This is a genomic window from Mycobacterium sp. PTI7 (genome assembly GCF_056679845.1).
Genome location: NZ_CM155252.1, coordinates 2616259 through 2672522, shown reverse-complemented (window position 1 = coordinate 2672522; position 56264 = coordinate 2616259). Strand labels below are relative to the sequence as shown.

The 56264-nt window shown below is 69.7% G+C and carries 58 protein-coding genes (2 of these 58 only partly in view); 39 read left to right on the top strand and 19 right to left on the bottom strand.

Annotated features, from left to right (window positions below; genetic code table 11):
* The 9 genes from AC1MEY_RS12820 to proB all read left to right on the top strand — a co-directional run.
* Positions 1-1725, top strand: the 3' portion of a protein-coding gene (locus tag AC1MEY_RS12820) for a valine--tRNA ligase (RefSeq protein ID WP_480230985.1). The gene continues 951 nt to the left of window position 1, outside the view; only the last 1725 of its 2676 coding nucleotides appear in the window; the start codon falls outside the window, past its left edge; the stop codon is at positions 1723-1725.
* A 6-nt stretch (positions 1726-1731) separates the two neighbouring features.
* Positions 1732-3138 (top strand): bifunctional tetrahydrofolate synthase/dihydrofolate synthase, encoded by a 1407-nt coding sequence (gene folC, locus AC1MEY_RS12815; protein WP_480230984.1) that lies wholly within the window; start codon positions 1732-1734, stop codon positions 3136-3138.
* A 59-nt stretch (positions 3139-3197) separates the two neighbouring features.
* Positions 3198-3536, top strand: coding sequence for a DUF4233 domain-containing protein (locus tag AC1MEY_RS12810; RefSeq protein ID WP_480231453.1), 339 nt, complete (start codon positions 3198-3200; stop codon positions 3534-3536).
* Positions 3537-3565: 29 nt separating this feature from the next.
* Complete coding sequence (gene ndk / locus AC1MEY_RS12805) at positions 3566-3973, top strand: nucleoside-diphosphate kinase (RefSeq protein ID WP_480231452.1); 408 nt, start codon at positions 3566-3568, stop codon at positions 3971-3973.
* Between the two features lie 301 nt (positions 3974-4274).
* Positions 4275-7088, top strand: coding sequence for a ribonuclease E (gene rne, locus AC1MEY_RS12800; RefSeq protein ID WP_480230983.1), 2814 nt, complete (start codon positions 4275-4277; stop codon positions 7086-7088).
* A gap of 198 nt (positions 7089-7286) precedes the next feature.
* Entirely contained in the window at positions 7287-7598 is a 312-nt protein-coding gene (gene rplU / locus AC1MEY_RS12795; RefSeq protein WP_264036031.1) for a 50S ribosomal protein L21, read from the top strand.
* A gap of 15 nt (positions 7599-7613) precedes the next feature.
* Complete coding sequence (gene rpmA / locus AC1MEY_RS12790; protein WP_480230982.1) at positions 7614-7910, top strand: 50S ribosomal protein L27; 297 nt, start codon at positions 7614-7616, stop codon at positions 7908-7910.
* Between the two features lie 89 nt (positions 7911-7999).
* Positions 8000-9448, top strand: a complete 1449-nt coding sequence (obgE, locus tag AC1MEY_RS12785) for a GTPase ObgE (protein WP_480230981.1) — start codon at positions 8000-8002, stop codon at positions 9446-9448.
* Entirely contained in the window at positions 9445-10548 is a 1104-nt protein-coding gene (gene proB, locus AC1MEY_RS12780; protein ID WP_480230980.1) for a glutamate 5-kinase, read from the top strand. The genes obgE and proB overlap by 4 nt, the downstream gene beginning before the upstream one ends.
* Here the strand turns inward: proB and AC1MEY_RS12775 are convergent.
* Positions 10545-11174 (bottom strand): TetR/AcrR family transcriptional regulator, encoded by a 630-nt coding sequence (locus AC1MEY_RS12775; protein ID WP_480230979.1) that lies wholly within the window; start codon positions 11172-11174, stop codon positions 10545-10547. The two genes, proB and AC1MEY_RS12775, sit on opposite strands and share 4 nt — an antisense overlap.
* Positions 11175-11239: 65 nt before the next feature.
* Between AC1MEY_RS12775 and AC1MEY_RS12770 the strand changes: the two genes are divergently transcribed.
* The gene (locus AC1MEY_RS12770) at positions 11240-12508 is read left to right on the top strand and encodes a cytochrome P450 (protein ID WP_480230978.1); all 1269 of its coding nucleotides are present in this window, start codon (positions 11240-11242) and stop codon (positions 12506-12508) included.
* Here AC1MEY_RS12770 and AC1MEY_RS12765 read toward each other — a convergent pair.
* A complete protein-coding gene (locus tag AC1MEY_RS12765; RefSeq protein ID WP_480230977.1) occupies positions 12498-13331 on the bottom strand; it encodes an NAD-dependent protein deacetylase in 834 nt (277 codons plus the stop codon). The genes AC1MEY_RS12770 and AC1MEY_RS12765 overlap by 11 nt on opposite strands.
* Before the next feature lie 103 nt (positions 13332-13434).
* Here AC1MEY_RS12765 and AC1MEY_RS12760 point away from each other — a divergent pair, with 103 nt between their 5' ends.
* Together AC1MEY_RS12760 and AC1MEY_RS12755 are read left to right on the top strand one after the other, a co-directional pair.
* Complete coding sequence (locus AC1MEY_RS12760) at positions 13435-15477, top strand: NAD(+) synthase (RefSeq protein ID WP_480230976.1); 2043 nt, start codon at positions 13435-13437, stop codon at positions 15475-15477.
* Positions 15478-15519: 42 nt separating this feature from the next.
* Positions 15520-16326, top strand: a complete 807-nt coding sequence (locus tag AC1MEY_RS12755; RefSeq protein WP_480230975.1) for a GntR family transcriptional regulator — start codon at positions 15520-15522, stop codon at positions 16324-16326.
* 6 nt (positions 16327-16332) lie between these two features.
* Here AC1MEY_RS12755 and AC1MEY_RS12750 read toward each other — a convergent pair whose 3' ends face one another.
* Positions 16333-17160, bottom strand: coding sequence for an enoyl-CoA hydratase/isomerase family protein (locus AC1MEY_RS12750; RefSeq protein WP_480230974.1), 828 nt, complete (start codon positions 17158-17160; stop codon positions 16333-16335).
* Positions 17157-18059 (bottom strand): ribokinase, encoded by a 903-nt coding sequence (locus AC1MEY_RS12745; RefSeq protein ID WP_480230973.1) that lies wholly within the window; start codon positions 18057-18059, stop codon positions 17157-17159. The genes AC1MEY_RS12750 and AC1MEY_RS12745 overlap by 4 nt, the downstream gene beginning before the upstream one ends.
* A 56-nt stretch (positions 18060-18115) precedes the next feature.
* Here AC1MEY_RS12745 and AC1MEY_RS12740 point away from each other — a divergent pair, with 56 nt between their 5' ends.
* From AC1MEY_RS12740 to AC1MEY_RS12700, 9 genes are read left to right on the top strand one after another with little or no spacing between them, the layout of a single operon-like run.
* The gene (locus tag AC1MEY_RS12740; protein ID WP_480230972.1) at positions 18116-19372 is read left to right on the top strand and encodes a glutamate-5-semialdehyde dehydrogenase; all 1257 of its coding nucleotides are present in this window, start codon (positions 18116-18118) and stop codon (positions 19370-19372) included.
* 16 nt (positions 19373-19388) lie between these two features.
* Complete coding sequence (locus AC1MEY_RS12735) at positions 19389-20261, top strand: AAA family ATPase (protein WP_480230971.1); 873 nt, start codon at positions 19389-19391, stop codon at positions 20259-20261.
* A 9-nt stretch (positions 20262-20270) separates the two neighbouring features.
* Entirely contained in the window at positions 20271-21716 is a 1446-nt protein-coding gene (locus AC1MEY_RS12730; RefSeq protein ID WP_480230970.1) for a vWA domain-containing protein, read from the top strand.
* A 57-nt stretch (positions 21717-21773) separates the two neighbouring features.
* Positions 21774-22409, top strand: a complete 636-nt coding sequence (gene nadD / locus AC1MEY_RS12725) for a nicotinate-nucleotide adenylyltransferase (RefSeq protein ID WP_480230969.1) — start codon at positions 21774-21776, stop codon at positions 22407-22409.
* Positions 22406-22804 carry a ribosome silencing factor gene (gene rsfS, locus AC1MEY_RS12720; protein ID WP_480230968.1) on the top strand — a complete coding sequence of 133 codons (399 nt, stop codon included), beginning with the start codon at positions 22406-22408 and terminating at the stop codon, positions 22802-22804. The genes nadD and rsfS overlap by 4 nt, the downstream gene beginning before the upstream one ends.
* Positions 22801-23469 carry a glucosyl-3-phosphoglycerate phosphatase gene (gene gpgP / locus AC1MEY_RS12715; protein ID WP_480230967.1) on the top strand — a complete coding sequence of 223 codons (669 nt, stop codon included), beginning with the start codon at positions 22801-22803 and terminating at the stop codon, positions 23467-23469. The genes rsfS and gpgP overlap by 4 nt, the downstream gene beginning before the upstream one ends.
* Positions 23459-24205 carry a diglucosylglycerate octanoyltransferase gene (gene octT / locus AC1MEY_RS12710; RefSeq protein ID WP_480230966.1) on the top strand — a complete coding sequence of 249 codons (747 nt, stop codon included), beginning with the start codon at positions 23459-23461 and terminating at the stop codon, positions 24203-24205. The genes gpgP and octT overlap by 11 nt, the downstream gene beginning before the upstream one ends.
* Before the next feature lie 2 nt (positions 24206-24207).
* Entirely contained in the window at positions 24208-25047 is an 840-nt protein-coding gene (locus AC1MEY_RS12705; RefSeq protein ID WP_480230965.1) for a DegV family protein, read from the top strand.
* Between the two features lie 5 nt (positions 25048-25052).
* Positions 25053-25667 carry a maleylpyruvate isomerase family mycothiol-dependent enzyme gene (locus AC1MEY_RS12700; RefSeq protein ID WP_480231451.1) on the top strand — a complete coding sequence of 205 codons (615 nt, stop codon included), beginning with the start codon at positions 25053-25055 and terminating at the stop codon, positions 25665-25667.
* Here AC1MEY_RS12700 and AC1MEY_RS12695 read toward each other — a convergent pair.
* Positions 25657-26712 carry an NAD(P)H-dependent amine dehydrogenase family protein gene (locus tag AC1MEY_RS12695; RefSeq protein ID WP_480230964.1) on the bottom strand — a complete coding sequence of 352 codons (1056 nt, stop codon included), beginning with the start codon at positions 26710-26712 and terminating at the stop codon, positions 25657-25659. The two genes, AC1MEY_RS12700 and AC1MEY_RS12695, sit on opposite strands and share 11 nt — an antisense overlap.
* A gap of 197 nt (positions 26713-26909) precedes the next feature.
* On the opposite strand from AC1MEY_RS12695, the gene AC1MEY_RS12690 reads away from it, so the two are divergent.
* The 3 genes from AC1MEY_RS12690 to holA are packed head-to-tail and all read left to right on the top strand — an operon-like array spanning position 26910 to position 30223.
* Positions 26910-27746 carry a ComEA family DNA-binding protein gene (locus tag AC1MEY_RS12690; protein WP_480230963.1) on the top strand — a complete coding sequence of 279 codons (837 nt, stop codon included), beginning with the start codon at positions 26910-26912 and terminating at the stop codon, positions 27744-27746.
* On the top strand, positions 27743-29263 hold the full coding sequence (locus AC1MEY_RS12685) for a ComEC/Rec2 family competence protein (protein ID WP_480230962.1): 1521 nt from the start codon (positions 27743-27745) through the stop codon (positions 29261-29263). Before AC1MEY_RS12690 ends, AC1MEY_RS12685 begins: the two co-directional genes overlap by 4 nt.
* 12 nt (positions 29264-29275) lie before the next feature.
* Positions 29276-30223 carry a DNA polymerase III subunit delta gene (holA, locus tag AC1MEY_RS12680; protein ID WP_480230961.1) on the top strand — a complete coding sequence of 316 codons (948 nt, stop codon included), beginning with the start codon at positions 29276-29278 and terminating at the stop codon, positions 30221-30223.
* Positions 30224-30226: 3 nt separating this feature from the next.
* Here the strand turns inward: holA and rpsT are convergent, their stop codons facing one another.
* Positions 30227-30487 carry a 30S ribosomal protein S20 gene (rpsT, locus tag AC1MEY_RS12675; protein ID WP_480230960.1) on the bottom strand — a complete coding sequence of 87 codons (261 nt, stop codon included), beginning with the start codon at positions 30485-30487 and terminating at the stop codon, positions 30227-30229.
* A gap of 152 nt (positions 30488-30639) precedes the next feature.
* On the opposite strand from rpsT, the gene AC1MEY_RS12670 reads away from it, so the two are divergent.
* From AC1MEY_RS12670 to AC1MEY_RS12660, 3 genes are read left to right on the top strand one after another with little or no spacing between them, the layout of a single operon-like run.
* Positions 30640-32355, top strand: coding sequence for a circularly permuted type 2 ATP-grasp protein (locus AC1MEY_RS12670; protein ID WP_480230959.1), 1716 nt, complete (start codon positions 30640-30642; stop codon positions 32353-32355).
* A complete protein-coding gene (locus AC1MEY_RS12665; RefSeq protein ID WP_480230958.1) occupies positions 32355-33332 on the top strand; it encodes an alpha-E domain-containing protein in 978 nt (325 codons plus the stop codon). The genes AC1MEY_RS12670 and AC1MEY_RS12665 overlap by 1 nt, the downstream gene beginning before the upstream one ends.
* The gene (locus AC1MEY_RS12660) at positions 33332-34171 is read left to right on the top strand and encodes a transglutaminase family protein (protein WP_480230957.1); all 840 of its coding nucleotides are present in this window, start codon (positions 33332-33334) and stop codon (positions 34169-34171) included. The genes AC1MEY_RS12665 and AC1MEY_RS12660 overlap by 1 nt, the downstream gene beginning before the upstream one ends.
* A 3-nt stretch (positions 34172-34174) precedes the next feature.
* Here the strand turns inward: AC1MEY_RS12660 and AC1MEY_RS12655 are convergent, their stop codons facing one another.
* The gene (locus tag AC1MEY_RS12655) at positions 34175-35179 is read right to left on the bottom strand and encodes an aldo/keto reductase (protein ID WP_480230956.1); all 1005 of its coding nucleotides are present in this window, start codon (positions 35177-35179) and stop codon (positions 34175-34177) included.
* Between the two features lie 122 nt (positions 35180-35301).
* Between AC1MEY_RS12655 and AC1MEY_RS12650 the strand changes: the two genes are divergently transcribed.
* Positions 35302-35730 carry a CBS domain-containing protein gene (locus AC1MEY_RS12650; RefSeq protein WP_480230955.1) on the top strand — a complete coding sequence of 143 codons (429 nt, stop codon included), beginning with the start codon at positions 35302-35304 and terminating at the stop codon, positions 35728-35730.
* On the opposite strand, the gene AC1MEY_RS12645 is transcribed toward AC1MEY_RS12650, so the two are convergent.
* From AC1MEY_RS12645 to AC1MEY_RS12630, 4 genes are read right to left on the bottom strand one after another with little or no spacing between them, the layout of a single operon-like run.
* Positions 35717-37087, bottom strand: a complete 1371-nt coding sequence (locus AC1MEY_RS12645; RefSeq protein ID WP_480231450.1) for an NtaA/DmoA family FMN-dependent monooxygenase — start codon at positions 37085-37087, stop codon at positions 35717-35719. The two genes, AC1MEY_RS12650 and AC1MEY_RS12645, sit on opposite strands and share 14 nt — an antisense overlap.
* Positions 37088-37131: 44 nt before the next feature.
* Positions 37132-38028: a MetQ/NlpA family ABC transporter substrate-binding protein gene (locus AC1MEY_RS12640; protein WP_480230954.1), complete on the bottom strand. Its 897-nt coding sequence runs from the start codon at positions 38026-38028 to the stop codon at positions 37132-37134.
* 28 nt (positions 38029-38056) lie between these two features.
* Positions 38057-38740 carry a methionine ABC transporter permease gene (locus AC1MEY_RS12635; protein WP_480230953.1) on the bottom strand — a complete coding sequence of 228 codons (684 nt, stop codon included), beginning with the start codon at positions 38738-38740 and terminating at the stop codon, positions 38057-38059.
* On the bottom strand, positions 38737-39738 hold the full coding sequence (locus AC1MEY_RS12630) for a methionine ABC transporter ATP-binding protein (RefSeq protein ID WP_480230952.1): 1002 nt from the start codon (positions 39736-39738) through the stop codon (positions 38737-38739). The genes AC1MEY_RS12635 and AC1MEY_RS12630 overlap by 4 nt, the downstream gene beginning before the upstream one ends.
* Before the next feature lie 261 nt (positions 39739-39999).
* Here AC1MEY_RS12630 and AC1MEY_RS12625 point away from each other — a divergent pair, with 261 nt between their 5' ends.
* The gene (locus AC1MEY_RS12625; RefSeq protein WP_480230951.1) at positions 40000-40611 is read left to right on the top strand and encodes a GNAT family N-acetyltransferase; all 612 of its coding nucleotides are present in this window, start codon (positions 40000-40002) and stop codon (positions 40609-40611) included.
* A gap of 1 nt (position 40612) precedes the next feature.
* Here the strand turns inward: AC1MEY_RS12625 and AC1MEY_RS12620 are convergent, their stop codons facing one another.
* Positions 40613-41968, bottom strand: coding sequence for an LLM class flavin-dependent oxidoreductase (locus AC1MEY_RS12620; protein WP_480230950.1), 1356 nt, complete (start codon positions 41966-41968; stop codon positions 40613-40615).
* Positions 41965-42885, bottom strand: coding sequence for a MetQ/NlpA family ABC transporter substrate-binding protein (locus AC1MEY_RS12615; RefSeq protein WP_480230949.1), 921 nt, complete (start codon positions 42883-42885; stop codon positions 41965-41967). The genes AC1MEY_RS12620 and AC1MEY_RS12615 overlap by 4 nt, the downstream gene beginning before the upstream one ends.
* A gap of 177 nt (positions 42886-43062) precedes the next feature.
* Between AC1MEY_RS12615 and AC1MEY_RS12610 the strand changes: the two genes are divergently transcribed.
* Genes AC1MEY_RS12610 through AC1MEY_RS12600 form a run of 3 tightly spaced genes read left to right on the top strand, consistent with a single transcriptional unit; the run spans position 43063 to position 45721 of the window.
* Positions 43063-44073: a methionine ABC transporter ATP-binding protein gene (locus tag AC1MEY_RS12610; RefSeq protein ID WP_480230948.1), complete on the top strand. Its 1011-nt coding sequence runs from the start codon at positions 43063-43065 to the stop codon at positions 44071-44073.
* Positions 44070-44810, top strand: a complete 741-nt coding sequence (locus tag AC1MEY_RS12605) for a methionine ABC transporter permease (protein ID WP_480230947.1) — start codon at positions 44070-44072, stop codon at positions 44808-44810. Before AC1MEY_RS12610 ends, AC1MEY_RS12605 begins: the two co-directional genes overlap by 4 nt.
* An 11-nt stretch (positions 44811-44821) precedes the next feature.
* The gene (locus tag AC1MEY_RS12600) at positions 44822-45721 is read left to right on the top strand and encodes a MetQ/NlpA family ABC transporter substrate-binding protein (protein WP_480230946.1); all 900 of its coding nucleotides are present in this window, start codon (positions 44822-44824) and stop codon (positions 45719-45721) included.
* A 4-nt stretch (positions 45722-45725) separates the two neighbouring features.
* Here the strand turns inward: AC1MEY_RS12600 and AC1MEY_RS12595 are convergent, their stop codons facing one another.
* Positions 45726-46340 carry a type II toxin-antitoxin system PemK/MazF family toxin gene (locus tag AC1MEY_RS12595; RefSeq protein WP_480230945.1) on the bottom strand — a complete coding sequence of 205 codons (615 nt, stop codon included), beginning with the start codon at positions 46338-46340 and terminating at the stop codon, positions 45726-45728.
* Positions 46341-46441: 101 nt separating this feature from the next.
* Here AC1MEY_RS12595 and lepA point away from each other — a divergent pair, with 101 nt between their 5' ends.
* The 4 genes from lepA (at position 46442) to AC1MEY_RS12575 (ending at position 49937) form a co-directional block, all read left to right on the top strand.
* Complete coding sequence (gene lepA, locus AC1MEY_RS12590; protein WP_480231449.1) at positions 46442-48283, top strand: translation elongation factor 4; 1842 nt, start codon at positions 46442-46444, stop codon at positions 48281-48283.
* Positions 48255-48992: a sensor domain-containing protein gene (locus AC1MEY_RS12585; protein WP_480230944.1), complete on the top strand. Its 738-nt coding sequence runs from the start codon at positions 48255-48257 to the stop codon at positions 48990-48992. Before lepA ends, AC1MEY_RS12585 begins: the two co-directional genes overlap by 29 nt.
* A 37-nt stretch (positions 48993-49029) precedes the next feature.
* The gene (locus AC1MEY_RS12580) at positions 49030-49734 is read left to right on the top strand and encodes a sensor domain-containing protein (RefSeq protein ID WP_480230943.1); all 705 of its coding nucleotides are present in this window, start codon (positions 49030-49032) and stop codon (positions 49732-49734) included.
* 68 nt (positions 49735-49802) lie between these two features.
* Positions 49803-49937 carry a hypothetical protein gene (locus AC1MEY_RS12575; RefSeq protein ID WP_480230942.1) on the top strand — a complete coding sequence of 45 codons (135 nt, stop codon included), beginning with the start codon at positions 49803-49805 and terminating at the stop codon, positions 49935-49937.
* 13 nt (positions 49938-49950) lie between these two features.
* Here the strand turns inward: AC1MEY_RS12575 and AC1MEY_RS12570 are convergent, their stop codons facing one another.
* From AC1MEY_RS12570 to AC1MEY_RS12550, 5 genes are all read right to left on the bottom strand, one after another.
* The gene (locus AC1MEY_RS12570) at positions 49951-50448 is read right to left on the bottom strand and encodes a GAF domain-containing protein (RefSeq protein WP_480230941.1); all 498 of its coding nucleotides are present in this window, start codon (positions 50446-50448) and stop codon (positions 49951-49953) included.
* A 57-nt stretch (positions 50449-50505) separates the two neighbouring features.
* Positions 50506-51783, bottom strand: a complete 1278-nt coding sequence (locus AC1MEY_RS12565; RefSeq protein ID WP_480230940.1) for an HNH endonuclease — start codon at positions 51781-51783, stop codon at positions 50506-50508.
* Between the two features lie 48 nt (positions 51784-51831).
* A complete protein-coding gene (locus AC1MEY_RS12560) occupies positions 51832-52101 on the bottom strand; it encodes an ANTAR domain-containing protein (protein ID WP_480230939.1) in 270 nt (89 codons plus the stop codon).
* A 93-nt stretch (positions 52102-52194) separates the two neighbouring features.
* Positions 52195-54228, bottom strand: coding sequence for a glycoside hydrolase family 15 protein (locus tag AC1MEY_RS12555; RefSeq protein ID WP_480230938.1), 2034 nt, complete (start codon positions 54226-54228; stop codon positions 52195-52197).
* A gap of 74 nt (positions 54229-54302) precedes the next feature.
* Positions 54303-55469 (bottom strand): FAD-dependent oxidoreductase, encoded by a 1167-nt coding sequence (locus AC1MEY_RS12550; RefSeq protein ID WP_480231448.1) that lies wholly within the window; start codon positions 55467-55469, stop codon positions 54303-54305.
* An 81-nt stretch (positions 55470-55550) separates the two neighbouring features.
* Between AC1MEY_RS12550 and AC1MEY_RS12545 the strand changes: the two genes are divergently transcribed.
* From AC1MEY_RS12545 to AC1MEY_RS12535, 3 genes are all read left to right on the top strand, one after another.
* Complete coding sequence (locus tag AC1MEY_RS12545) at positions 55551-55745, top strand: hypothetical protein (RefSeq protein WP_480230937.1); 195 nt, start codon at positions 55551-55553, stop codon at positions 55743-55745.
* Between the two features lie 117 nt (positions 55746-55862).
* The gene (locus AC1MEY_RS12540) at positions 55863-55955 is read left to right on the top strand and encodes an Ms4533A family Cys-rich leader peptide (protein ID WP_480230936.1); all 93 of its coding nucleotides are present in this window, start codon (positions 55863-55865) and stop codon (positions 55953-55955) included.
* A gap of 124 nt (positions 55956-56079) precedes the next feature.
* A protein-coding gene (locus AC1MEY_RS12535; protein ID WP_480230935.1) for a sulfate ABC transporter substrate-binding protein crosses the window boundary here: on the top strand, positions 56080-56264 show its start. 850 nt of this gene lie beyond the right edge of the window; only the first 185 of its 1035 coding nucleotides appear in the window; its start codon is at positions 56080-56082; its stop codon lies beyond the right edge, outside the window.

Here is a 56264-nt window from a genome sequence, read left to right as displayed (position 1 = left end):
GGCACGGGCACCCGATTCGACGGGATGGACCGCTTCGAGGCGCGGGTGGCCGTGCGCGAGGCGCTCGCCGAGCAGGGCCGCATCGTCGCCGAGAAGCGTCCTTACCTGCACAGCGTGGGCCACTCGGAGCGCAGCGGCGAGCCCATCGAACCGCGGCTGTCGCTGCAGTGGTGGGTCAAGGTCGAGTCGCTGGCCAAGGCGGCGGGCGACGCGGTCCGCAACGGCGACACGGTGATCCACCCCAAGAGCCTGGAACCGCGGTGGTTCGCCTGGGTGGACGACATGCACGACTGGTGCATCTCGCGGCAGCTGTGGTGGGGACACCGCATCCCCATCTGGCACGGTCCCGACGGCCAGAAGGTCTGCGTCGGACCCGACGAGACCCCGCCCGAGGGCTGGGAGCAGGACCCCGACGTCCTCGACACCTGGTTCTCGTCGGCGCTGTGGCCCTTCTCGACGATGGGCTGGCCCGAGAGCACGCCCGAACTCGAGAAGTTCTATCCCACCAGCGTTCTCGTCACCGGATACGACATCCTCTTCTTCTGGGTGGCGCGCATGATGATGTTCGGGACGTTCGTCGGCGACGACGACGTCATCACCTCCGGCGGGGCGCGTGGTCCGCAGGTGCCCTTCGAGAACGTCTTCCTGCACGGTCTGATCCGCGACGAGTTCGGCCGCAAGATGAGCAAGTCGAAGGGCAACGGCATCGACCCCCTCGACTGGGTCGAGACGTTCGGCGCCGACGCGCTGCGGTTCACGCTGGCGCGTGGCGCCAGTCCCGGCGGTGACCTGTCCATCGGCGAGGACCACGCCCGAGCCTCGCGCAACTTCGCGACCAAGCTCTTCAACGCGACCAAGTTCGCACTGATGAACGGCGCGGCGCCAGCACCGCTACCCGCGGCCGACGCCCTCACCGACGCAGATCGCTGGATCCTCGGGCGGCTCGAAGAGGTTCGCGCAGAGGTGGATTCGACGCTCGACGGCTACGAGTTCAGTCGCGCCTGCGAGGCGCTCTACCACTTCGCATGGGACGAGTTCTGCGACTGGTACCTCGAATTGGCCAAGGTCCAGCTCGCCGGCGACCCCGCCGGTCCCACCAACGCGGTGCTCGCAGCGGTCCTCGACTCGCTGCTCAAACTGCTGCACCCGGTGATGCCGTTCGTCACCGAGACCCTGTGGAAGACGCTCACCGGCGGCGAGTCGCTGGTGGTGGCCCAGTGGCCCGAGCCGTCCGGGCACACGACCGATGCGACTGCGGTGCAACGGATCACCGACATGCAGCGACTGGTGACCGAGGTGCGACGCTTCCGCAGCGATCAGGGGCTGGGCGATCGGCAGCGCGTGCCGGCCCGGCTCGTCGGGATCGGCGGGGCCGACCTCGACACGCAGGTGGCCGCCGTGGCGTCGCTGGCGTGGCTCACCGAACCCGCCGACGGGTTCGCGCCCTCGGCGTCGGTCGAAGTGCGACTGTCGCAGGGGACCGTCACCGTCGAACTCGACACGTCGGGCACGGTCGACGTGGCCGCCGAACGCCGCCGGCTCGAGAAGGACCTGGCCGCCGCGCAGAAGGAACTGGCCCAGACCACCGGCAAGCTCGGCAACGAGGCGTTCCTCGCCAAGGCGCCCGAGCCCGTCGTCGAGAAGATCCGCGGCCGTAGGCAATTGGCGGCCGAGGAGGTCGAGCGGATCTCCGGTCGCCTCGCCGGCCTCCCGGCGGGCGGATAGCCGACCGTGACGTCACCCGAACCCACCCCCGACGAGATCGCCTCGCTGCTCCAGGTCGAGCACCTCCTGGACCAGCGCTGGCCCGAGACCAAGCTCGAGCCGAGCACGGCCCGGATCAGCGCCCTGATGGAACTGCTGGGCTCGCCGCAGCGGGCCTACCCGAGCATCCACGTGGCGGGCACCAACGGCAAGACGTCGGTGGTCCGGTTGATCGACGCGCTGCTGATCGCCCTGCACCGGCGGACCGGACGCACCACCAGCCCACACCTGCAGTCGGCGGTCGAGCGCATCGCGATCGACGGGCTACCCATCACCCCGGCGCGCTACGTCGAGACCTACCGCGAGATCGAGCCGTTCGTCGAACTCGTCGACCAGCAGTCGGAGGCCACCGGCGGGCCGAAGATGAGCAAGTTCGAGGTGCTCACCGCGATGGCGTTCGCCGCGTTCGCGGACGCTCCGGTGGACGTCGCGGTGGTCGAGGTCGGGATGGGCGGGCGGTGGGACGCCACCAACGTCGTCGACGCGCCGGTCGCCGTCATCACGCCGATCGGCATCGACCACACCGAGTACCTCGGCGACACGGTGGCCGAGATCGCCGGCGAGAAGGCCGGCATCATCGTGAAGGCCAAGGACGACCTCGTGCCGGTCGACACCGTCGCGGTGATCGGCAGGCAGCCACCCGAGGCCATGGAGGCGCTGCTCGCACAGGCGGTCCGCAGCGACGCCGCCGTCGCCCGCGAGGACTCCGAGTTCGCGGTCCTCGGTCGCGAGATCGCCGTCGGCGGACAGCTTCTCGAGCTGCAGGGTCTGAGCGGTACCTACACCGACGTCTTCCTCCCGCTGCACGGTGAGCACCAGGCGCACAACGCGGTCCTGGCGCTGGCGGCGGTCGAGGCGTTCTTCGGTGCGGGTGCCGACCGCCAGCTCGACGTCGACGCGGTCCGGGCCGGCTTCGCCTCCGTCGCCAGCCCCGGCCGACTCGAACGCATGCGTAGCGCGCCCACCGTCTTCATCGACGCCGCCCACAATCCTGCGGGCGCCGCGGCACTGGCCACCACGCTGGAGCAGGAGTTCGACTTCCGCTACCTCGTCGGCGTGGTGTCGGTGATGGCGGACAAGGACGTCGACGGGATGCTGGCCGCCCTCGAGCCGGCATTCGACGTCATCGTCGTCACCCACAACGGCTCGCCGCGCGCGATGGACGTCGAATCGCTCGCGATGCGCGCCGAGGAGCGGTTCGGGCCCGAACGCGTCGTCACCGCCGCCACCCTTCCCGATGCCATCGAAACCGCGACCGCGATGGTGGAGCAGGCGGGGGAGGACGACGGCTTCTCCGGTTCGGGCATGGTCATCACGGGCTCCGTCGTCACCGCCGGGGCCGCACGCACACTCTTCGGACGGGACCCACAGTGACCGCACCACCACCCGACGCCCCCGCCCCGCCCGACCCGTGGCGCAGCTTCCGCGGCGTCATGGCGGGCACGCTCATCCTCGAGGCGATCGTCGTGCTGCTGGCACTGCCCGTCGTGTCGATGTCGCAGGGCGGCCTCACCGTGTGGTCGGGCGGCTTCCTGATCGGCATGGCCGTCGTGCTCGTGCTGATGTCCGGCGTGCAGGGCAGGTCGTGGGCGCTCTCGGCGAACCTCGGCATCCAGGGTCTGCTCGTGGCGGGAGTGTTCATCCATCCCGCCATCGCCTTCATCGGCGTGGTGTTCGTGGCCGTCTGGCTGCTGATCGCGTACCTGCGGGCCGAGGTCAAGCGGCGCCAGGATCGCGGGGAACTGCCGGGGCAGCAGAACGTTCAGGACTGACCGGTACGCTGTGCGCCGTGACTGACGCGATCGAACGAACCCTTGTCCTGGTCAAGCCCGACGGCGTTCGGCGTCAACTCGTCGGGGAGATCCTCGGCCGCATCGAGCGCAAGGGGCTGACCATCGCCGCCCTGGAACTCAAGACCGTGACCGACGAGGTCGCCCGCGCGCACTACGCGGAGCACGAGGACAAGCCGTTCTTCCCGTCGCTGCTGGAATTCATCACCTCGGGTCCCGTGGTCGCCGCCGTCATCGAGGGCCCGCGTGCCATTGCCGCGTTCCGTCAGATCGCCGGCGGCACCGATCCGGTGGAGAAGGCCACGCCCGGCACGATCCGCGCTGACCTGGCCCTCGTCACCCAGGACAACCTCGTCCACGGCTCGGATTCGCCCGAGTCCGCGGCTCGCGAGATCGATCTCTGGTTCCCCGGGCGTTAGCTGTCCGTCCTCCAACCGACGGCACCTCGTCGGTTTCGCCGCAGCGGTGTGGGATACTGGCGTCGGGTAACCGGTTCACTACCAGAATCGGGCATCCGGATGAAGACTTGGACGAGCGCGACCACCCATGCGTATCAAGGGTGTGGCGCCGACCGTCCAACCATCATTCAGCCAGGCATCGGGGGCTCACCACGAGCCGCCCGGAGCGAGACCATACAAGCCCGGGGAACCCCTCGGGCTCATAGCGGAAGCCCTCGCGTGGCCGCGTCGACATGACGCGCCCGGGGGCTGAGGAGATTTCGTGGCCCATGATGCGCCTACCCAAGATCAGCCCGAAGACAGCCAGCACGAGCAGGATCCCCCTGCCGAGCTGACCGATGCAGGCCCGACCGACGACGTCGTCGAGGCCGACTCGGACGCCGTCCCCACCGTCGACGACCCCCAGGCCGTGGTCGACGAGGAACTGGTCGAACCGGACTTCGACGCGGCACCGATCGTGGTGATCGACACCGAGGTGGTCGACTCCATCGAGATCGTGGAGGGTGACGAGCCCGAATCCCGGCTGCTGCTCGAGACCCCGAAACCCCCGGTCGCCGCCCCGGCGGACTACCTGCCGCTCTTCGTCGCACCGCAACCGGTGTCGTTCGAGACGTTCCGGGCCGCCAAGGCGGTCGTGGAGGACGACGACGACGAGGACGACACCGACGACGACGATGCCGACGACACGTCGGCCGACTCGGACGATGACTCCGGTGATCCGCCCGCGAACCGCCGCCGCCGCCGTGGCAGGCGCGGCCGCGGCCGCGGCCGCGGCGAGCAGGGCGGCGACGAGTCCTCCGACGGTGACGACGACGAGCCCACCGAGCCCACAGAGTCCACCGACTCCGACGACGACTCCGACGACGACGAGGACGACGACTCCGGCGACGACGAGAACTCCGGTGGCGACGGCGCCAGCAAGCGCAGGCGGAGGCGTCGTCGGCGCAAGTCCGGTGGCGCCGCCGACAGCGACGATCCCGCCGCCCCCGACGATCCGCCGAACACCGTCGTGCACGAACGGGCCCCGCGGGCCCGGGCCGAGAAGCCTGCCAAGTCCGACGAGATCCAGGGCATCAGCGGGTCGACCCGGCTGGAGGCCAAGCGCCAGCGCCGCCGTGACGGTCGCGACGCAGGACGCCGTCGTCCCCCGATCCTGAGCGAAGCCGAGTTCCTCGCCCGCCGCGAGGCCGTGGAGCGCGTCATGGTGGTGCGCGACAAGGTCCGCACCGAACCGCCGCACGAGGGCGCCCGCTACACGCAGATCGCGGTGCTCGAGGACGGCGTCGTCGTCGAACACTTCGTGACGTCGGCCGCGTCGGCGTCCCTGGTCGGCAACATCTACCTCGGGATCGTGCAGAACGTGCTGCCCTCGATGGAGGCGGCGTTCGTCGACATCGGCCGCGGCCGCAACGGCGTCCTCTACGCCGGCGAGGTCAACTGGGAGGCCGCAGGTCTCGGCGGCGCGCAGCGCAAGATCGAGCAGGCCCTCAAGCCCGGTGACTACGTCGTCGTGCAGGTCAGCAAGGACCCTGTCGGACACAAGGGCGCCCGCCTGACCACGCAGATCTCGCTCGCGGGCCGCTACCTGGTGTACGTGCCCGGCGCCTCGTCCACCGGCATCAGCCGCAAGCTTCCCGACACCGAGCGGCAGCGTCTCAAGGAGATCCTGCGCGAGGTCGTCCCGTCCGATGCGGGCGTGATCATCCGCACCGCCTCGGAGGGCGTCAAGGAAGAGGACATCCGCACCGACGTCAACCGTCTGCAGGAACGCTGGACCGAGATCGAGGCCAAGGCCACCGAGCTGACCGCCAAGGCCGCCGGCGCCGCGCTCACGCTGTACGAGGAGCCCGACGTCCTGGTCAAGGTCATCCGCGACCTGTTCAACGAGGACTTCTCCGGTCTGATCGTGTCCGGTGACGACGCCTGGCAGACCATCGACGAGTACGTGCGAGCGGTCGCGCCGGAGCTGGTCCCGCGCATGACCAGGTACGCCCCCGCCGGTGGACCCGACGGACCCGACGTCTTCGCCGTGCACCGCATCGACGAGCAGCTCACCAAGGCCATGGACCGCAAGGTGTGGTTGCCGTCGGGCGGCACGCTGGTGATCGACCGCACCGAGGCCATGACCGTCGTCGACGTCAACACCGGCAAGTTCACCGGGTCGGGCGGCAACCTCGAGCAGACCGTCACGCGCAACAACCTGGAGGCCGCCGAGGAAACCGTGCGGCAGCTGCGGTTGCGCGACATCGGCGGCATCATCGTCATCGACTTCATCGACATGGTGCTCGAGCAGAACCGCGACCTCGTCCTGCGCAGGCTGACTGAGGCGCTGGCCCGCGACCGCACCCGCCACCAGGTCTCCGAGGTCACCTCGCTCGGCCTGGTGCAGCTGACCCGAAAGAAGCTCGGCACCGGGCTGATCGAGGCGTTCTCGACGACGTGCACGCACTGCGCCGGTCGCGGCCTGATGCTGCACGGCGATCCGGTCGACTCGGGCGCACCGGCCCAAGGCGGCCGCAAGGCCGAGCCGGGCACCGGCCGCCGGAGCAAGCGCGGCAAGAAGGGTGGCCGCACCGAGGAGGTCGTGGCGGAGGCCGTCCCGATGGCCAAGGTCCCGAACCACGGCGCGAGCGATCACCCCATGTTCAAGGCGATGGCTGCCGCCAACGGGCGCCACGACGAGAACGGCGAGCCGATCGACGACGAGAACGCCGGCGACGAGGGCGAGGACGAGACGATCGCGCCCGCGCTGATCGCCGACGAGACGCCCGACGACACCGACTTCGACGAGTCCGAGGACGACACCGAGGACGACACCGAGGACGAGGACACCGACGACGTCCTCGACGACGACGAAGACGATGACGACGAAGACGACGACGACATCGAGGTGATCGACGACGACTCCGACGACGACTCGGATGACGACGACGACTCGGACGACGACGACGACGACTCGGACGACGAGGATGACGACGACGACGAGGACGACGAAGTCCTCTCGGTGGCGCCGTCCAGGCCGGCCCGACGACGCGCGGCCGCCCGGCCTGCGGGACCTCCGAGTCAGGATGGGTGATCCGACCTGCGGCGGAGGCGGTTTGACCCCTTACCCGCTGGTCACGTAATCTTGTGCAGTTGTCTGTCGGCTCCGTGATCATCTGAGCCGGTGGCAGCGGGTCCATTCGGACACCGAGGATCCGCGAACCAAGACCCACGCACGCATGCCCTCGGGCAGCGCGCGCCCGCAACACAGACGTAGAGGATGACGACAACGATGGCGACGTACGCAATCGTCAAGACCGGCGGCAAGCAGTACAAGGTCGCGGTCGGAGACATAGTCAAGGTCGAGAAGCTGGAACTCGAGGCCGGCGACTCGGTGTCGCTGCCCGTGGCGCTGGTCGTCGACGGTGCGAACGTCACCACGGCCGCCAAGGACCTGGAGAAGGTCGCGGTCACGGCTGAGGTGCTCGAGCACACCAAGGGCCCGAAGATCCGCATCCACAAGTTCAAGAACAAGACCGGCTACCACAAGCGGCAGGGCCACCGGCAGAAGCTGACGGTCGTCAAAGTCACCGGAATCAAGTAGTAGGGGAGCGAACCAATGGCACACAAGAAGGGCGCTTCCAGCTCACGCAACGGTCGCGATTCGAACTCACAGCGCCTCGGCGTGAAGCGGTTCGGCGGCCAGGTCGTCAAAGCTGGCGAGATCATCGTTCGTCAGCGCGGCACCCACTTCCACCCCGGCGTGAACGTCGGCCGCGGTGGCGACGACACCCTCTTCGCGACCGCTCCTGGCGCCGTGGAGTTCGGCGAGAAGCGCGGACGCAAGACGGTCAACATCGTGCGCATCGCGCGGCCCGGGACCGAGGTCCCTGCCGGCGCCACTCAGGAAGCCTGACCACCCGAGGACTTTCCGCGAACGTGAAGCTGCTGCGAGTTCTCCCAGGACGTCTCAGCACATAGCTTCACCATCGGGAAGGACTCAGGATGCCTCGTTTCGTCGACCGCGTCGTCATTCATGCGCGGGCGGGTACCGGAGGCCACGGCTGCGCCTCGGTGCACCGCGAGAAGTTCAAGCCACTCGGTGGTCCCGACGGGGGTAACGGCGGCAACGGTGGCAGCATCGTGTTCGTCGTCGATCCGCAGGTTCACACGCTGCTCGACTTCCACTTCCACCCGCACGTGGTCGCGCCGTCGGGCAAGCAGGGGATGGGCAACAACCGCGACGGTGCGGCCGGTGCCGACCTCGAGGTACGCGTCCCCGACGGCACGGTCGTCCTCGACGAGGACGGCCGCCTGCTCGCCGACCTGGTCGGCGAGGGCACCCGGTTCGATGCGGCGTCCGGTGGCCGTGGCGGCCTCGGCAACGCCGCCCTGGCGTCCCGCGCCCGCAAGGCGCCCGGCTTCGCGCTGCTCGGCGAGGAGGGCCAGACCCGTGACCTCACCCTCGAACTCAAGACGGTCGCCGACGTCGGCCTGATCGGGTTCCCGTCCGCAGGCAAGTCGTCGCTGGTCTCGGTGATCTCCGCGGCCAAGCCCAAGATCGCCGACTACCCGTTCACCACGCTGGCACCCAACCTCGGCGTCGTGTCCGCCGGTGACAACACCTTCACCGTCGCCGACGTCCCCGGGCTGATCCCCGGCGCGTCGCAGGGCCGCGGACTCGGACTCGAATTCCTCCGCCACCTCGAGCGGTGCGCCGTGCTGGTCCACGTCGTGGACTGCGCGACCATGGAGCCCGGGCGCGATCCCATCTCCGACATCGAGGCGCTCGAGGCCGAACTCGCCGCCTACACCCCGACGCTGAGGGGCGATTCGACGCTCGGCGACCTCGCCGACCGTCCGCGCGCCGTGGTGCTCAACAAGATCGACGTGCCCGACGCGCACGACATGGCCGACTTCATCCGTGACGACGTCGCCAAGCGGTTCGGCTGGCCGGTGTTCGAGGTGTCCGCGGTCCGTCGGGATGGGCTGCGGCCGTTGATCTTCGCGTTGTGGGACATGGTGGCCACGTACCGTGCCGCGCTGCCCGCGGTGGCGCCGCGCCGGCCGATCATCCGCCCGGTCGCCGTCAACGACACCGGTTACACGGTCACCTCCGATGGTGAGGGCGGCTACGTGGTGCGCGGCACCCGGCCCGAGCGGTGGGTGTCGCAGACCGACTTCACCAACGACGAGGCCGTCGGATACCTCGGCGACCGGCTCGCCCGGCTCGGGGTCGAGGAGGAGCTGTTCAAGCAGGGCGCTCGCCCCGGCTGCGCGGTCACCATCGGCCGGATGACGTTCGACTGGGAGCCGCAGACACCCGCGGGCGTCGACGTCACGATGTCCGGACGCGGCACCGACATCCGGCTCGAGCAGTCCGACCGGATCGGCGCCGCCGAGCGCAAGGTCGCCCGCAAGGAGCGTCGCCGCCCCGATGGCGACGACGAGTGACGAGTGCACACCGCGACGCAGTCCGTTCGGCGCGCAGTGTCGTCGTCAAGGTGGGAACCACAGCGCTGACCACGGCGTCGGGTGAATTCGACGCCGGACGGCTCGAAGCCCTCGCCGACGCCATCGAGGCCCGCATGGCGGCCGGCTCCGACGTGGTGATCGTGTCCTCGGGTGCCATCGCGGCGGGGATGGAACCGCTGCGACTCACCAAGCGGCCCACCGACCTCGCCACCAAGCAGGCAGCCGCCAGCGTCGGGCAGGTCGCCCTGGTCAACGCGTGGAGTGCCGCGTTCGCCCGCTATCGGCGCACGGTGGGACAGGTCCTGCTGACCGCCCACGACATCTCGATGCGGGTGCAGCACAACAACGCTCAGCGGACCCTCGATCGGCTGCGGGCGCTGCACGCCGTGGCGATCGTCAACGAGAACGACACCGTCGCCACCAACGAGATCCGGTTCGGCGACAACGACCGGCTGTCCGCGCTCGTCGCGCACCTCGTCGGCGCAGACGCTCTGATCCTGCTGTCCGACATCGACGGGCTGTACGACTCGGACCCGCGGAAGTCGGACGCGCGCTTCATCTCCGAGGTCGCCGCGCCCGACGACCTCGACGGCGTGGTGGCCGGTGGCGGCAGTCGCCTCGGCACCGGCGGAATGGCCTCGAAGCTCTCGTCGGCGCTCCTCGCGGCCGACGCCGGGGTGCCTGTGCTGCTGGCCGCGGCCGCGGACGCGGCCACCGCACTGTCCGACGGATCGGTGGGCACCGTGTTCGCTCCACGGCCCGAACGGATGTCGGCCCGGCGGTTCTGGGTGCGCTACGCCGCGGAGTCGACCGGTGTGCTGACCCTCGACGACGGTGCGGTCCGCGCGGTGCTGGAGAAGCGCAAGTCGCTGCTGTCGGCAGGCATCACGGCGGTGTCGGGCCGGTTCCACGGCGGCGACGTCGTCGAACTGCGGGGATCCGACGAGGTGACGGTGGCGCGCGGCGTGGTGGCCTACGAGGCCGGCGAACTCGCCACGATGATCGGACGATCCACCTCTGACCTCCCCGCCGAGATGCGCCGACCGGCGGTCCACGCCGACGACCTCGTCGCGGTCTAGGGCACCTCCAGATACAGAGCGCCCCAGATGATCTGGGTCAGGCTGTCGGCCAGCTCGGAGTCGTATGACTCGGGACGGCCGGGCAGGTTCTGGTGGCACGCCCGCTCCACCATCCAGGTCAGCGTCGACGCCGTCGTGGCGGGCGCAAGTTCGCGCCGGATCACGCCGTCGGCCTGGCCGTGCTCGATCACCGACGTCAGCCGGGCGGCGATGCCGGTCAGCAGTTCGGCGTAGGTGTCGCCCACCTGCGGGTCGTAGGCCGACATCTCGGCCAGCGCGATGAGCAGGGGCTGATGGTGGCGGTAGGCGGCGATGATCGCTGTGACCGCCGCGTGGGCATCGGCGGACCGTCGCCGCTCCGCCACGCTCCACCACCGTTCCGCGGCGTCGGCCAGGTCGCCGAACACCTGACCGGCCAGTCGGCGCAGCAGGTGCCCCTTGTCCTCGAAGTAGACGTAGAAGCTCGCGCGCGAGATGCCCGCTTCGGTCGCGAGGCGGTCGACGCTCAGCTCCGTGAAGCTGGCACCCGCAGCCATCAACCGGTCGGTGGCGTCGAGCAGTTGGCGCTCGATGCGCTCGCGCCGCTCCTGCCTGCCGGCCTGCGGCTTGCGGGTCACGGACGACATCGTCACAGCGTAGCGGCGCACACACACCTTGACTAGACACAGTGTCTAGTCATATCGTCTGCGCCATGACCGTGACGCCGCTCACAACCGACGCCGCCCGCGACTACGACCCGATCGACCTCTCGTCGCGGGCGTTCTGGGCCACCACCGCCGTCGACCGCGAGAAGTCCTTCGCCGTGCTGCGCGCCGAGCGTCCGGTCAGCTGGCATCCGCCGGTCGAGGATCCGATCATGGAGGATCCCGACGACCCGGGGTTCTGGGCGGTCACCCGGCACGCCGACATCGCCGCCGTCAGTCGCGACAGCGAGACGTTCCTGTCCGGTCGGGGGGTCATCTTCGAGACCGTCCCCGAGGAACTGCTCGAGGCCTCGCAGAGTTTCCTCGCGATGGACGATCCGCGGCACACCCAGATCCGCAAGGTGGTGCACTCGGCGTTCACGCCGCGCCAGGTGCGCCGCATCGAGGAGTCGATCCAGCTCAACGCCCGGGCCATCGTCGACGAGCTGCGCGACGCCGGAAGCGGATCCGACTTCGTCACGCACTGCGCCAAGGAACTGCCGATCCGCACGCTGTCCGACATGGTGGGCATCCCGGAGTCGGAGCGGGAGCAGGTGGTCACGGCCGTCGACTCGATGGTGTCATGGGCGGACCCGATCTTCCTCGACGGCCGCAACCGGCTCGAGGTCCTGATCGGCAGCCAGATGTACCTGCACCAGGTCGCCGGCGCGCTGGCCGCGGACCGGCGCGCGAACCCCGGGGACGACCTGATCAGCGCGCTGGTGCACGCCGAGGTGGACGGCGACCGCCTCACCGATGCGGAGGTGGCGGCGTTCTTCGTGCTGCTCTCGGTCGCGGGCAACGACACGACCCGTCAGACCGTCAGCCACGCGGTGAAGGCGCTCACCGACTTCCCCGCGCAGCGCGCATGGCTCGCCGCCGACTTCGACGACCGGATCGGCACCGCCGTCGAGGAGTTCGTCCGGTGGGCGACGCCCGTCATGACCTTCCGGCGGACCGCGGCCGTCGACTGCGAACTCGGCGGTCGGCGGATCGCCGCGGGGGAGAAGGTCGTGATGTTCTACTCGTCGGGCAACTACGACACCGACGTCTTCGACCGACCCGACGTCCTCGACCTCGGCCGCAAGCCCAACCCGCACGTCGGCTTCGGCGGCGGGGGACGGCACTTCTGCCTCGGTGCGCACGTCGCCCGGGCGCAGGTGCGTGCTCTGGTCGGGGAACTACTCACCCAGCTGCCCGACCTGGCCGCGGGAGAACCGGACTACGTGGAGGGCAACTTCGTGCACGCCATCCGATCCCTGCCGGTCACCTTCTAGCGACCTCGGCCAGTTCGTCGGCCAGCAGGGCCAGCAGTTCGGAGCAGCCGCCGTCCACCTTGACGGTGGCGAGGGGGTCGCCGCGGGTGGCGCCGCGGTTGACGATGGCGACGGGCTTGCCCGCCGCGACCGCGTGGCGGACGAACCGCAATCCGGAGAACACCGTCAGCGACGAACCCGCGACCAGCAGTGCGTCGGCGGCGTCCACCAGCGAGAAGGCTTCCTGCACTCGAGCTTTGGGCACGCTCTCGCCGAAGTACACGATGTCGGGCTTGAGCATGCCGCCGCAGTTCGGGCAGTCGACGAAGCGGAACGTCGAGGTGTCGGTCACCGTGGCGTCGGCGTCCGGTGCGACGGCGATACCGCCGACGCGTTCGGCGCGTTCGATGAAGCCGGGGTTGAGTTCCTCGAGCCGGTCGGCGAGGTCGGCCCGCGACATCCCCGAGCCGCAGGAGAGGCAGACCACCCGCGCGTAGGTGCCGTGCAGGTCGACGACGTTGCGGCTGCCCGCCTTGGTGTGCAGCAGGTCGACGTTCTGGGTGATGACGCCGTGCACCACCCCGGCCCGCTCGAGTGCGGCCAGCGCGCGGTGGCCCGCGTTGGGCAGCGTCGCGGCCATGTGCCGCCATCCGATGTGGTTGCGCGCCCAGTACCGCTGCCGGTACTCCCGATCCGAGGTGAACTGCCGGATGGTCATCGGGTTGCTCGGCGGCGAGTCCGGCCCGCGGTAGTCAGGGATGCCGGAGTCCGTCGACAGTCCGGCACCGGTCAGTACGGCGAGGCGTTGACCTGCGAGCAGGCTGACGAGATCCGGAGCGTCCACTCCATCCAGGATAGGCGCGCCGGTGCGGTGGCCGACGCCGATCGCCGGGGCGGTGCATGTCTCCGCGCTTTCCGGGCAATGATGGTCGCATGAGGTCGAACCGATGAGCTTCTACTCCGCCTACCGGCACGGCTTCGTCCGGGTGGCCGCGTGTACCCACCACACGACGCTCGCCGACCCGGCCGCGAACGCGGAGTCGGTAGTGGCGCTGGCGCGGGAGTGCGACGCCGACGGCGTGGCGCTCGCGGTGTTCCCCGAACTGACGCTGTCGGGGTACTCGATCGAGGACATCCTGATGCAGGAGGCCCTGCTCGACGCGGTGGAGCGCGGGATCGCCACGGTCGTCGCCGAATCGGCCGCGCTGCTGCCCGTGCTGGTGATCGGGGCCCCGCTGCGGTGGCGGAACAGGATCTACAACACCGCCGTCTTGATCCACCGCGGGACGGTGCTGGGCGTCGTCCCGAAGTCCTACCTGCCGACCTACCGAGAGTTCTACGAGCGCAGGCAGATGGCCCCGGGCGACGACGTGCGCGGGACCATCCGCGTCGGCACCCAGGAGGTCCCGTTCGGGCCGGACCTGTTGTTCGCGGCGACCGATCTGCCCAGCTTCGTGCTGCACGTCGAGGTGTGCGAGGACATGTGGGTGCCGGTGCCGCCGAGCGCGGAGGCCGCACTGGCGGGCGCGACGGTGCTGGCGAACCTGTCCGGCAGCCCCATCACCATCGGCCGCGCCGAGGACCGCAAGCTGATGGCCCGGTCGGCGTCGTCGCGGTGTCTGGCCGCCTACGTGTACGCCGCGGGCGGCGAGGGCGAGTCCACGACCGACCTGGCGTGGGACGGCCAGACCATGATCTACGAGAACGGCGTGCTGCTCGCCGAGTCCGAGCGCTTCCCCAAGGGCGAGCGCCGGTCGGTCGCCGACGTCGACACCGAACTGCTGCGCGCCGAACGCAACCGGATGGGCACGTTCGACGACAACCGCCGCCAGCACGCCGCGCGGGTGGACGGCTACCGCCGCATCGCGTTCACCGTCGATCCGCCGGCCGACGACATCGGCCTGCGCCGCGAGATCGAGCGGATGCCGTTCGTGCCCGCCGATCCCGCTCGCCTCGAGCAGGACTGCTACGAGGCGTACAGCATCCAGGTGTCGGGACTCGAGCAGCGGCTACGGGCACTGAACTACCCGAAGATCGTCCTCGGGGTCTCCGGCGGGCTCGACTCCACCCACGCCCTGATCGTGGCCGCCCGGGCGATGGACCGCGAGGGCAGGCCGCGCAGCGACATCCTGGCGTTCACGCTGCCCGGCTTCGCGACCGGCGACCGCACCAAGGGCAACGCCATCGCGCTGAGCGAGGCGCTCGGGGTCACGTTCGCCGAGATCGACATCCGCGACACCGCGTCTCTGATGCTCACGGAGATGGACCACCCCTTCTCGCGCGGCGAGAAGGTCTACGACGTCACCTTCGAGAACGTGCAGGCCGGTCTGCGCACCGACTACCTGTTCCGGCTCGCCAACCAGCGCGGCGGGATCGTGCTGGGCACCGGTGACCTGTCCGAACTCGCGCTGGGCTGGTCGACCTACGGGGTCGGCGACCAGATGTCGCACTACAACGTCAACGGTGGGGTGCCGAAGACGCTGGTGCAGCACCTCATCCGGTGGGTGATCTCCACCGGGCAGTTCGGCGACGACGTCAACCGGGTGTTGCAGTCGGTCGTCGACACCGAGATCACCCCCGAACTCGTTCCCTCGGGTGAGGACGAGGAGGTGCAGAGCAGCCAGGCCAAGGTGGGTCCGTATGTGCTGCAGGACTTCTCGCTGTTCCAGGTGCTGCGCTACGGGTTCCGGCCGTCCAAGGTGGCGTTCCTGGCATGGCACGCCTGGCGCGACCCGGAGCACGGCGACTGGCCCGCGGGCTTCCCGGAAGACGACCGACCGTCGTACTCGCTGACCGAGATCCGGCACTGGCTGACGGTCTTCGTGCAGCGGTTCTACTCCTTCAGCCAGTTCAAGCGCTCCGCGCTGCCGAACGGTCCGAAGGTGTCGGCGGGCGGCTCGCTGTCGCCGCGCGGTGACTGGCGCGCACCGTCGGACATGTCGGCGCGCACGTGGCTCGACGAGATCGAACGCGAGATACCCGAGGATTGACAACCGCTACGCGCGGAACCCGCTCGTGCGAAGATCACGGCGATGGCCGAGATCAACGACGGTGAGACGCTGGTCAACGCCGACTCCGGCGTGTCACTGCACCGCCAGCTGTACCTCGTGCTGCACGACGAGATCGCCCGCGGCGCCGTCGTGGCCGGGCAGGCGCTTCCGACCGAACAATCGCTGTGCGAGCAGTTCGGCGTCTCCCGCATCACCGTCCGCCGCGCACTGGCCGACCTCGCCGAGGCCGGTCTGATCGAGCGCAGGCACGGCGTCGGCTCCTTCGTGGCCGAGAAGGTCGAGCCGCGCGAGCACGACCCGGCCGGGTCCTACATGGCCGGTCTGCGTCAGGTGGAGTTCGAGACCGAGGTCGAGGTCCTCGAGTGCGAGGTCCGGCCCACCCCGCCCCCGGTGGCGGAGCGGCTGCGGTCCACCGAACTCCGACTGCACGTGCTGCGACTGCGCCGGGCGCGGACGTCGAAGGAGGCGCTGATGGTCACCGAGGCGTGGCTGCCCGCCGACCTCGAGGCCGCACTGACCCCGGCCGCACTGGCCGGGGCGCCGCTGTACCAGCTGCTGTACGGCGCGGGCGTCGGGCTCGAGCGCGTCGACCACGATCTGAGCGCGGAGGTGGCCGGACCGCGGGTCGCGTCGTTGCTCGGCACCGCGATCGGTACCGCGGTGATCCGGGTGAACACCGTGGCGCACGCCGCCGGACGGCCCCACCACTTCCTGTCGATCGCGTTGTCCCCGAACCGGAGTCGCGTGCAGCTCAGCCAGACCGCTGCCGACTTCGAGTCCGGCATCGGCATGGCGATCGCGCACGACGTGCGCCGGCCCATGGCCTGACGCGGACTAGAGCCTGCCCTCGGTGCGGAGGTCGGGGTGCACCCAGTCGGGGGAGCGGCGCTGCTTGAACGCCACGAACCCCTCGGCGGCCTCCGATCCGCTGTACGACGCCTTCATGCCGATCCGGTCGAACAACCCCATGTAGTTGTCGAGGCTCGACTTGATCACCGAACGCGCCCGGGGCGCGGTGCGGCAGACCTGGGCGAGCACCTCGCGGGACGCCGCGCCCAGGTCGTCGTGCGGGACCATCCGCGCGACCATGCCCCAGTCGACGGCTTCCTCGGCAGTCAGCGTGCGCCCCGTGAACATCAGGTCGCGCGTGCGCACCGGGCCGATCATCCGCGCCAGCATCTGGCTGTAGTACGTGTCGGCGATGCCGCGGTACAGCTCCGGCACCCGGAACGTGGCCCGGTCGCTGACCACGGCCATGTCGCTGCACATGGCGATCTGCAGGCCGCCGCCCTGACACAGACCGTTGACCGCCGACACGACCGGCTTCACCGACTGCCGCAGCGTTTCGAACGGCGTGACGTCCATCGACAGGGCCGGCCCGAACGTCATCCAGTCGTCCACGCCGTCGCCGCCGCCGAGGTCGCCACCGGGGGCGAACACGTCACCGGTGCCGGTGATGAGCAGGCCGGCCAGGCTGTCGTCGGTCTCGACGTGCGTGACGGCGTAGCGGATGCCGAAGTACATCGCCGGCGTCATGGCGTTGCGCGCCTCCGGACGGTCCAGCGTCACCACGCCGAACGGACCCTCCCGGTCGAAGCGCAGGAACGGTGTGCCGAGCCAGTCGCCGTCGGGCGGGCGGGGGGTGTTCTCGGTGGTGGTCACGGGCCTCCTCGTTCGTCGTCATCTTCGTCGTCAAGTACGTCATCGAGTACGTCGTCGATGGCTTCGCGGGTCGGCGCGCAGTCGCCCGCGCCGGGGACCAGGGTGGCGAGCGCGCCCGCGGCACACGCCCGGCGCAGCGCGATCTCGGCGCCGCGGTGCCAGTCGGCGGCCAGCACGCCCGCGAAGACGTCGCCGGCGCCGGTGGTGTCGACGGCCTCCACTGCCGGTGCGGGCACCGTCGTGGTCCCCGCGGCACTGCGATGGGTGACGCCGTCGGCGCCGCGCGTGATCACCAGGTGGTCGACGGGCCAGTGCCAGTCACGGGACTCGGCCTCGTTCACCACCACCACGTCGACCGTCGCGGCCAGCGCCTCGAGGTCCTCCGGCGCGGCCGACGGCGACGCGTTGAGCATCACCAGCGCCCCGGCCGACGCGCCGATCCGGGCGGCGGCCAGCACGGTGTCCATCGGGATCTCGAGTTGCAGCAGCACCACGTCGGCGGCGGCGATGACCGCCTCGACGCGGGGTGCGGCCAGGTGCAGGTGGGCGTTGGCACCGGGCGCGACGACGATCGAGTTCTCGGCGCCGTCGTCCACGACGATCACCGCGGTGCCACTGGGCCCGGGCACCGTCAGTAGGCCGTCGAGACCGACTCCGTTGCCCGACAGGTGGTCCCGAAGCTGCGTCGCGGCATCGTCGTCACCGACCGCGGCCACCAGGTCGACGGTGGCGCCGGCCCGTGCCGCCGCCACCGACTGGTTGCCGCCCTTGCCGCCCGGCGCCCACGACGCCGACGAGGCCAGCACGGTCTGACCGGGCAGCGGCAGCGCACGCACCCGCAGCGACTGATCGAGGTTCACGCTGCCCACCACGCACACTCGGCTACCGGACCGCGTCACGGCCTCACCGTAACCCCGACCGGACCGAATGGGCGTTACCTCGATATCCTGGTCGGATGACCGTGCACGCCCCAGCGGGTCCCGACCTGCGCCAGCAGGTGCACGACGCCGCGCGCCGGGCCCGCGTCGCGTCGCGAGTGCTGGGCACGCTGACCTCGGCCACCAAGGACAGGGCACTGCACGCCGCCGCGGACGCGGTGCTCGCCCACGCCGACGCGGTGCTCGAGGCCAACGCCGCCGATCTGGCCGCCGCCCGCGCCGCCGGCACCCCGGACTCCATCCTCGACCGCCTCGCCCTCAATACCCAGCGGATCGACGGGATCGCGGCAGGTCTCCGCCAGGTCGCCGGCCTGCCCGACCCGGTGGGCGAGGTGCTGCGCGGCCGCACGCTGCCCAACGGGCTCCAGATCCGCCAGCAGCGGGTTCCCCTCGGCGTGGTGGGCATGGTCTACGAGGGCCGGCCCAACGTCACCGTCGACGCGTTCGGCCTGACGCTCAAGTCCGGCAACGCAGCACTGCTGCGCGGCAGCTCGTCGGCACGCCACTCCAACGAGGCGCTCGTCGTCGCCCTGCGCGCGGCGCTCGTCGCCGAGGGCCTCCCCGCGGACGCGGTGCAATTGCTGCCCAGCGAGGACCGTGCCACCGTCACCCACCTCATCCAGGCGCGGGGTCTGGTCGACGTCGTGATCCCGCGCGGCGGGGCAGGTCTCATCGACGCCGTCGTCCGCGACGCCACGGTGCCGACCATCGAGACCGGTGTCGGCAACTGCCACGTGTACGTGCACGCGGACGCCGACCTCGACGTCGCGGAGCGGATCCTGCTCAACAGCAAGACCCGTCGGCCCAGCGTCTGCAACGCCGCCGAGACGCTGCTGGTCGACGCCGCCATCGCCGACCGTGCGCTCCCGCGTCTGGTCGGGGCGCTGCAGGACGCCGGCGTGACGGTGCACGCGGACCCGAGCGAGGACGAGCTGCGCAGGGAGTTCCTGTCGATGGACATCGCGCTCGCGGTCGTCGACGGCGTCGACGCGGCGATCGCTCACGTCAACGAGTACGGCACGGGGCACACCGAGGCCATCGTGACCAAGGATCTGGCTGCGGCCGAACGGTTCACCGGCCAGGTCGACGCCGCCGCCGTCATGGTGAACGCGGCCACGTCGTTCACCGACGGCGAGCAGTTCGGCTTCGGCGCCGAGATCGGCATCTCCACCCAGAAGTTGCACGCCCGCGGCCCGATGGGACTGCCGGAACTGACCTCGACCAAGTGGGTGGTGTGGGGCTCACCAGTCACCGGCCACGTCCGCCCCGTCTAACCAGGAGACACGCCACGTGACCGTCCCCACCCGGGTTCCGCTGTTCACCGACATCGACGACGTCGCCACGCGACTGGCCGAGACCGGGTACCTTCCCGACACCGCGACCGCCACCGCGGTCTTCCTCGCCGACCGCCTGGGCAAGCCGCTGCTCGTCGAGGGCCCGGCCGGCGTCGGCAAGACCGAGCTGGCGCGCGCCATCGCGCAGTGCACCGGAGCGGGCCTCGTCCGCCTGCAGTGCTACGAGGGCGTCGACGAGGCGCGTGCCCTCTACGAGTGGAACCACGCCAAGCAGATCCTGCGCATCCAGGCCGGGTCGGGCGACTGGGACCAGACCAAGATGGACGTGTTCAGCGAGGAGTTCCTGCTGACCCGGCCGCTGCTGACGGCGATCAAGCGGACCGAACCGACGGTCCTGCTGATCGACGAGACCGACAAGGCCGACATCGAGATCGAGGGCCTGCTGCTGGAGGTGCTGTCCGACTTCGCGGTCACCGTGCCCGAACTGGGCACGATCGTCGCCGAGAAGCCGCCCTTCGTGCTCTTGACGTCCAACGCGACCCGCGAACTGTCCGAGGCGCTCAAGCGACGCTGCCTGTTCCTGCACATCGACTTCCCCGAACCGGATCTCGAGCGCCGCATCCTGCTGTCCCGGGTCCCCGAACTGCCGGAGAAGGTGGCCGAGGAACTGGTCCGCATCATCGGCGTCCTGCGCGGCATGCAGCTCAAGAAGGTGCCGTCGGTCGCCGAGACCATCGACTGGGGCCGCACGGTGCTCGCGCTCGGGATGGACACCATCGACGACGCGATGGTCGCGGCGACGCTCGGGGTCGTGCTCAAGCACCAGTCCGACCAGCAGCGCGCAGCCGGCGAACTCAAGCTGAACTAGGAGCCGGCCATGGTCGTCCGACGCACTCGCGCCCCGCAACCGCTTGCCCCGCACGGCATCCCGGGCCACCTGGTCGAGTTCGTCGAGGCGCTGCGCGGAGTGGGCATCGCGGTCGGCCCGTCCGAGACCGTCGACGCGGGCCGCGTGCTGGCCACCCTCGGCCTCGGGAACCGGGAGATCCTGCGGGAGGGCCTCGCGTGCGCGGTGATGCGCCGTGCCGAACACCGTGAGACCTACGACGCGATGTTCGACCTGTGGTGGCCCGCCGCTCTCGGCGCGCGGACGGTCGTCGACGACGAGGACGACGCCGCCGAGCAGCCGGACGGTCCGCCGCCGCAGGACGTCGAGGCCATGCGCGACGCGTTGGTCAAGATGCTCGAGAGCGACCCCGACCTGGCGAACATGGACGATCGGCTGGCGGCGATGATCGCCCAGATCGTCGAGTCCTTCGGCCGGTACAACTCCAGTCGCGGACCGTCCTACTCGTCGTATCAGGCACTCAAGGCCATGGCGCTCGACGAACTCGAGGGCCGGTTGCTGGCGGGCCTGCTCGCCGGCTACGGCGACGATCCCAGCCCCACCCAGGAGCAGGTCGCGAAGGCCATTGCGGCCAAGCGCATCTCGCAGCTGCGCCGGATGGTCGAGGGCGAGACCAAGCGGCGCACCGCCGAACAGCTGGGCCGCGAGCACGTGCAGATGTACGGCATCCCGCAGCTGAGCGAGAACGTCGAGTTCCTCCGCGCATCCGGTGAGCAGCTCCGCCAGATGCGCCGCGTGGTGGCCCCGCTGGCGCGCACCATGGCCACCCGCCTGGCGGCACGCCGACGTCGTTCGCGTGCGGGGGAGATCGACCTGCGCAAGACGCTGCGCAAGTCGATGTCCACCGGCGGCGTGCCCATCGACGTCGTGCTCAAGAAGCCGCACCCCGCCCGGCCCGAACTGGTCGTGCTGTGCGACGTGTCGGGCTCCGTCGCGGGGTTCAGCCACTTCACCCTGATGCTGGTGAGCGCGCTGCGTCAGCAGTTCTCCCGGGTGCGGGTGTTCGCGTTCATCGACACCACCGACGAGGTCACCGAGATGTTCGGCCCGGAGGCCGATCTGGCGGTGGCCGTCCAGCGCATCACCCGCGAGGCGGGCGTCTACACCCGCGACGGCCACTCCGACTACGGCCACGCGTTCGTGTCGTTCCAGGAGAAGTACCCGAACGTGCTGTCACCGCGCAGTTCGCTGCTCGTGCTGGGGGACGGACGCAACAACTACCGCAATCCGCAGGTCGACCTCCTCGCGCACATGGTGAACGCCGCACGGCACGCCCACTGGCTCAACCCCGAGCCGAAGCACCTGTGGGGCAGCGGCGACTCGGCCGTACCGCGCTACACCGACGTCATCACCATGCACGAGTGCAGGTCCGCCAAGCAGCTGGCGGGCGTGATCGACTCCCTGCTGCCGGTCTGACCACCGCCGTTCCGCGCCAGCAGGACGCCACCGATCACTGCCGTAAGCTGCCTATTCGTGACTCGACGACGGCTCGGTGTGATGGGTGGGACGTTCGACCCCATCCACCACGGTCACCTCGTCGCCGCCAGTGAGGTGGCCGACCTGTTCGACCTCGACGAGGTGGTGTTCGTCCCCACCGGGCAGCCGTGGCAGAAGCGCGACCGCAGCGTCACCGCCGCCGAGGACCGGTACCTCATGACGGTCATCGCGACGGCCGCGAACCCGCGGTTCTCGGTCAGCCGGGTGGACATCGACCGCGGCGGCCCCACCTACACCAAGGACACGCTCCGCGATCTGGCCGGCAGCAATCCCGACACCGACCTGTACTTCATCACCGGCGCCGACGCCCTGGGCTCCATCCTGAGTTGGCAGAACTGGGAGGACCTCTTCTCGCTCGCGAGGTTCGTCGGTGTCAGCCGGCCGGGGTACGAACTCGACGGCGAGCACATCGCCGCGGCCATGAAGGAACTTCCGCGCGACGCCCTCCACCTCGTGGAGGTGCCCGCCCTGGCGATCTCGTCGAGCGAGTGCCGCGAGCGGGCCGAGTCCGGGCGACCGATCTGGTACCTGGTGCCCGACGGCGTCGTCCAGTACGTCTCGAAGCGCGGTCTGTACCACACCCACCCACCCACAGGAGAGACACCGCGATGAGTGCCACGTCCGAAGCGCTTCACATGGCCACGGTCGCCGCCCAGGCGGCGGCAGCCAAACTCGGCGACGACGTCGTCGTCATCGACGTGTCGGAGCAGCTCGTCATCACCGACTACTTCGTCATCGCGTCGGCGTCAAACGACCGCCAGGTCAACGCGATCGTCGACGAGGTCGAGGAGAAGATGCGCGGCGCCGGGTTCAAGCCCGCCCGCCGCGAGGGCACCCGCGAAGGCCGGTGGGTCCTGCTGGACTTCGTCGACATCGTCGTCCACGTGCAGCATCAGGACGAGCGCAACTTCTATGCGCTGGACCGGCTCTGGCGCGACTGCCCCCTGGTGCCGATCGACCTCGACGGCGTCGAGCGCGACCCCGACCCCCGCGAGGACGAGCAGTGAGGGTGCGGCGGCTGGTCCTCCTGCGGCACGGTCAGACCGAGTACAACGCGGGCAGCCGGATGCAGGGCCAACTCGACACCGATCTGTCGGAGCTGGGCCGCGAGCAGGCCTCCGCCGCGGCCGAGGTGCTCGGCAAACGTCAACCGCTGCTGATCGTCTCGTCGGACCTGCGCCGCGCACTGGACACCGCCACCGCACTCGGCGAACGCGCGGGCGTGCCGGTGCTGACCGACACCCGGTTGCGGGAGACCCACCTCGGCGACTGGCAGGGCATGACCCACCACGAGGTCGACGCGATCGCACCCGGGGCCCGGCTGGCGTGGCGGGACGACGCGCGATGGGCGCCACACGGCGGTGAGAGCCGGGTCGACGTCGCCGCGCGCAGCCTTCCGCTGGTGGCCGAACTCGTCGAGCAGCAGGAGGAATGGGGTGTCGACGACGCCGAGCGGCCCGTGGTCCTCGTCGCACACGGCGGCCTGATCGCGGCGCTGACGGGTGCGATCCTCGGCCTGCCCGTGGACAACTGGCCGATCCTGGGCGGCATGGGCAACGCGAGCTGGGTGCAGCTGGCCGGGCACTCCGAGACCGACGCGCCGTTCGACGACATCCGGTGGCGACTCGACGTGTGGAACGCCTCGGCGCAGGTCGCCAACGATGTCCTCTGAGCCTCAACCGATTCAGCGCCGGACCCTGCTCGTCTTCTGCGACTCTCTCTCCTACTACGGCCCAGCCGGCGGTCTCCCCGCCGACCACCCGCAGATCTGGCCCAACATCGTCGGCGCACACCTGGACTGGGACGTCGAGCTGATCGGCCGCATCGGCTGGACGTGCCGCGACGTTTGGTGGGCGGCGATCGGCGATCCGCGCGCGTGGGCCGCGCTGCCCCGCGCGGGCGCGGTCGTCTTCGCCACCAGCGGCATGGACTCGCTGCCCTCACCGCTGCCCACCGCGCTGCGCGAACTCATCCGCTACGTCCGTCCGCCGCTGCTGCGCAGGTGGGTACGCGACGGCTATGGCTGGGTGCAGCCCCGGATGTCGCCGATCGCGAGACCTGCGCTGCCACCCGAGTTGTCGGCCGACTACCTCGAGCAGACCCGTGCCGCGATCGACTTCAACCGGCCCGGAATCCCGTTCGTGGCGTGCATCCCGTCGGTCCACGTCGCCGAGGCGTACGGGAAGTCGCACCGCTGGCGTGACGGCACGGTGTCGGCCATCGACGAGTGGGCGTCCGCGCACGACGTCCCGCTCGTCGACCTCAAGGCCGCCGTCGGAGACGAGATCACCAGCGGCCGCGGCAACCCCGACGGCATCCACTGGAACTTCGAGGCGCACCGCAACGTCGCCGACCTGATGCTGAAGGCACTCGCCGATGCGGGCGTGCCGGTCGCGGACGCCGGCTGAGCATGGCCGTCGTCGTGGTGACCGACTCGTCCGGTCGATTGAGTCGAGAAGATCTGCAGCGTTGGAACATCCGTGAGGTTCCGCTGCACGTCCTGATCGACGGCGACGACCTCCGCGACGGCGTCGATCCGGTGCCCAACGACGTCCACACCCGGAGCCACGTCACCACCGCAGGCGCATCCCCGGCCGACCTGGCCGAGGCATATCGGACCGCGCTCGCCGACAGCGACGGAGACGGCGTGGTCGCGGTGCACCTGTCCGCGGCGCTGTCGAGCACGTTCAGCACCGCCAGCGCCGCGGCCCGCGAGTTCGGGTCGTCGGTGCGCGTCATCAACTCGCGGTCGGCGGCGGCCTGCGTCGGCTTCGTGGCCGTCGCCGCCGCGAAGGCCGCCGCGGACGGATCCGACCTCGACGCGGTCGAGACCGCCGCACGATCCGCGGTGCCGCGCGGGCACGCCTTCATCGTCGTCCACCGACTGGACAACCTGCGCCGCAGCGGCCGGATCGGCACGGCCGCATCGTGGTTGGGCACCGCCCTCTCGCTCAAGCCGCTGCTACACCTCGACGTCGATGGCCGGCTGGTGCCTTCGCAGCGCATCCGCACCGCGTCGAAGGCCCACGCCGCCATGGTCGACGCCGTTGCCGACGTGGTGGGTGACCGGGCCGCGTCGATCGTGGTGCACCACGTCGACAACCACGACGACGCCGACGTCGTCGGTGCCGCGCTCACCGCACGACTGCCGCAGCTCGAGTCGCTGACGGTGACCGACATGGGTCCCGTCCTGGCCGTGCACGTCGGAGCGGGTGCGGTCGGTGTGGCGCTGACGGTGGCGGGCCCGTGAGCGCCCTGGGGGCGGCCCGCGACGAGCGCCTCGAATTCGCCGACCTGCTCGCCGGTCTCACCGCCGAACAGTGGGACGCGCCGACGCTGTGCGCGCGCTGGCGGGTCCGCGACGTGGCGGCCCACACGATGAGCTTCGAGGGCATGACCGCCCGCGCCCTGGTAACTCGTTTCCTGCGTGGCAGGCTCCAGACCGACCGCATCAACGAACTCGCCGTCGCCGACATGGCGGGCACGCCGACCGGCGATCTGGTCGCGATGGTGCGGGAGCACGCCACGCCGACCGGGCTGGGAGCGGGGTTCGGTGGGCGGATCGCACTCGTCGACAACATGATTCACCAGCAGGACGTCCGTCGTCCGCTGGGCGTGCCACGCACCATCGCACCGGACCGGTTGCTTACCGCGCTGGACTTCGCGCGCTGGGCGCCGCTGATCAGAGGGGCCTGGCGGACCAGGGGAGTGCGGCTCGTCGCCACCGACCTGGACTGGTCGGCCGGACGCGGTCCGGACGTACGCGGTCCGGGGGAGGCGCTGCTGATGGCGATGGCCGGCCGCGGCGACGCACTGCACGACCTCGACGGACCGGGTGCCGCCGTGCTGGCGGCGCGGCTCAGCCCCTGAACCGACCCGTCACTGGCGGGAGGTCCTTCAAGGTCACGATTCCCGGTGCGGCTGCCACCACCGCGGGCACCGCGTTCGTCACCGGCAGCGCGGTGTAGATCATGCCCAGCCCCATGAAGCCGGGCTCGGTCCAGTCGCGCGGCGGCAGGCAGTGCAGCACGGTGCGCATGTTGGGCGTGCCGAACACCTGGATGACGTGTCCGTGTTCGAGCGGCTTCGGCGGCGTGACGTGGTTGCCCATGGTCCAGTTGAAGCCGACGCTCACCACGTTGCGGTCGCCGACCCAGCCGCGGTGATAGCCGAAGACGCCGCCGACGGTGCCGGCGGGGATCTGCATGAAGCCCAGGTCGGTGTCCCCGGTCGCGGCGGTGAACTCCACGTCGAACGTCATGCGGTCCAGCGGGGCGCCGATGGCGTCGGCCATCATCGCGGCCGACTCGGCGAACACCTCGCTCTCGCGGCGCACGCTCTCCGCGAGGCCGGGCGTCTCGGGGTCCTGGCCGAAGCCCATCGCCGACTGGGTGCCCGCCGATTCGTACGTGGAGCAGTCCACGGACTCGGTGATGCGGATCTCGTCGACGTCCTCGCAGGAGCCGGACAGCACCATGCCCACCATGTTCGTCATCCCCGGGTGCGCGCCGCTGCCGAAGATCGTCGAATTCCCTGCGACACAAGCTTTCTCGATGCGGTCGAGGTCGTCTCGGGACTGCTTCCCGCCGGTGATCCACGCGGCGCTCGAACACACGTTGATGCCGGCCTCCAGCAGCGCGACGAGTTCGTCGATGCTCGGCCACAGCGGGTTGTAGCAGCATGCGTCGGGCGCCAGGGCGATCAGGGCGTCGACGTCGTCGGTCGCCGTCACCCCGGTGGGTTCCGGCCATCCGGCGAGGTCGGCGGCGTCGACGCCGACCTTGTCGGCGCCGTGGGCGTAGACGCCGACCAGCTCCATGTCGTCGCGGGAGATGATCGCGTGCAACGAGCGCCTGCCGATGTTGCCGGTGGTCCACTGGATCACCCGGAGTGGACGGTCGACGGTTGTGCTCATGCAGGGCCTCCTCGGCGGGTCGGGACGTACACCGGACACTATTCGGAAGTTGTTCACCAATCGGGGCGATCGCCCATTGTCCCCGGTGGTTCGGGCAGACCGGCAGGTGATCCACAGTGCCGTATTCATCCCCAGGCGCCGGGGGTGGCCGCGGTCGACGAGCCGGTTCGGTCGTCCCCGCGGCCTACGTTCGCGGCATGCGACTCGAACAGCCCACCGACCGGGCGCACCGCCGGCTCGGCGGAACCGATGCGCCCACCGACGCGGATCCCGAGACCGACGCCGACCAGTCCGACACCTCACTGGCCAAGTGGCTGCCCGACGCCACGCCGGCCGGTCGGTTGCAGTGGATCGGCACCTTGCGCGCGGACCCCGGGCGGGCGGGGGTCGTCGCCCTGTCGGTGGTGGGGGCCATCGCGGTGATGGTCACCGTGTTCACCGTCGCCGGCAACGATCCGCCGCCCGTCGCCTCGGCGAACCTGCCGCCGGTGGAGATGGTCTCGACGGCGGCGCGGTCACCGGGTGCGCCCGGTCCGGCGCAGCCCGATGCGGCCCAGCCGGTGGTGGTCAGCGTCGTCGGGCTCGTCCGCGATCCCGGTCTGGTGACGCTCGCGGCGGGCGCACGCGTCGACGACGCCCTCGCCGCCGCCGGAGGAGTGCTCGACGGCGCCGACCTGATGGGACTCAACGTCGCGCGACGGTTGGCCGATGGCGAGCAGATCGTGGTCGGGATCGCGGCGACCCCGAGTGCGCCGACGGCGATGGGTAGTTCGATCACACCGCCATCGGGTGCGGCGGCGCAGTCCTCGCCCGACGCATCCGACGCGCCGGCCGCCGCCGCCGGCCCGATCGACGTGAACACGGCGACCGTGGAGCAGCTCGACGAACTCCCGGGCGTGGGCCCGGTGACGGCGGCCGCGATCGTGGCCTGGCGGGACGCGAACGGGCGCTTCACCGACGTCGAGCAACTCGGTGAGGTGGATGGCATCGGCCCCGCGCGGCTGGACAAGCTGCGCGACCTGGTCCATGTGTGACGCCGACGACCGGCACCGACCTCCGCCTGGTGCCCGCGGCGCTGACCGCGTGGTGCGTCACGGCTGCGGGCATCCTGTGGTCGCCGGCGGTCACGGTGGCCGTGGTGGTCGCGGCGGTGGGGTTGACCGCGGCGGTCGTCGGTTGGCTGGCGCGTCGCGCTCCGGACGGAGTGGCACGGGGGTGGCCGTCGGTGGCCGCGGTGGCGCTGGTCGGGATGTCGTTCGCGGTGGCGATCGGCATCCGTGCCGGCGACGTCGCGCACCACCCGCTCGGGTCGCGGACCGGCGACACGGTCGCGGTCACCGTCCGGGCGGTGGAGACGCCGCGTGTGGTCGCGGGCAGCCGGGTGATGTTCCGCGGTGCGCTGCTGGCGGTCGACGGCCGCCCGCAGACCGGCCGGGTCATGGTGTTCGCCTCGGTGGTCGGCTACGGGGACCTCACCGCGGGCCGCCCAGCGGAGTTCCGCGCGCGGGTGAGCCGGCCGACGCGACGCGACCTCTCGGTGGCGACGCTCGCGGCCACCGGCGAACCCCGTCTCGGCGCGGCGGGCCCGGCCAACCGGCTCGCGGCCGCCGTCCGCCGGGACTTCGCGGAGGCGTCGCGCGCGTCCCTGCCCGCGGATCAAGCCGCGATGCTCCCTGCGCTGGTGCTCGGCGACACGGCCGCGGTGGACCAGCTGGTGGTCGCCGAGTTCCGCACCGCCGGTCTCACGCACCTGACCGCCGTCTCGGGGGCCAACGTCACCATCGTGTGCGGCACCGTGCTGTTGTCCGCGATGCTGGTGGGCCCTCGGATCGCGGTGGTCCTCGCGGCCCTCGCGCTCGTCGCGTTCGTGATCGTCGTGCAGCCGACGGCCAGCGTGCTGCGCGCGGCGATCATGGGCGCCATCACGCTGCTCGCGGTGCTGTCACACCGTCGGCGGCAGGCCATCCCGGCGCTGGCGGCCACGATCATCACGGTGATGATCGGGTGGCCCGAGATGGCGGTCGACGTCGGATTCGCCCTCTCGGCGTCGGCGACGGCGGCCCTGGTCGTGATCGCGCCCGCGTGGTCGGCCCGGCTCGTCGCTCGTGGCTGGCCGGTTCCCCTGGCCGGCGCCGTCAGCGTCGCGGTGGCCGCGCAGCTCGTCACGGCGCCGTTGGTGGCGGGCATCTCGGGCGCGGTCAGCGTGGTCGCGGTGCTGGCGAACCTCGCGGTGACCGCCGTCATCGCCCCGATCACCGTCCTCGGCACGCTGGCGGCGGCGCTGGTGACGCCGTGGCCGGCCGGCGCGGGCATGGTGATCCGGTTCACGGGTCCCGAACTGTGGTGGCTGCTGCGGGTGGCCGAGTACGCGGCTTCGGTTCCCGGCGCGGCGATTCCGGTCCCGTCCGGCGTGGCGGGCGTGCTGTGCGTGGCGGTGAGCACGCTCGGCGCGGTGGTCGCGTGGCGGCGGCGCTGGGGGCGGCTGCTGGTGGCGTGGTGCGCGGCCGGCCTGGTCGCGTGGGCGGCGAGTGGAGATGTCGCGGGGACGTGACACCATCGGTGCGTGAGCCAACTCCACCTCGTCCTCGGCGACGAGGAACTGCTGATCGAACGGGCCGTCTCCGCGGTCCTGCAGACCGCACGCACCGCCGCGGGCACCGTCGACGTCCCCGTCGACCGCATGCGGGCCGGCGAGATCAGCACCAACGAACTCGCCGAGCTGCTGAGTCCCTCGCTGTTCGCCGACGAGCGGGTCCTGGTGCTCGAGTCGGCCGCCGACGCAGGCAAGGACGCGGTGGGACTGATCAACGGTGCGGCCGCCGATCTGCCGCCCGGGACGGTGCTGGTGGTGGTGCACTCCGGTGGTGGCCGCGCGAAGGCGCTGGCCGATCAGCTCAAGAAGCTCGGCGCCGACGTCCACCCGTGCGCGAAGCTGACCAAGCCGTCGGAGCGGGCCGACTTCGTCAAGCGCGAGTTCCGGTCGCACAGGGCAAAGGTGGGCGACGACGCCATCGCCGCACTGCTCGAGGCGGTCGGGTCGGATCTACGCGAGCTGGCCGCGGTCTGCTCGCAGCTCGTCGCGGACACCGCGGGCGACATCGACGTCAACGCGGTCCGGCGCTATCACCAGGGCAAGGCCGAGATCAAGGGCTATGTGATCGCGGAGATGGCGGTGGCCGGCGACGTCGAGGGCGCCGCGGAGGCGCTGCGCTGGGCGGTGATGGGCGGCGAACCGCACGTGGTGCTGGCCGATGCCCTCGCCGAGGCGGTGCACGCGATCGCTCGGATCGGGCCGCTGTCGGGGAACCAGAACCAGGTGGCCGGTGAGGTGGGCATGCCGCCGTGGCGGGTGCAGAAGGTGCAGCGTCAGGCCCGGCGCTGGTCGCGGGACTCGGTGGCCGAGGCGATGCGCCTGGTGGCGACCCTCAATGCAGACGTCAAGGGCGCAGCGGCCGATGCCGACTACGCCCTCGAGACCGCTGTGCGGAAGGTTGCCGAACTGGTCGGCTAGACGTCAGAGCTTGTTGAGCGCGAGCGTCAGAGCCGACTTCTTGTTGGCGGCCTGGTTCTTGTGGATGACGCCCTTGCTGGCAGCCTGGTCGAGCTTGCGGTTGGTGACGGCCAGCAGTTCGGCGGCCTTCTCCTTCTCGCCGGCGTCGATGGCCTCGCGGAGGCTGCGAACTGCGGTGCGCAGCTCGGACTTCACCGACTGGTTGCGCAGCCGGGCGCGCTCGTTGGTGAGGATGCGCTTTTCCTGCGACTTGATGTTGGCCACGCGTATTCCTTCGAGTTGAACTTGGGGTGGGGCACGTTGTGGCAGCCGGCCGTCGTGTGCAGCCAGGCAGCGAGGGTTCAGACTACCAGCGGCTTGGGTAAAGACCCAAAGCGCGTGTCGCTGGCCTGCCGAAACGCATCTACTAAGGGAGCATGTCCTCTGTGAGTCTTCGAACCCTGCCCACGGACACCGCTCGTTCGAGCCGACAGAACTCCCGTTCGGTACAACGCTATGACGGAATCTTCGACGGCTACAACGACGTCGGCGGTTATTCGCAGGCGTTCGACGAGATGTTCGACGCGCAGGGCAACGTACGCGGGCCCTACAAGGGCATCTTCACCGAACTCGCACCGTCGGACGCGTCCGATCTGGAGGCGAGATCCGAGGCGCTCGGCCGTGCCTTCATCGATCAGGGCATCACGTTCTCGCTGTCGGGCCAGGAGCGGCCGTTCCCGCTGGACCTGGTGCCCCGGGTCATCTCCGCCGCGGAGTGGTCACGCCTCGAGCGCGGCATCAAGCAGCGGGTCAAGGCCCTCGAGATGTTCCTCGACGACATCTACGGCGAGCAAGAGATCCTGCGCGACGGGGTCATCCCGCGCCGGCTGATCACGTCCTGCGAGCACTTCCACCGCGAGGCCGCGGGGATCAAGCCGCCCAACGGCGTCCGCATCCACGTTGCGGGCATCGACCTCGTGCGCGACGCCCAAGGCGTGTTCCGGGTGCTCGAGGACAATCTGCGGTCGCCGTCCGGGGTGTCGTACGTGATGGAGAACCGCCGCACGATGGCCCGGGTGTTCCCGAATCTGTTCGCCACGCACCGGGTTCGGTCGGTCGGCGACTACGCCTCACACCTGCTGCGCGCGCTGCGCAACGCGGCGGCCTCCAACGAGGCCGACCCCACGGTCGTGGTGCTCACGCCGGGCGTCTACAACTCCGCGTACTTCGAGCACTCGCTGCTGGCGCGGCAGATGGGCGTCGAGCTGGTCGAGGGACGTGACCTGTTCTGCCGGGACAACACCGTCTACATGCGCACCACCGAGGGCGAGCGCCAGGTCGACGTCATCTACCGGCGCATCGACGACGATTACCTCGACCCGATGCACTTCAAGCCGGATTCGGTGCTCGGCGTCGCCGGCGTCCTCAATGCTGCACGCGCCGGCAACGTGGTCATCTCGAGCGCGGTCGGCAACGGTGTCGGTGACGACAAGCTGGTCTACTGCTACGTCCCGACGATCGTCGAGTACTACCTCGGCGAGAAGCTGGCGCTGGCCAACGTCGACACCTTCAGGTGCTGGCTCGACGACGAGCGCGAAGAGGTGCTCGACCGGATCGACGAACTGGTGATCAAGCCCGTCGAGGGATCGGGTGGCTACGGCATCGTCTTCGGCCCCGACGCGTCGGCGAAGGAACTCGCCGCCATCTCCAAGAAGGTGCGCGCCGATCCCCGCGGCTGGATCGCGCAGCCCGTCGTGCAACTCTCCACCGTGCCCACGCAGATCAACGATCAGTTGGCGCCGCGACACGTCGACCTGCGGCCGTTCGCCGTCAACGACGGTGACGACGTGTGGGTGCTGCCCGGCGGCCTGACCCGTGTCGCACTGCCCGAGGGTTCGCTGGTGGTCAATTCCAGCCAGGGTGGTGGCTCCAAGGACACGTGGGTGCTCGCGTCGAGAACCTCTGCCGCAGACCGCGAACTGGCGGGGGCCGAGGTGGTGCGCGCGCTGCCGAAGGCGGCCAAGCCCGGCAAGACGGAGAAGAACGGCGACTCGTCCTCGCAGCAGCAGCAGTCGCTGGCGATGGGTCCGCAGGACCAGCAGCAGCAACAACAGCAGCAACAGCAACAGCAGCAGCAGCAGGTGATGCACTGATGTTGGCGCGCAACGCGGAATCGCTGTACTGGATCGGCCGCTACGTCGAGAGGGCGGACGACACCGCCCGAATCCTCGACGTGACGGTGCATCAACTGCTCGAGGATTCGAGCGTCGACCCCGACCAGGCGTCGCGGACACTGCTCAAGGTCCTCGGCATCGACCCGCCCGACACCGAACTCGACCTCTGGTCGCTGACCGACCTGGTGGCGTTCAGCCGGGACACCCACGGCGGCTGCTCGATCGTCGACTCCATCTCGGCTGCCCGCGAGAACGCCCGCGGCGCACGCGAAGTCACCTCGACCGAGATCTGGGAGTGCCTCAACACCACCTACAACGCACTGCCGGAGCGCGAGCGGGCGGCCAAGCGGCTCGGACCGCACGAGTTCCTGTCCTACATCGAGGGACGGGCCGCGCAGTTCGCGGGCCTGGCGGACTCGACGCTGTCCCGAGACGACGGCTACCGATTCATGGTGCTGGGCCGCGCGATCGAGCGCGTCGACATGATCGTGCGACTCCTGCTGTCCCGAGTCGGGGACAGCGCATCGTCACCCGCGTGGGTGACGGTGCTGCGCTCGGCGGGCGCCCACGACACCTATCTGCGCACGTACCGCGGCGTCCTCGACGCCGGCCGCGTCGTCGAGTTCATGATGCTCGACCGGCTCTTCCCGCGGTCGGTGATGTACTCGCTGCGGCTTGCCGAACACAGCCTCGACGAACTGCACCACCGCAGGCTCAACCGCGTCGGCGCGACGGCGGAGGCCCAGCGCCTCCTGGGCCGCGCCCGCAGCGAGTTGGAGTTCCTGCGGCCGGGCGTCCTGCTCGAATCGCTCGAGACCCGGTTGGGCGAACTGCAGGAGACCTGCGCCGAGGTCGGAGAAGCGTTGGCACTGGAGTACTTCCACTCCGCACCGTGGGTTGCCTGGAGCGATGCAGGCCGCGACGGCTCACTGGTGATCGAGGAGGGTGAAGTCTGATGTGGCGTCTTCGCGTGGTGCATTCCACCGGGTATGCGTACAAGTCGCCGGTCACGGCGTCGTTCAACGAGGCCCGGCTCACGCCGCGGTCCGATTCGCGGCAGAACGTGATCCTCAATCGCGTCGAGACGGTGCCCGCGACCCGCTCCTACCGGTACGTCGACTACTGGGGCACCGCGGTCACGACGTTCGACCTGCACGCTCCGCACACCGAACTCGAGGTGACGTCGTCGTCGGTCGTGGAGACCGAGGAGGGCACCCTCCCCGACGAGGACGTGACGTGGGAGGACCTGCAGTCCCTGGCGGTGATCGACCGCTACGACGAGATCCTGACCGGCACCGACTACACGCCCGAGAGCAGGCGGTTGGCGCGGGTCGGCCAGAAGATCGCCAAGGAGCACGCGCCGCGGGAGGCCGTCGTGGCGGCGGCCAACTGGGTCAACGGCGAACTCGAGTACGTGCCGGGCACCACGGGCGTGCACTCGTCGGGGCTGGACGCCCTGCGTGAGGGCAAGGGCGTCTGCCAGGACTACACCCACCTGACGCTGATCCTGTTGCGCAGCATGGGTATTCCGGCGCGTTACGTGTCGGGGTACCTGCACCCCAACCGCGAGGCCGCCGTGGGCGAGACCATCGAGGGTGAGAGCCACGCGTGGATCCAGGCCTGGACGGGCGGGTGGTGGAACTACGACCCCACCAACGACAAGCACATCAACGAGCAGTACGTCAGCGTCGGCGTCGGCCGTGACTACGCCGACGTCAGCCCGCTGAAGGGCATCTACTCGGGTGAGGGGTCCACCGACCTCGACGTGATCGTGGAGATCACCCGACTGGCCTGACGGCTACTCGCGCCCGGACGCCACCGATGTCATGTCGGCGTAGCGGTTGCCCGACACCGCCGCTCCCGCGGCGTCGAGTGACGCCACCTGGTCGGCGCCGAGGGTGACGTCGAGCGAGGCGAGGTTCTCGTCCACGCGGGATGCGCGTCGGGTCCCGGGGATCGGCACGGACGCCACACCGAGTTCGTCGGCGCGGTAGCGCAGCCACGCGAGCGCCACCTGGGCCGGCGTGGCCTCGACGTCCGCCGCGATCCGGGTGACGGTTCGCACGACGGCGAGGTTGTCGTCGAGGGCGTCGCCGGAGAACCGGGGCATGTGCCGCCGGAAGTCGGCGTCGCCGATGTCGGCCGCCGACTGCACGGTGCCGGTGAGGAAGCCGCGCCCCAGGGGCGAGTACGGCACCAGACCCACGCCGAGTTCGACGGCCGTCGGCACCACGGACTCGACGTCGCGCGTCCAGATCGACCACTCGCTCTGCAGCGCGGCGACGGGGTGGACCGCGACGGCGGCCCGCAGCTCGCCCGCGGTCACCTCCGACAGCCCGAGGTGGCGGACCTTGCCCGCGCTCACCAGCTCGGTCATCGCGCCGACGGTCTCCTCGATCGGGACCCGTAGGTCGCGCCGGTGCATGTAGTAGAGGTCGATGACGTCGGTCTGCAACCGTTGCAGGCTCTCGTCGACGCACTGCCGCACGTACGCGGCGTCACCGCGGGGCGACACCTTGCCGCCGGGCCGGCCCGCGGGGTTGCCGTCGATGCCGAACTTGGTGGCCAGGGTGACCTCGTCGCGCCGGTCGGCGAGCAGACCGGCGATCAGCCGCTCGTTGGCGCCGCCGCCGTAGACGTTGGCCGTGTCGATGAACGAGACACCCACGTCGACCGCGTGATGGAGCGTGGCCAAGGACTCGACGTCGTCGATCTCCCCGCCGTAGACCGGTGTCAGCGCCATCCCGCCGAAACCCATGGCGCTGACGGTCAACTCATCTCCGAGTGTGACGCTCGACGTCATGGCTGCATCCCTTCGTTGGCGTGTGCGTACCCACGCGGCAACGGCGGGCACTCGACGGGGGTTCCCCCGCGACGCGATACGTCCTAACCTGGTGTGACCCACGTCACTCGAAGGAGGCGTCGATGAGGATCTCGGACGTGCTGCGGAACAAGGGGGCGGGCGTGCTGACGGTGTCACCCGACATGACGGTGGGGGAGTTGCTCGCCAGTCTGGTCACCCGCAACGTCGGCGCCATGGTCGTGGTGGATCCGAGTGGACCGGTGGGCATCGTGAGTGAACGCGACGTGGTGCGAAGCCTGCACGCCCACGGCGTCGACGTCCTGGGCCATCGGGTGGCCGACATCATGTCGACGCCGGTCATCACGTGCACGCCCGCCGACACCGTGGACTTCCTCAGCGGCCTGATGACCACCAACCGCGTACGGCACGTCCCCGTCCTTGACGGCGGCGCATTGACCGGGATCGTCAGCATCGGCGACGTGGTGAAGACGCGGATGGAGGAACTCGAGGCCCAGCAGGAGCACCTCGAGGCCTACATCACGCAGGGCTGACCAGGTCCTCGACGCCGTTGAGGAGATCGTTGTCGGAGAAGGCCCCGCGGTAGGCGGCGGCCGGATGCGAGTCGGGAAGTCGGTCGCCCCTGCCGAGTAGCTTCTGCCGCAGCGTGCCCGACTTGTCGGTCGAGATCAGACCCCGTTCGCGCAGCGTCGGGAACAGGCGGTCGGCCACCTCGGCGAACGAACCCGGCACGGTGGCGTGATAGACGTTGATGCCGTCGACACCCGCCTCGCGCCACTCCTCCAGGCGATCCGCTATCTCCTTCGGAGTGCCGACGACGCGATTGGCGCCCTCCATCACCCACGCGAGATCCCGGATGGTCGGTGCGTCGTTGCCGGACGCCTCGGCGGCCCATCTCGCGTAGCTCTTGATGCCCGTGAACTCACCGAGTTCGCTCAGCGGAGTGTCCAGCGGGACGCTGCCCGCGTCGATACCGGCATCGCCCAGTGCGTGCAGGGCGACTCCCTCGAGATCCAGATGTCGCTTGATCTCGTCGTTGCGGCGCACCGCCTCGGCATGGGTGTCGCCGATGACGAACGACAGTCCCTGGGCGAACGTGATGTCGCCGGGATCGCGCCCGTTCTCGACCGCGAGGGCCCTGCTCTCGGAGATCAACCCATGCGCCGCTGCGGGATCCGGGCTGCTGATGTACACCCCCTCGGCATTGCGGGCCGAGAACAACTGACCCGCAGGCGAGGAACCAGCCTGGAACAGCACCGGAGTCCGCTGCGGCGACGGCGACGAGAAGTGCGGCCCCTCCACGCTGTACCGCTTGCCCACGTGGTTGATCTTGTGGATCTTGGTCGGGTCGGAGTGCACGCCGCGTTCCTTGTCCTGCACCAGCGCGCCCTCGTCCCACGAGCCCTCCCAGAGCTTGTAGGCGACGTCGACGTACTCGTAAGCCCACTCGTACCGGTCGTCGTGGGCGAGGGTGCCCTCGTGTCCGAAACTCCGGAACATGTTCTCGTTGAAGCTGGTCACGATGTTCCAGCCCAGGCGGCCATCGGTGTAGTGATCGAGCGACGACATCCGCCTGGCGAAGTCGAACGGATGGTCCTGGATGATCGAACTGGTGAACACGATGCCCAGCTGCTGCGTCGCGGCGGCCAGTGCCGACGCCAGCACGGACGGGTCGTTGACGGGGATCTGGATTCCGCCCTCGACCGCCTTGCGCCAGTTGCCGTTCCACGTTTGACGCAAGCCGAAGACGTCGGCGAAGAACAGCAGGTCGTAACCCGCCCGGTCCACCTGCGCGGCGAGGTCGGTCCAGTGCTTGAGCGAGTTGAACTCGTGGTTCCGCGCTTCCGGTGCTCGCCACAGGCCATGCAGGACGTGGGAGGCGGTGTTCATCACGAACGCCGAGAAGTACAGCGGCCGGGCGCTGCCGGTGCCGCTCACGAGAGGGGCCCCAGCGTGTTGCGGATCAGTTCGTCGTCGGTGTTCTTCAGGAACTCCGCGATCTTCGGATCCTTGAACGTCTCGATCAGCTTCTGCACGTTCGGATCGTCGAGGTGCTTGTCGCTGACCACGAGTCCACCCTCGCTCCCCTGGGGGGCCGGTTCGCGCGCCAGGATCTGCTCCTCGGTCAGTCCTGCGGCGTAGACGTCCGAGATGTGCACGACGATGGCATCGACGTCGTCGAGGCTGCGAGCGAGCTGCCCGATGGGCACCTGGACGAACTGATAGTTCTTCGGGTTTGACTCGACGTCGCCGAGCTGAGGCAGACCCTCCAGGGTGTCCTTGCCCGCCTTCAACGTGATCTGCTTGTCGTGCGCGAGGTCGAGCAGCGCGATCGCCTGGCCGGCGGGGTCGTCCCGCAGCGCGATCTTGGCGCCGTTCGGCACTTGGTTCCAGCTCCGGTACTTGTTGGAGTAGGTGGCCTGATCCCACGTGAACGTCGGTGCGGCCAAGGTCAGTTGGAAGCCGTTGGCGGCGATGGCGTCGTTGAGGAACGGTTGGTGCTCGAAGAAGTTCCCCGCCACGGTCCCGGCGTCGACGGCGCGGTTGATCTCGATGAGGTTGTCGATCTGGACTCGTTCGATCGTGATGCCGTGATCGGGAGCGACGTTGTCGGAGATGAACGTCAGCAGGTTCTCGGCGGCGATGTCGGTGCTCCACGTCGCAACCTTGAGGTTGGTCCCGAACGGCTTGTCCTGATTCGAGTAGTTCGCGAAGACGATGCCGCCGCTGACGGCGACGACGGCCACCACGGCGCCGGCGATCCACGGCCATCGCCGCTTCTTCTTGATCTCGAGGTCAAGGCCGCGTGGCTGATTGATCTGGTCGGTCATGATCGTGTTCCTCGTTCGGTTGGGGTGGTCAGCGCGTGAGTGCTGTGACGACTCGGTCGCCGGTGAACTGGACCGCCTGGATGGTGACGATCAGCGCGACCACCGTGGCGATCATGATGTTGTCGTCGAAGCGGTTGTAGCCGTAAGTGATCGCCAGGTTCCCGACGCCGCCGGCGCCGATCGAGCCCGCGATCGCGGAGTACTCGATCATGGCGATGGTGTTGACGGTGAGAGCCCCGGCCAGTGCCGGAAGCGCCTCCGAGAGCTGTACCGAGCGGATCACCTGGAGCTGTGTCCCGCCGGACACCAATCCCATGTCGGTGACGTCGCTCCGCACCTCGCGCAGCGCGTTCTGCACCAGACGCGCGAAGAACGGTATGCCCGCCACGGTCATCGGGACGATCGCCGCCGAGATGCCCACCGTGGTCCCGACGATGAACCTCGTCACCGGGATGATCGCGGTCATCAGGATCAGGAACGGCAGGGAGCGGCCGACGTTGACGATCGTGTTCAACACGGTGAAGGCCCTCGGATCCGGGAACAGCCCGAGGTCCGACGTGTTGTGCAGCACGATGCCGAGCGGGACGCCGATGAGCAGGACGAACACCATGGTCACGCCCACCATGAGCCACGTCTCCCCGTAGGCGGGGAGCAGCAGGTCCGGCACGCGGGCCCACGGCGTGCTGAAGTCCTCCTGCGCGAGGAGGGTCACGCTGCCGCCTCGTCGGTCGTCCGGCGGCCGGCGCGGACGTGCAGTCCACGGTCGCGCAGATACTGCTCGAAACCGGCCGGCGCAGCGGGGGAGAACGACAACACCGCGCGTCCGACCGCGATCCCGCGGATCGCCTCGACGCTCGCGGACAGGACGCTGACCTTCGCCGTGCCGCATCCAGGGATCGTCTGAATGGACGTCAGCCAGTCCAGGGGGACGTCACGTGCGGCGTGCGACACCTCCCAGACCTCGCCCGGGTGGTCGAGCGGCACGCTGGGCCGGTCCGGGAGCAGTTCGCGAGCCAGCGCCGACGTGGGATCCAGGATGACGTCGGTGACCGCCCCGCTCTCGATGATGCGGCCGTCCTCTATCCGGGCGACCGAGTCGGCGATCTCGCGGACCACTTCCATCTCGTGGGTGATGAGGATGATGGACAGGCCGTACTCGTCCCGGAGGTGACCCAGCAACCCGAGGATCGACGTGGTGGTCGCGGGATCCAGACCCGACGTCGCCTCGTCGGACAGCAGGATCGACGGCGCGAGTGCCAGAGCACGGGCGATCCCGACCCGCTGCTTCTGTCCGCCCGACAACTGCGCGGGGTGGTAGGAACGGCGGTCGGCGAGGCCGACGCGATCGAGCAGCTCTGCAACCCTGCGATCGACCGACGCGTCGGTGGCGCCCAGGTACTGCAGGGGGAGTGCGACGTTCTCGGCGACCGTGCGACGACGGAGCAGAGGCGCCGTCTGGAAGATCACCCCGATGCTGCGCCTCGCCGCGAGCAGTTCCGAACGGTCCAGGCGCGTGAAGTCCTTGCCGTCGACGCGCACACTGCCGCTCGTGGGCCGCTCGAGGAAGCTCACGCAACGTGACAACGTGCTCTTCCCGGCGCCACTCGGCCCGACGACGGCCAGGATCTCGCCACTGCGCACCGACAGCGACACGCCGTCCAGTACGGTGCGCTCGCCGAAGCGCTTCGTCAGATCGTCGATCTCGATCATGGGGACTCTCTGTGTGGGAATCGGGCACCAGCGTGCGGCGGTGTGAGACGGGGGACGACCGGATGCCCTCGGAGTGCACCGGCCAGATGATGGTCGACGCTATTCGCGCTTCGGGCCGGTCGACAGAGTATGGATCGGGTTGATCCGAATCCGACCGCGAAGCCTCTCGCTAGCAACGCCTTTCGACCATCTCGAATCCCTGCACCCGAGGGTCCGGCCCAGGAGGTTCCCACAGCCGCTCAGACATGCGATCGTGGGCGCATGACCACCATCGCGGTACGGCCGGCTCGGCGCGAGGACGTCCCCGCACTGTCGGGGACTCTCGGCAAGGCGTTCTTCGACGACCCCGTGATGGCGTGGATGCTGCCCGACGCCGACATACGGCGCCGACGCCTGCACCGCCTGTTCTCGGTGCTCACCAGGTACCACCATCTGTCCCGCGGCGGAGTCGAGGTGGCACTCGACGGCGACGACGTCGGCGGTGCGGCACTGTGGGATCCGCCGGGGCAGTGGCGGCAGACCACCGGCGAGCAGGTGCGCGCGATGCCGAGCCTGCTGCGTGCGTTCGGCTTCGCGGTGCGGCGCGGGATGGCCGTCGAGGAGCGGATGTCGGCGGTGCACCCCGAGGAACCGCACTGGTACCTCGCGATCATCGGCAGCGATCCGGCACTGCGCGGCAGGGGTTTCGGAAACGCACTCATGCGGTCGCGGTTGGATCGCGTCGACGCCGAGTACGCACCCGCATACCTCGAATCGAGCAATCCCGACAACGTGCCGTACTACCAGCGATTCGGCTTCGAGGTGACCGGTGAGATCGTCCTGCCGGACGGTGGACCGTCGCTGATCCCGATGTGGCGTGCCGCCACGAGGTGAGTCATACGGCTCGCGCAGTCGACAGCACCCGGCGATCGGCTGTGCGACGCAGGCCCAGGTGGCCCCGTAGCGTTGACGATTCGTATTCGCGCCGGAACAGACCGCGGTCGCGCAGGATCGGGACGACGTGGTCGACGAACAGCTCGAGTCCGGACGGGAAGACGTCGGGCATGAGGTTGAAGCCGTCGACCGCGCCGGCGACGAACCACTCCTCGATCGCGTCGGCGATGCGCTCGGGCGAACCGACCACCAGCCGATGCCAGGTGATGACCCGGTCGAGGAGCTGTCGCACCGTGAGGTCCTCGCGGCGCGCCAGATTCACCACGATGTCCCGCGCACCCTGGGATCCCGTGTCGGTGACCGCGCCGTCGAGCAGCCACTGCGGTAGCGGCCGGTCCCACGACAGCTCGGCGGGGTCGACGGACAACTGCCCGGCCAGGTGCGCCAGGCGGCGCTCGCCGGCCAGCTCGTTGAGTTCGTCGTTGCGGCGGCGCGCCTCGTCCTCGGTGCTGCCCAGCACGAAGGACAGGCCGGGCATGATGCGGATCGCATCCCGGGGTCGGCCGTATGCCGCCGTGCGCGAACGCAACTCGTTCGCGTTGCGCAGCGCATCGGGTAGCGATGCCTGCGCGGCGAACACGCCGTCGGCGTAGCGTGCCGCGAGATCGAGGCCGCCGGGGGAGCCGCCTGCCTGGAACAGCACGGGGTGACCCTGCGGGGAGCGCGGCAGCGTCAGCGGTCCGTCGACACGGAAGAACTCGCCGCGGTGGTCGATCGTGTGGATGCTGCCGGTTCGGCTGAACGCTCCCGTGCGCTTGTCGGCGAGCACGGCGTCGTCGTCCCACGAGTCCCACAGCGCACGCACCACGTCGATGAACTCCGCGGCGCGGCGGTACCTGTCGCGCCGATCGGGCTGAGCGACCGGCTCGTCGCCATGGCCGAAGTTGTTCCAGGCGTGCGGATCACTGCTGGTGACCACGTTCCAGGCAACCCGGCCACGGCTCAGGTGATCCAGCGACGCGAAGCGGCGGGCGACGTTGTAGGGCTCCTCGAACGACGTCGACACCGTGCCGATCAGACCGAGGTGCGTGGTCGCCGACGCCAGCGTCGACAGCAGCACCAACGGGTCGAGTGCGAGCGGAGGCGCCACCAACGGCTGATCGGGTGGTTGGAACAGCGACGGGCTGTCGGCGAGGAACAGTGTGTCGAGTGTCCCTCGCTCGGCTGTCCTCGCCACGTCGATCCAATAGGCGGGATCGGTGAACGCGTTCGGGTCGGCACTCGGGTGCTGCCACGCCGCCGGGTGCATGCCGTCGGACAGGACGTTGACGCCCAGGTGCAGTCGGCGCTCCGTCATGCCGGATCACCCGGCAGCGCGAGCTTGCGCACCTCGGGGTCCCTCGCGATGAAGGTCTGTACCCGAGGATCCTTGAACGCCCGGACCAGGTTGCGGACGTTGTCGGTGTCGGCCCACTCGCTGCCGATGGTCAACACCGAGGCGAATTCGTCGGGCGACGTCGGGGCGAAGATGAGATCGTCCTCGGACACGCCTGCGGCCAGGAACGACTCGGCGTAGCCGACGATCGCGTCGAGGTCTGGGAGTGCACGGGGTTGCGCGCCGAAGTCGAGCAGCGTGAACCTCAGGTTTCTCGGGTTCGCGACGATGTCCTTCTGGGTGAGCGCGGTGATGTCCGCGTCCGGTCGCAGCGTGACCAGTCCGGCCTGGGCCAGATACCAGATGCCCTGGGCGTTGTTCGCCGGGTCGGCGAGCAGCGACACCGTCGCCCCGTCCGGGATGTCCTGCGGCGTCCGGTACTTGTCCGACCAGATGCCGAACACCCAGTGGAAGAACGGACCCGTCGCGGCCTCCTCGCGGAAGCCGGGGTTCGCGTCGAGGACCTGCCGGAGCCAGTGCTCGTGCTGGAAGATCGTGCCCGCGTAGCGACCGTCGCTGATCGCCTGGTTGATCTGCGTGCTGTCACCGAGTCCGACCGCGCCGACCCGGACGTCGTAGTCGGGAGCGATCTCGTCGGCGACGAACTCGATGATCCGCTTCTCCGCGGGGTTCGAGTCGAGGTAGACGACGTCGAGTGTGGCGCCGGCGGTCTCGTTGGGTGACGCCGATCCCGTGCTGCGCTGGATGACGACGAACGCCGCAACGGCGATGACGGCGACGACGGCAATGGCGACGTAGGGCCATCTGCGCCGCGAACCGATGGTGAATCCGTGGGAGCCGGCGTCCTCGCGGACGGAGACCGAATCGTCGATGCTCATGGGGTCAGAAGTGTCACCGAGACGACGGCTACCGCCCATGGTTTCGCTCACGGTGGCGTCAATTGCATTGATTCACCCTGATCGCAAGGGTTTTCGCGGTGCCGCGCGGTCTGCGACTGTTCCACCCCGAACGGCGACGACGTCTGCGCGCCCCACTTACCGAGGACATCCCCTCCCATGATCGAGTTGACCGACCTGACGAAGACCTACGGCCACGGTGCCGATCGGACGGTGGTGCTGGACCGAGTCGGCTTTCGGGTCGAGGCCGGCGAGATATTCGCCGTCGTCGGTCCCAGCGGCGCGGGCAAGAGCACGCTGGCCCAGTGCGTGAACCTGCTGACGGCGCCGACGTCGGGGTCGGTCGTGGTCAACGGTGATGACCTGACCACGTTGTCGGCGAGGAAGCTTCGGGTGGCGCGCCGCAGGATCGGCACGGTCTTCCAGTCGGCGGGCCTGTTCGAGCGGCGCACCGCGGCCGAGAACGTCGCGCTGCCGCTCGAGTACCTCGGCGTCACGCCCGGCGAGACCCGCGCCCGTGTCGCGGAGCTGCTCGACCGGGTGGGGCTCACCGAGCGGGCCGGTCACTATCCGTTCCAGTTGTCCGGAGGCCAGCGGCAGCGGGTGGGGATCGCCCGCGCGCTGGCATTGCGGCCGTCGGTCCTGCTCTCGGACGAGGCGACGGCGGGACTGGATCCCACGACCACGTCGTCGGTGGTGGCGCTCCTGCGTGAACTCCGTGACGACCTGAGTCTGTCCATCGTGTTCATCACCCACGAGATGGACACCGTGCTGAAGATCGCCGACTCGGTGGCGCGGCTGGACCGTGGCAGCATCGTCGAATCCGGGCGCCTTGTGGAGTTGCTCACCGACCCGGACTCGTCGCTCGGTGGGGAACTTCGCCCGCAGGGCGTGGCCGCTGATGCGCCGACGGGTCAGCACGTGTGGAACGTCGTGTACGACGCCCCGGACGTGCCGTCGGATTGGATAGCGCGTGCTTCGGCCGACCTCGGTGCGCCGCTCGCGGTGCTGGGCGCGTCGGTGCAGCAGGTCGGCGGAATCACCGTCGGCGCTGCGACGCTGGGCATCCCGGAGCGTTTCGACGGCCGCGTCGCCGACGTCCTGGGACGTTACGGATTGGCTGCGACCACCGACGGCCCGGTCGACGCCGCACTCGAGGGCGTCGCGTGAGCGAGACGCTGCTGGCCAACACCAAGGTGCCGGTCAACGAGCTGCCGGCGCTGCTGTTGCCGGCGCTGCTCGACACGTTGATCATGGTGGGGATCGTCATGGCGATCGTCGTCCTGGTGGGCGTGCCGCTCGGTGCGCTCGTCCACAATCTCGCGCCCGGCGGTTTGTTCGAGAACCCTGGTCTGCACACAGTTCTCAGCTGGGTCATCAGCATCGGTCGTTCCCTGCCGTTCCTCATCCTGATGGCCGCGATCATGCCGTTCACCCGACTGCTCACCGGCACCAACATCGGCATCGCCGCGGCAGTGGTCCCGATGGCGTTGGCGGGCACCGCGTTCTTCACCAGGATCGTGGAGAACTCGCTGCGGTCCGTCCCACCGTCGGTGGTGGCCGTAGCGCGTGCATCAGGCGGGTCGAACCTGCAGATCATCCGTACCGCTCAGCTCGCCGAGGCAGTGCCGTCGATCATCGGCGGCCTGACCATCAACGTCATCGCGATGATCGAGTACTCGGCGATCGCGGGCACCATCGGCGCCGGCGGAATCGGTTACGTCGCAGTCACATACGGCTACCAGCGCTTCGACCAGGGCGTCATGCTCGCCACGATCGTCATCCTCGTCATCACCGTCGCCATCGTCCAACTCGTCGGCGACGCCCTCGTTCGATTCACCACACCGCGCAGCCGCTTCGGCGGCGCCGCGGTCCGACCGCTGCGCAGACGCGCAGTGACAGCCTGAGAGGCACACCCATGGCCATCAACACCACCGTCGAGGACACCGACGACCACGGGTTCGAACTCAAACGCCGGCCCACATGGCTCTGGATCGCGCTGAGCCTGGTGCTCGTCGTCGCCCTGGTCGTCGGCGCGCGGCTGCTGTTCTTCGGGAAGACGGAGTCGGCGAACGAGATCGCCGGCGCGACGCTGGTGGTCGCCACCAACGAGGGCAACGCCGCCGAGCAGGCGCTCATCGAGTACATCGCGGCCGAGGTCGCGCCCCGGCACGGGATCAAGGTCGCGTTCCGCGGTCTGTCCGACAGCAACACCATCAACCGCGCGGTGAGCGACGGCGAGGTGGCCGGGACGATCTACCAGCACAGGCTGTGGCTGGGGCAGGTGCTGGAGGCCAATCCGGACTTCAAGGAGGAGGCCGCGACGCCGGTGTTCCGCTGGGGCTTCGGCCTCTGGTCGGACAAGTACACCGATCCGGCGCAGCTGCCGGACGGCGCCAACGTCTCGCTGTACTCGGACCCCGCCAACGAGGCGCAGGGCCTGTGGCTGCTCGAGCGCGCCGGCTTGATCACCCTCGACCCGGCCGTCGACAAGTGGACCGCGACGCAGAAGGACATCGTCGCCAACCCCAAGAACCTGAGGTTCACGCTGCTGGACTTCGCCGCGCAGTCGCGGTCGCTGCCGGATCTCGACGCCGCGGTCGGCTACACCGAGTACTACCTGGCGGCGAAGGTGCCGCTGGAACGGCAGATCTTCGCGCCGCCGGCGCCCGACGAGTTCGCCGGTCAGCTGACCATCGGCAGCAAGTGGGCCGACACCGACAACGTCAAGAAGCTGGTGGAGACGTTCAAGGACCCGGCCGTGCAGGAGTACCTGGCCACCAACCCGGCCGTGAAGGACATCCTGCTGCCGCTGTAGGGAGTCAGGACCAGCGGTACTCGGCGCGCAGGCGGGCGGCGACGAGTTCGAAGCGCTCGCGGTCGAGGACCGCGCCCTCGCGGCGGATGCCCTCCTCGGGCACGTCGAGCACGCGGTCGAGCCTGACCCAGCTGGCCCGGCCCTCGTGGTCCCAGCTGCCGGCGCCGATGCCCACCCAGGTGTCGTCGCCGCGGTGGCGGTCCTGGCTGGACAGCATCAGTCCGAGCAGGGTCCGCGAGTCGCGGCCGACGACGAGCACGGGGCGGTCCTTGCCGCGGGTGGGGTCGTCCTCGTAGACCACCCACGTCCACACGATCTCGCCCGGATCGGCCTGCCCGTCGAGGTCGGGGGAGTACTGGACGCGGCGGGCGCGGTGCGCGGTCGGGACGCTGTTCTCGGTGACCGGCCGGCCGGTCGTGATGGCCTGCTGCTGGGGTTGAGCCGTGGCGTTGGCGAATGCCGACAGGCCGACGTCGATTCCGAGCTTGATGCCCTGCTGCAGGCTGCGCTGCAGACCTTCGTTGCGGGGTAGCTGGCGGATGAGCTTGGGCGCCTCGTCGAACACCAGCTTCTCCGTGCCCTTGAGAAACCGCTGGAACGGTCTCCACTGTGACGCCATGGATGCGAGCATAGGCACGATTGTGTCGTCACGGCGCTGGGTCGATAGGCTGGGGGTAGCTCACCACGCCGTATGAGTCTGCGCTTACCAGGAGAAACCCAATCAGCACTTTCGCCGACAAGACCTTCACTGCGCCGGCGCAGATTCGGAACTTCTGCATCATCGCCCACATCGACCACGGCAAGTCCACTTTGGCCGACCGGATGCTGGGCATCACCGGCGTCGTCGCCGACCGTGACATGCGGGCCCAGTACCTGGACCGGATGGACATCGAGCGCGAGCGCGGCATCACGATCAAGGCGCAGAACGTGCGGCTGCCGTGGTCGGTGGGCGACGACGAGTTCGTCCTGCACCTCATCGACACGCCGGGCCACGTCGACTTCACCTACGAGGTGTCCCGCGCGCTGGAGGCCTGCGAGGGCGCAGTGCTGCTGGTCGACGCCGCGCAGGGCATCGAGGCTCAGACGCTCGCCAACCTGTACCTGGCGCTCGACCGCGGGTTGACCATCATCCCGGTGCTCAACAAGATCGACCTTCCCGCCGCCGACCCGGACCGCTACGCCGGTGAGATCGCCCACATCATCGGTTGCGAGCCCGAGGACGTCCTGCGGGTGTCCGGCAAGACCGGCGTCGGCGTCCGCGAACTGCTCGACGAGGTGGTCCGTCTGGTCCCGGCCCCGGTCGGGGAGGCCGACGCGTCTGCGCGGGCCATGATCTTCGACTCCGTCTACGACATCTACCGCGGCGTGGTGACCTACGTCCGCGTCGTCGACGGCACGCTGAAGCCGCGCGAGAAGATCAAGATGATGTCGACCGGCACCACCCACGAGCTGCTCGAGGTGGGCATCGTCTCGCCCGAGCCGAAGGCCACCGAGGGGCTCGGCGTCGGCGAGGTCGGCTACCTGATCACCGGCGTCAAGGACGTCCGCCAGTCGAAGGTCGGCGACACCGTGACCTCGGCGCGCAACGGGGCCACCGAGGCGCTCACCGGTTACCGGGAGCCCAAGCCGATGGTCTACTCGGGCCTCTACCCGGTCGACGGCTCCGACTACCCGAACCTGCGCGACGCGCTCGAGCGGCTGCAGCTCAACGACGCGGCCTTGGTGTGGGAGCCCGAGACGTCGGTGGCGCTGGGCTTCGGCTTCCGCTGCGGCTTCCTGGGCCTGCTCCACATGGAGATCACCCGCGAACGCCTCGAGCGCGAGTTCGACCTCGACCTCATCTCCACCTCGCCCAACGTCGTGTACCGGGTGGTCAAGGTCGACGGCACCGAGCTGACCGTGACGAACCCGTCGATCTGGCCCGAGGGCAAGGTCGGCGACGTCTACGAGCCGATCGTGAAGACCACGGTCATCGCGCCGAGCGAGTTCATCGGCACGATCATGGAGCTGTGCCAGCAGCGGCGCGGCGAACTGGGCGGGATGGACTACCTGTCGCCCGAGCGCGTGGAACTCCGCTACACGATGCCGCTCGGCGAGATCATCTTCGACTTCTTCGACTCGCTGAAGTCGCGCACCCGCGGCTACGCCAGCCTGGACTACGAGGAGGCCGGCGAGCAGGTGAGCGATCTGGTGAAGGTCGACATCCTGCTGCAGGGCGAGGCCGTCGACGCCTTCAGCGCGATCGTGCACAAGGACTCGGCCGCCGCGTACGGCAACAAGATGACCACCAAGCTCAAGGAACTGATCCCGCGCCAGCAGTTCGAGGTGCCCATCCAGGCGGCGATCGGCGCGCGGATCATCGCACGTGAGAACATCCGGGCCATCCGCAAGGACGTGCTGAGCAAGTGCTACGGCGGGGACATCACCCGCAAGCGCAAGCTGCTCGAGAAGCAGAAGGAGGGCAAGAAGCGGATGAAGACCATCGGCCGTGTCGAGGTCCCGCAGGAAGCCTTCGTCGCCGCACTGTCCTCCGATGCCGCGAGTGACAAGCCGAAGAAGTAGCCGCACGGTCCTGCTGGCCGTGTGCCTGCTGACCGGGTGCGCCCACGTCGTCCCGGGTGCCGCCGCGCCGGCCGACACCGCGTTCGCGATCCTGCCCACCGACGACCAGATCAGCACCGCGGCGGGAAACCGGTTGAGCACGTTCGACTTCGAACCGTTCATCGGCGGAGCGGAGATCTTGCCCGACGGGTACCGCACCGACGCCGACGCGTCCCCGATCGCGTGCGTCGCCGTGACCGACACCGCGCCGCGGATCGTGTACGAGGCGCTACCCGTCGTCGAGGCCGCCCGGCAGAGCTACTTCAACTGGAACCCCGGGGCACGCACCACGGGGGCCGACGCCGCCGTCGTGCGCCTTGCGACCGCCGACGACGCGCAGCGCACCTTCGACGACTTCACCCGCCAGTGGGAGCAGTGCGACGACACCAGTGTGGTGAAGCGCCTTCGCGGCGTCACCGACACCGAGGTCGACGCGGCCGTGACCGACGTCGGGGTGACGGGTTCGGTGCTGACGGCCGCCGTGGCGACCACCCAGCGTCCGCTGCCGGTCGTCACCTCGGGAGCCGCATCCTTCGAGCGGGCGGTCGGCGTGCGGGGTGACACCCTCGTCGAGGTGTCACTCGCGTTGTCGCCCAGCGCCGGTCGCGGCGAGGACCCCGGCCGCAGTGCGACGGCCGTGGTGACCGCGATGCTCGACAAGGTCCGGTAGGTGGCGGTGGCGGTCGCCGTTCGGTCAGAATGACGCGGTGATCACCGTTTCGAGGCGGCCGCGTGGGCGCCTCGTCCTCGCCGCCGCGGCGTGTCTGCTGGCGGCGGGATGCACCAGCACGGTCTCGGGCAGCGCGGTGCGCGACCCCGCGGGGGCGCCGCTGAACGTGCCCGCCCTGCGTGAGTCGCAACTCGACGACGTGATGCTGAGCCTCGGCGAACTCGCGTCGGCGGTCGATGCACCCGAACTCGACACGATCATCGACTCCGACGAGATGAGTGACAACGTCGACGCCGTCTCCGACCCCGCCTGCCTCGGCGCGATCATGGGCGCCGAGGACGCCGTCTACGGCCCCAGCGGTTGGACGGCCGTGCGCGACCACGTGGTGGGTGACGCCGACGACGAGCACTGGGTCGAACAGACCGCGGTGCTGTACCCGTCCGAGGACGCCGCACGAGCGTTCTACGACGAGTCGACGACGGGGTGGCAGGACTGCGCGGGCTTCTCGGTGTCCGTGGACGACACCGACTTCAGCTATGTCTGGGAGATCGGCGATCTCGACGTCGGCGGCGACATGATCACCCAGGTGACCACGGAGCAGGACTACGACGACTGGCAGTGCCAGCACGCGATGTCCCAGGTGTCCAATCTCGTCGTGGAGACCTGGGCGTGCGCGTTCGGGCGCACCGAGGGCGCGGTGGAGATCGCCGAACGGATGCTGGCCAAGGCCGCGAAGGCGTAGGCGCGCGTTCGGATCCGCGTGACCGCAACTGCCGACACGGGGGCGCGTGGCGTCCTAGGTTCTAGGTCGTGACGGTCCAACTGCACCCCAGGTACGAGGCGTCCTCGCTCCAGGAGGTCTGGGCCGCGGCGTGGCCGTGGCTCGTCCTCGCGCTCGGTGTCGTGGTCGTCGTCGTGGGCGGGGTCTTCTTCTCACCCGCGTGATGCGCGGATCGGGTCAGCCGAGGGCGTTCTCGTCGCCCGCGACGATCCGCTCGACGTCGGCGCGCAGGCTCTCCAGGTGTGCGCGCTCCTCGGCGGTGTACTCGCGGGACTTGTCGTCGAGTACGCACACCGTGCCCACCACGGCGCCGTCGGCATCGTGCACGGCGAGGCCCAGGTAGTTGTGCAGCCCGAACTCCTTCTCGTCCTCGTTGCCGGCGAAGGTCGCATCCTCGCGCGAGTCCCGGACGAACAGCGCGTCGTCGGTGTCGACGACGCGCTCGCAGTACAGCGGCACGCGCGCGGCGTCCTGTCCGGCCTTCGCGCCCGCGCCGCCCACCGCGTAGTGGCGGGTGGCCTCGCCCGCGGTGGCTGCGACGACCATCTGATCGGGATCCGAGCGCATCACCAACACCGACTTCACGTCGAGCAGCTTCGCCACCCGTTCGAGGTCGTCGGCGACGGGGGAGAGGGCGTCGGTGGTGTCGGTCTGATGCGGCTCCGGTGTGCTCACGCTTGAATCATCGTCGCTCGTGGCCGTCGTGCCAACCCGTGCGCTCGTGATGAGCACCTAGGCGGCGCGGCGGGTGGCGATGCGGAATCTGGCGATGTCCATGTAGCGGACGGTGATGGTGGGGCGGCCGGGTAGTGGTGGCGCTTGGGAGCAGTGGGTGGCGCCGGTGGGGGTGGTGAGTTCGGTTGTATGGCAACCGTTCTCGATCCGGACCTCGGTGTGCCAGCCGGGGGCTTCCTTGGCGTAGTTGCACGCCTCGCACAGCCCTTGGCCGTTGTCGGCGGTGGTGGGCCCACCGCGCGCGGCCGGGACGATGTGGTCGTGGTGGCGGATCGGGGCGTTGCAGTACGGCGTGCGGCAGGTGTCGTCGCGCAACTCGATGAACCGCGCCAACCCGGCGGGAAACAACCGCGCCCGGGATTCCATCGCGACCAACGCCCCGCTACGGGGGTGGCGGTAGAGCCGCCGCAGCGTCGCCTGAGAGCGAGCATCGGCGACGGCGTCGGTGACGAGGTGCCGTGCGACGGCGGCCGGGATCGGTCCGTGCCCGGGGATCCGGGCAGGTTCAACGTCCCCACCGAGCAAGCTTTCGTCGGTGATCACGAGGTCGACGGTGATGGGGACGGGGACGTCGGCGGGGCGGCCGGTGACCCGTTCGACCAGCGTGTCCGCCATGACCTGCCCGCGGCCGCGGCCGTCGCCGCAGGTGTCGGCTTCGCGTTTCAACGCGGCGTACACCGAGACGCCCTGGGTGAGGGGGAGCAGGGCGGTGGCCCAGACCATGCCGTCGGCGGCGGGCCGAAGCCAGAAGCCGCGTTCGCCGGGTGCCTTGGTGGCGCGGTCGACGACGGCGTGCGGGTCGAGGCGGTAGGCGATCTTCTTGGCGTCGGCGGCGATCCGCTTGTCGCCCTTGCCCGCCAACGCTGCCAAATCACTGCACAGTTCGGCGTCCAACGCCCTTCGGTCCTCCACGTCCAGACAGGCCGATTCCCGCACGATGAGGGTGCATCGCCATTCGGAGAGGACGCCCTGCTCCAGCGCGGCCAACGTGTAGGGCATTTCGTGGACGAGGGCGCGGGCGAACCCGAGGTGCCGGCCGCCCATGGTGGGGGAGTCGTGGCGGGCCAACGCGACTTCTGAGGCCAGGCCCTTGCCGCGCTTGGACGCCGGGACGCCGCGTTCGGCTTCGGCGGAGCGGCGCATCCCGTCGAGGGCGGCGGTGGCCCGGGCTTGCGTGGCGGCGGCGGTGCACTTGAGGCGTTCCAGCCGTTCGATGTGCTCGATGAGGCCGGCCTCGTCCACCGAGGCGGGGTCGAAGTCCAGCACGTCGAACATGTGTTCGATACTACCGGCGCCCACCGACACGGACGAGCCGGACAGCTCTCAGACGATGGGCGTCAGCGTTGCGGCGCGAGCGCGCCGGATCAGGTCACCCCAGGCGTTGAACGCCTCGCTGTCCTCGGCCGAGGACGAGCCGCCGGCGATCGCCGACAGGCTGCGCGCCACGTTGAACAGACCCAGCCCGGTCGTGGTCGCCACGGCCACCAACTCGTCGAACGCCTCGCGCTCGGCGCAGCCGCGCAGTCCGATCAGGATTCCGACGGCGACGTCGAGATCCCGTCGCGATGCATCCCCGGTCCTGGTGCGGCTCATGATGGCGTCCTTTCGCGTGACGTCACCATCGTCCGGTGCGCCACCGACGTCGACAAGACATCGAAGCAGCACGAGTCTGAACGGCGGCTGAACTCAGGTGGGCGCGTTGGCCGGCTGGAAGCCGCCCGTGCTGTCGGCCTCCTCCTCGGCGCGGATCACGTGCACCACGGCGTTGATGAGCGCCAGGTGGGTGAACGCCTGCGGGAAGTTGCCGAGATGTCGTCCGGTGCGCGGCTCGATCTCCTCGGCGTAGAGGTGCAGCGGGCTCGCGAAGGACAGCAGCCGCTCGCAGAGATGCTTGGCGCGACTGAACTCGCCGATCTCCACCAGCGCCGACACCAGCCAGAACGAACAGATCGTGAAGGTGCCCTCCTCGCCGGACAACCCGTCGTCGGTCTCCTCGACGCGGTAGCGCAGGACCAGACCGTCCTCGGTCAGCTCGTCGGCGATCGCCAGCACCGTGTTCCGGACGATCGGATCGTCGGACGGCAGGAACCGCACCAGGACGGCCAGCAGCAGCGACGCGTCGAGTGCGTCGTCGCCGTAGCGCTGCACGAGCACGCCTCGCGAGTCGACGCCGCGGCTGAGCACGTCGGCCTTGATCTCCTCGGCGATCGCCCGCCACTGCTGCGCGTAGCTCTTCTCGCCTTGCAGCTCGGCCAGTTTCGAGCCGCGGTCCAGGGCGACCCAGCACATGATCTTGCTGGACGTGAAGTGCTGCGGCTCGCCGCGCACCTCCCAGATGCCGCGGTCGGGTTCCTTCCAGTGCTTGATCGCCTCTTCGACCTGATTCTTGAGCACCGGCCACAGCATCTCCGGGATCTGTTCGCGCGACTTCGCGTGCAGGTACACCGAATCCAACATGGTGCCCCAGATGTCGTGCTGCATCTGGTCGAACGCGCCGTTGCCGATGCGCACCGGCCGCGAGTTGTCGTACCCCGACAGGTGATGGAGTTCCTCCTCCACCAGGTGGCGTTCGCCGCCGACGGCGTACATCACCTGAAGGGGATGGCGCTCACCGTTGTTCGCGCCCGACACGTCGGCGATGAACGCGAAGAAGTCGTCGGCCTCACGGTCGAGTCCCAGCGTGTAGAGCCCCCACAGCGCGAACGTGGAGTCGCGGATCCAGGAGTATCGGTAGTCCCAGTTGCGTTCGCCCTGCGGCGTTTCCGGCAGCGACGTGGTGCTGGCCGCCAGCAGCGCGCCGGTCGGTGAGTACGTCAGCCCCTTGAGCGTCAGCGCGCTGCGCTGCAGGTAGGAGCGCCACGGGTGGTCGGGGAAGTCGCCGATGTTGATCCACTGCCGCCACGACTCGCTGGTCTTCCACATCTTGTCGGACGCCTCGTCGAACGTCTGCGGCGCCGGATGGCCCGACCAGCTCAGCGCGACGAAGACGTTGTCGCCCTCCGACAGTCGGGTCCGCGCCCGCGCCTCGTGCCCCTCCAGTCCGATCCGCAGGTTGCTGGTCAGGCGCAGCGTGGGATGGGCCTCGGGATCCTTGCCCGCGCGGGCGATCGCCTCGCCGTAGGCTGCTGCCGAATACTCCCAGGTGGCGCTCTGGCGGTGGTAGTCGAACGACGGCTCGCAACTCATCACCAGCTCGACGACACCGCTGACGCACCGGACCGTGCGCAGCAGGATGTGCTCGGCGTCCCAGTCCATCGGGGTGCGACGGTGCGTGCGAGAACGGGTTTCGAGGTCGTGCCACGGACCCATCACGAGCGCGTCTCGCACGATCAACCAGCCGGTGTGCGTCTGCCAGGTGGTCTCGAGGATCAGGCTGCCCGGCAGGTAGCGCCGGGCCGCGGGCACGGTCACGCCGTACGGCCCGAGCCGGAAGTGTCCGGCACCGCGGTCGAGGATCGCGCCGAACACGCTGGGGGAGTCGGGACGCGGGACGCACATCCACTCGACCGAGCCGGCCGAGGAGATCAGGCAGGTGTTCTCGCAATCGGAGAGGAACGCGTAGTCGGCGATGGGTGGGAAGGGGTTGCGCAGCGCGCCGCCCGCCACGTACGGGACCGGCGAGGTGACGGTGAACGGCGTGACCGAATCCGGCCGGGGTCGATCGTCGGCGCCTTCCTCGTCGTGGCTACCGTCCGAGGATCCGATCTGCTGCAGAACCATGTCGGACATCATCGACCGCGGACCCGTCCGCCGTCTACTCGTGGCGAGCGTGTCGGATCTGCGACGACGTGCCCTCAGCGGCGCGCGTAGGCCGGAGCGTGCTCGGGCAGCGGGCCGATTGCCACCCCGTACGCGGCGACCGCTCGTAGCGCGGGGAACCGATTGGCCAGTCGCACCGCCCGCGGCGCCTCGCGCGGACCGGCGCCGTCTCCGATGGCCACGGCGATCGCGCGGTCCTGGACGGTCCGCTGCACCCGCTGGATGATGGCCGCGGGCAACCACCGACGCGCCTGCACCCGCGCGAGGTCCCGGGTGCCGACGGACCCCCTGAGCAACGGTCCCGCGAGGATGCGGGCCGCCGCGACGGCATCGGCGACGGCGAGGTTGATGCCCACCCCGCCGATGGGGGACATGGCGTGCGCAGCGTCACCGATGAGCAACAGGCCGTCGGCGTACCAGCGGCGCAACCGGTTGAGTCGCACGTCGAGCAACTTGACCTCGTCGAAGGACCGCAGTCCCTCGCGCCCGGCCAGCCACGGCGCCAGCTCCGCCACCTTGTCGCGCAGGGCGTCGATGCCCTCGGCCCGAACGGCCGCGTCGGTGCCCTTGCGGATCAGGTAGGCGATCTGGAAGTAGTCACCCCGGTCGATCAGTGCACAGCCGTGGCCGGAGGCGAAGACGCCGTTGAGCCCGTGCGGATCGCCCTCGTGGCGCGGCAGCCGGAACCACCACACGTCCATCGGTGCGCCGAACTCGCGCGTCGTCAGGCCCGCCGCCGCGCGTAGCGTCGAGGACCGCCCGTCGCAGCCGACGGTCAGCTCGGCGCGCATCTCCCGCTCGACGCCGTCCGGGCCGCGGTACCGCACCCCGCGGACGCGTCCGCCGGACTGGACCGGGCCCAGGACCTCGGTGCTGCGCAGCAGATGGAACCCGGGCTCGGCCTCGGCGGCGGTGGCCAGCAGCTCCAGGAAGTCCCACTGCGGGACCAGGGCGATGTGCTTGTGCTTGCCGGGCAGCGACGCCAGGTCGACGTGCACGTCGGTGCCCTGGATGCTCGCGGTGATGCTGTCGATCATGCGGTGCGGCAGCGCCGCGAAGGCCTCGCCGAGGCCCAGTTCGTCGAGCAGGCGCAGCGTGCTCGCGTGCACGGTATCCCCGCGGAAGTCGCGCAGGAAGTCGGCGTGCTTCTCCATCACGGTGACGTCCACTCCGGCGCGGGCGAGAAGGAGGCCCAGCATCATCCCGGCGGGACCACCGCCCGCGACCAGGCACGTCGTCGATGCGGCGTCAGCGCTCACGAGCATGATCGTAGGGTGGACACGGTGGGCGGTCTGTTGAATTGGTGGGACGGCGTCGAACTGTGGCTGTCCGGGCTCGGCTTCGTCGCCCAGACCGTGGTCGTGATGCCGGTGGTGCTGCTGCTCGCCTACGGCGCCGCCGTCGTGCTCGACGGCGCCCTCGGAAACGGGATCCGTCTGCTGAACCGCGCCAGGCACGCCGAGGAGGACGAATCATGAACGGCATGCCACGCTCACGGGTCAGCCTGATCCTGGTGCTCCTGCTGCTCCTCGTGCTCGTCATGTGGTTGATCGCCCGGTAGGGCCGGCCGCTCAGCCTCTGTTATATTTCCGCCCATGCGCGCACCGTCCGGCAGCACCGAGGGCCACGTCCTGGCCCTCATTGCCGTGGGTGTCCGCGCCGTAGCCGACGTCTCCTGTTGTCGCTGACCCAGCCCGTTCGCGGTTTGGCGTCGGTGATGGTTGTCGAGGTGTTCGCACCGGCCACGATCTGACACATCGCCCTTCCGCGACGGGGAACCCCATTCCCCTGTTTCGTTAGGAAAGGTCTCAGATGCCCAAGATCACGAGGAGCTGGCTGTCGGCCGGCGCCATCGCCCTCACCGCCACGCTGCTCGCAGCGTGCGGCGGTGGCGGAGCGAGCGACGTCGCGGGCGGTGGTGATCAACCCGCAGCAGACACGACGCTGACGCTCGTCGCCTACGCCGTCCCCGAGCCGGGCTGGAAGAACGTCGGCAC

Bases quoted from the DNA above. Each gene is read 5' to 3' on its own strand.
- AC1MEY_RS12550 (WP_480231448.1), bottom strand. From the start codon at position 55,469: ATGATGCTGGGCCTCCTTCTCGCCCGCGCCGGAGTGGACGTCACCGTG.
- AC1MEY_RS12630 (WP_480230952.1), bottom strand. From the start codon at position 39,738: ATGATCGAGATCGACGATCTGACGAAGCGCTTCGGCGAGCGCACCGTA.
- AC1MEY_RS12730 (WP_480230970.1), top strand. From the start codon at position 20,271: ATGGTCGTCCGACGCACTCGCGCCCCGCAACCGCTTGCCCCGCACGGC.
- AC1MEY_RS12690 (WP_480230963.1), top strand. From the start codon at position 26,910: ATGCGACTCGAACAGCCCACCGACCGGGCGCACCGCCGGCTCGGCGGA.
- AC1MEY_RS12650 (WP_480230955.1), top strand. From the start codon at position 35,302: ATGAGGATCTCGGACGTGCTGCGGAACAAGGGGGCGGGCGTGCTGACG.
- AC1MEY_RS12645 (WP_480231450.1), bottom strand. From the start codon at position 37,087: ATGAACACCGCCTCCCACGTCCTGCATGGCCTGTGGCGAGCACCGGAA.
- AC1MEY_RS12760 (WP_480230976.1), top strand. From the start codon at position 13,435: ATGAGCTTCTACTCCGCCTACCGGCACGGCTTCGTCCGGGTGGCCGCG.
- AC1MEY_RS12555 (WP_480230938.1), bottom strand. From the start codon at position 54,228: ATGGTTCTGCAGCAGATCGGATCCTCGGACGGTAGCCACGACGAGGAA.
- AC1MEY_RS12660 (WP_480230957.1), top strand. From the start codon at position 33,332: ATGTGGCGTCTTCGCGTGGTGCATTCCACCGGGTATGCGTACAAGTCG.
- rsfS (WP_480230968.1), top strand. From the start codon at position 22,406: ATGAGTGCCACGTCCGAAGCGCTTCACATGGCCACGGTCGCCGCCCAG.
- octT (WP_480230966.1), top strand. From the start codon at position 23,459: ATGTCCTCTGAGCCTCAACCGATTCAGCGCCGGACCCTGCTCGTCTTC.
- AC1MEY_RS12625 (WP_480230951.1), top strand. From the start codon at position 40,000: ATGACCACCATCGCGGTACGGCCGGCTCGGCGCGAGGACGTCCCCGCA.
- AC1MEY_RS12560 (WP_480230939.1), bottom strand. From the start codon at position 52,101: ATGAGCCGCACCAGGACCGGGGATGCATCGCGACGGGATCTCGACGTC.
- AC1MEY_RS12540 (WP_480230936.1), top strand. From the start codon at position 55,863: ATGCGCGCACCGTCCGGCAGCACCGAGGGCCACGTCCTGGCCCTCATT.
- rplU (WP_264036031.1), top strand. From the start codon at position 7,287: ATGGCGACGTACGCAATCGTCAAGACCGGCGGCAAGCAGTACAAGGTC.
- AC1MEY_RS12740 (WP_480230972.1), top strand. From the start codon at position 18,116: ATGACCGTGCACGCCCCAGCGGGTCCCGACCTGCGCCAGCAGGTGCAC.
- AC1MEY_RS12585 (WP_480230944.1), top strand. From the start codon at position 48,255: ATGCCGCGAGTGACAAGCCGAAGAAGTAGCCGCACGGTCCTGCTGGCC.
- AC1MEY_RS12640 (WP_480230954.1), bottom strand. From the start codon at position 38,028: ATGACCGACCAGATCAATCAGCCACGCGGCCTTGACCTCGAGATCAAG.
- AC1MEY_RS12705 (WP_480230965.1), top strand. From the start codon at position 24,208: ATGGCCGTCGTCGTGGTGACCGACTCGTCCGGTCGATTGAGTCGAGAA.
- AC1MEY_RS12565 (WP_480230940.1), bottom strand. From the start codon at position 51,783: ATGTTCGACGTGCTGGACTTCGACCCCGCCTCGGTGGACGAGGCCGGC.
- rpmA (WP_480230982.1), top strand. From the start codon at position 7,614: ATGGCACACAAGAAGGGCGCTTCCAGCTCACGCAACGGTCGCGATTCG.
- AC1MEY_RS12610 (WP_480230948.1), top strand. From the start codon at position 43,063: ATGATCGAGTTGACCGACCTGACGAAGACCTACGGCCACGGTGCCGAT.
- obgE (WP_480230981.1), top strand. From the start codon at position 8,000: ATGCCTCGTTTCGTCGACCGCGTCGTCATTCATGCGCGGGCGGGTACC.
- AC1MEY_RS12770 (WP_480230978.1), top strand. From the start codon at position 11,240: ATGACCGTGACGCCGCTCACAACCGACGCCGCCCGCGACTACGACCCG.
- AC1MEY_RS12670 (WP_480230959.1), top strand. From the start codon at position 30,640: ATGTCCTCTGTGAGTCTTCGAACCCTGCCCACGGACACCGCTCGTTCG.
- AC1MEY_RS12595 (WP_480230945.1), bottom strand. From the start codon at position 46,340: ATGGCGTCACAGTGGAGACCGTTCCAGCGGTTTCTCAAGGGCACGGAG.
- AC1MEY_RS12695 (WP_480230964.1), bottom strand. From the start codon at position 26,712: ATGAGCACAACCGTCGACCGTCCACTCCGGGTGATCCAGTGGACCACC.
- AC1MEY_RS12600 (WP_480230946.1), top strand. From the start codon at position 44,822: ATGGCCATCAACACCACCGTCGAGGACACCGACGACCACGGGTTCGAA.
- AC1MEY_RS12755 (WP_480230975.1), top strand. From the start codon at position 15,520: ATGGCCGAGATCAACGACGGTGAGACGCTGGTCAACGCCGACTCCGGC.
- AC1MEY_RS12810 (WP_480231453.1), top strand. From the start codon at position 3,198: ATGGCGGGCACGCTCATCCTCGAGGCGATCGTCGTGCTGCTGGCACTG.
- AC1MEY_RS12620 (WP_480230950.1), bottom strand. From the start codon at position 41,968: ATGACGGAGCGCCGACTGCACCTGGGCGTCAACGTCCTGTCCGACGGC.
- AC1MEY_RS12775 (WP_480230979.1), bottom strand. From the start codon at position 11,174: ATGTCGTCCGTGACCCGCAAGCCGCAGGCCGGCAGGCAGGAGCGGCGC.
- AC1MEY_RS12615 (WP_480230949.1), bottom strand. From the start codon at position 42,885: ATGAGCATCGACGATTCGGTCTCCGTCCGCGAGGACGCCGGCTCCCAC.
- AC1MEY_RS12665 (WP_480230958.1), top strand. From the start codon at position 32,355: ATGTTGGCGCGCAACGCGGAATCGCTGTACTGGATCGGCCGCTACGTC.
- AC1MEY_RS12655 (WP_480230956.1), bottom strand. From the start codon at position 35,179: ATGACGTCGAGCGTCACACTCGGAGATGAGTTGACCGTCAGCGCCATG.